Annotated in this window: 47 protein-coding genes and 1 riboswitch (2 of these 48 only partly in view); of the genes, 14 read left to right on the top strand and 33 right to left on the bottom strand. The window is 70.7% G+C overall.

All coding sequences use genetic code 11. The features are described from left to right. The 10 genes from FOF48_RS23770 to FOF48_RS23730 form a co-directional block, all read right to left on the bottom strand. Positions 1 to 958, bottom strand: the 5' portion of a protein-coding gene (locus FOF48_RS23770; protein WP_143905051.1) for a ClpX C4-type zinc finger protein. It extends 698 nt beyond the left edge of the window; 958 of the gene's 1,656 nt are visible here — the first part of the coding sequence; its start codon is at positions 956 to 958; the stop codon falls past the left edge of the window. 96 nt (positions 959 to 1,054) lie between these two features. Further along, entirely contained in the window at positions 1,055 to 2,317 is a 1,263-nt protein-coding gene (locus FOF48_RS23765; RefSeq protein WP_143905050.1) for a dihydrolipoamide acetyltransferase family protein, read from the bottom strand. Between the two features lie 43 nt (positions 2,318 to 2,360). Continuing rightward, on the bottom strand, positions 2,361 to 3,290 hold the full coding sequence (gene lipA / locus FOF48_RS23760) for a lipoyl synthase (protein ID WP_143905049.1): 930 nt from the start codon (positions 3,288 to 3,290) through the stop codon (positions 2,361 to 2,363). Between the two features lie 287 nt (positions 3,291 to 3,577). After that, positions 3,578 to 4,927 carry an OmpA family protein gene (locus FOF48_RS23755; RefSeq protein ID WP_143905048.1) on the bottom strand — a complete coding sequence of 450 codons (1,350 nt, stop codon included), beginning with the start codon at positions 4,925 to 4,927 and terminating at the stop codon, positions 3,578 to 3,580. Between the two features lie 211 nt (positions 4,928 to 5,138). Continuing rightward, positions 5,139 to 6,263 (bottom strand): SpoIID/LytB domain-containing protein, encoded by a 1,125-nt coding sequence (locus tag FOF48_RS23750; RefSeq protein ID WP_161665919.1) that lies wholly within the window; start codon positions 6,261 to 6,263, stop codon positions 5,139 to 5,141. An 11-nt stretch (positions 6,264 to 6,274) separates the two neighbouring features. After that, positions 6,275 to 8,581 carry a penicillin-binding protein 1C gene (gene pbpC / locus FOF48_RS23745; RefSeq protein ID WP_143905046.1) on the bottom strand — a complete coding sequence of 769 codons (2,307 nt, stop codon included), beginning with the start codon at positions 8,579 to 8,581 and terminating at the stop codon, positions 6,275 to 6,277. Continuing rightward, a complete protein-coding gene (locus FOF48_RS23740) occupies positions 8,578 to 14,475 on the bottom strand; it encodes an Ig-like domain-containing alpha-2-macroglobulin family protein (RefSeq protein WP_186002048.1) in 5,898 nt (1,965 codons plus the stop codon). Before FOF48_RS23740 ends, pbpC begins: the two co-directional genes overlap by 4 nt. Positions 14,476 to 14,894: 419 nt before the next feature. Beyond that, entirely contained in the window at positions 14,895 to 15,041 is a 147-nt protein-coding gene (locus tag FOF48_RS36570) for a hypothetical protein (protein WP_186002047.1), read from the bottom strand. Positions 15,042 to 15,063: 22 nt separating this feature from the next. Next, complete coding sequence (locus tag FOF48_RS23735) at positions 15,064 to 16,539, bottom strand: hypothetical protein (protein WP_143905044.1); 1,476 nt, start codon at positions 16,537 to 16,539, stop codon at positions 15,064 to 15,066. Between the two features lie 91 nt (positions 16,540 to 16,630). Next, positions 16,631 to 17,587, bottom strand: a complete 957-nt coding sequence (locus FOF48_RS23730; RefSeq protein ID WP_143905043.1) for an SDR family oxidoreductase — start codon at positions 17,585 to 17,587, stop codon at positions 16,631 to 16,633. A 118-nt stretch (positions 17,588 to 17,705) separates the two neighbouring features. On the opposite strand from FOF48_RS23730, the gene FOF48_RS23725 reads away from it, so the two are divergent. Next, positions 17,706 to 18,713, top strand: a complete 1,008-nt coding sequence (locus FOF48_RS23725; RefSeq protein ID WP_143905042.1) for a YafY family protein — start codon at positions 17,706 to 17,708, stop codon at positions 18,711 to 18,713. Here FOF48_RS23725 and lpdA read toward each other — a convergent pair. Beyond that, the gene (lpdA, locus tag FOF48_RS23720) at positions 18,710 to 20,107 is read right to left on the bottom strand and encodes a dihydrolipoyl dehydrogenase (RefSeq protein ID WP_143905041.1); all 1,398 of its coding nucleotides are present in this window, start codon (positions 20,105 to 20,107) and stop codon (positions 18,710 to 18,712) included. The genes FOF48_RS23725 and lpdA overlap by 4 nt on opposite strands. An 80-nt stretch (positions 20,108 to 20,187) precedes the next feature. Between lpdA and FOF48_RS23715 the strand changes: the two genes are divergently transcribed. Next, positions 20,188 to 21,306, top strand: coding sequence for a hypothetical protein (locus tag FOF48_RS23715; RefSeq protein WP_255442582.1), 1,119 nt, complete (start codon positions 20,188 to 20,190; stop codon positions 21,304 to 21,306). A 57-nt stretch (positions 21,307 to 21,363) separates the two neighbouring features. Here FOF48_RS23715 and FOF48_RS23710 read toward each other — a convergent pair whose 3' ends face one another. From FOF48_RS23710 to hisG, 10 genes are all read right to left on the bottom strand, one after another. Further along, positions 21,364 to 21,807 carry a DofB protein gene (locus FOF48_RS23710; protein WP_143905039.1) on the bottom strand — a complete coding sequence of 148 codons (444 nt, stop codon included), beginning with the start codon at positions 21,805 to 21,807 and terminating at the stop codon, positions 21,364 to 21,366. A 224-nt stretch (positions 21,808 to 22,031) separates the two neighbouring features. Then, positions 22,032 to 22,649, bottom strand: a complete 618-nt coding sequence (gene hisIE, locus FOF48_RS23705) for a bifunctional phosphoribosyl-AMP cyclohydrolase/phosphoribosyl-ATP diphosphatase HisIE (RefSeq protein WP_143905038.1) — start codon at positions 22,647 to 22,649, stop codon at positions 22,032 to 22,034. Further along, positions 22,646 to 23,428, bottom strand: coding sequence for a histidinol-phosphatase (hisN, locus tag FOF48_RS23700; RefSeq protein WP_143905037.1), 783 nt, complete (start codon positions 23,426 to 23,428; stop codon positions 22,646 to 22,648). Before hisN ends, hisIE begins: the two co-directional genes overlap by 4 nt. Then, positions 23,425 to 24,189, bottom strand: coding sequence for an imidazole glycerol phosphate synthase subunit HisF (gene hisF / locus FOF48_RS23695; protein ID WP_370456603.1), 765 nt, complete (start codon positions 24,187 to 24,189; stop codon positions 23,425 to 23,427). Before hisF ends, hisN begins: the two co-directional genes overlap by 4 nt. Beyond that, positions 24,186 to 24,731, bottom strand: coding sequence for an imidazoleglycerol-phosphate dehydratase (locus tag FOF48_RS23690; protein ID WP_143905035.1), 546 nt, complete (start codon positions 24,729 to 24,731; stop codon positions 24,186 to 24,188). The genes hisF and FOF48_RS23690 overlap by 4 nt, the downstream gene beginning before the upstream one ends. Next, entirely contained in the window at positions 24,728 to 25,444 is a 717-nt protein-coding gene (locus FOF48_RS23685) for a HisA/HisF-related TIM barrel protein (protein ID WP_143905034.1), read from the bottom strand. The genes FOF48_RS23690 and FOF48_RS23685 overlap by 4 nt, the downstream gene beginning before the upstream one ends. Next, entirely contained in the window at positions 25,441 to 26,034 is a 594-nt protein-coding gene (gene hisH / locus FOF48_RS23680; RefSeq protein WP_143905033.1) for an imidazole glycerol phosphate synthase subunit HisH, read from the bottom strand. Before hisH ends, FOF48_RS23685 begins: the two co-directional genes overlap by 4 nt. Then, positions 26,034 to 27,071 (bottom strand): histidinol-phosphate transaminase, encoded by a 1,038-nt coding sequence (locus FOF48_RS23675; RefSeq protein ID WP_143905032.1) that lies wholly within the window; start codon positions 27,069 to 27,071, stop codon positions 26,034 to 26,036. Before FOF48_RS23675 ends, hisH begins: the two co-directional genes overlap by 1 nt. Next, entirely contained in the window at positions 27,068 to 28,369 is a 1,302-nt protein-coding gene (gene hisD, locus FOF48_RS23670; protein ID WP_143905031.1) for a histidinol dehydrogenase, read from the bottom strand. Before hisD ends, FOF48_RS23675 begins: the two co-directional genes overlap by 4 nt. A 427-nt stretch (positions 28,370 to 28,796) precedes the next feature. Beyond that, the gene (gene hisG, locus FOF48_RS23665; protein ID WP_143905030.1) at positions 28,797 to 29,654 is read right to left on the bottom strand and encodes an ATP phosphoribosyltransferase; all 858 of its coding nucleotides are present in this window, start codon (positions 29,652 to 29,654) and stop codon (positions 28,797 to 28,799) included. Positions 29,655 to 29,947: 293 nt separating this feature from the next. Between hisG and thiO the strand changes: the two genes are divergently transcribed. The 3 genes from thiO (at position 29,948) to moaA (ending at position 33,546) form a co-directional block, all read left to right on the top strand. Then, positions 29,948 to 31,063, top strand: a complete 1,116-nt coding sequence (thiO, locus tag FOF48_RS23660; protein WP_143905029.1) for a glycine oxidase ThiO — start codon at positions 29,948 to 29,950, stop codon at positions 31,061 to 31,063. Positions 31,064 to 31,233: 170 nt separating this feature from the next. Then, entirely contained in the window at positions 31,234 to 32,475 is a 1,242-nt protein-coding gene (locus FOF48_RS23655) for an HD-GYP domain-containing protein (RefSeq protein WP_143905028.1), read from the top strand. 66 nt (positions 32,476 to 32,541) lie between these two features. Then, positions 32,542 to 33,546: a GTP 3',8-cyclase MoaA gene (gene moaA, locus FOF48_RS23650; protein ID WP_143905027.1), complete on the top strand. Its 1,005-nt coding sequence runs from the start codon at positions 32,542 to 32,544 to the stop codon at positions 33,544 to 33,546. Between the two features lie 3 nt (positions 33,547 to 33,549). Here moaA and FOF48_RS23645 read toward each other — a convergent pair whose 3' ends face one another. Next, positions 33,550 to 33,960, bottom strand: a complete 411-nt coding sequence (locus FOF48_RS23645) for a DUF4870 domain-containing protein (RefSeq protein ID WP_143905026.1) — start codon at positions 33,958 to 33,960, stop codon at positions 33,550 to 33,552. A 132-nt stretch (positions 33,961 to 34,092) separates the two neighbouring features. Next, positions 34,093 to 35,964, bottom strand: coding sequence for a phosphomethylpyrimidine synthase ThiC (gene thiC, locus FOF48_RS23640; RefSeq protein WP_143905025.1), 1,872 nt, complete (start codon positions 35,962 to 35,964; stop codon positions 34,093 to 34,095). A gap of 43 nt (positions 35,965 to 36,007) precedes the next feature. After that, positions 36,008 to 36,119, bottom strand: a riboswitch (TPP riboswitch). Between the two features lie 301 nt (positions 36,120 to 36,420). On the opposite strand from thiC, the gene FOF48_RS23635 reads away from it, so the two are divergent. Continuing rightward, entirely contained in the window at positions 36,421 to 37,101 is a 681-nt protein-coding gene (locus tag FOF48_RS23635) for a hypothetical protein (protein WP_143905024.1), read from the top strand. A gap of 448 nt (positions 37,102 to 37,549) precedes the next feature. Here FOF48_RS23635 and FOF48_RS23630 read toward each other — a convergent pair whose 3' ends face one another. From FOF48_RS23630 to FOF48_RS23615, 4 genes are all read right to left on the bottom strand, one after another. Then, on the bottom strand, positions 37,550 to 38,548 hold the full coding sequence (locus tag FOF48_RS23630; RefSeq protein ID WP_143905023.1) for a hypothetical protein: 999 nt from the start codon (positions 38,546 to 38,548) through the stop codon (positions 37,550 to 37,552). Between the two features lie 517 nt (positions 38,549 to 39,065). Further along, positions 39,066 to 41,333, bottom strand: coding sequence for a molybdopterin cofactor-binding domain-containing protein (locus FOF48_RS23625; protein WP_143905022.1), 2,268 nt, complete (start codon positions 41,331 to 41,333; stop codon positions 39,066 to 39,068). Positions 41,334 to 41,344: 11 nt separating this feature from the next. Next, the gene (locus FOF48_RS23620) at positions 41,345 to 41,806 is read right to left on the bottom strand and encodes a (2Fe-2S)-binding protein (RefSeq protein WP_143905021.1); all 462 of its coding nucleotides are present in this window, start codon (positions 41,804 to 41,806) and stop codon (positions 41,345 to 41,347) included. After that, positions 41,803 to 42,477, bottom strand: a complete 675-nt coding sequence (locus FOF48_RS23615) for an Isoquinoline 1-oxidoreductase subunit (RefSeq protein ID WP_143905020.1) — start codon at positions 42,475 to 42,477, stop codon at positions 41,803 to 41,805. The genes FOF48_RS23620 and FOF48_RS23615 overlap by 4 nt, the downstream gene beginning before the upstream one ends. Before the next feature lie 470 nt (positions 42,478 to 42,947). On the opposite strand from FOF48_RS23615, the gene FOF48_RS23610 reads away from it, so the two are divergent. Beyond that, complete coding sequence (locus FOF48_RS23610) at positions 42,948 to 43,313, top strand: hypothetical protein (protein WP_143905019.1); 366 nt, start codon at positions 42,948 to 42,950, stop codon at positions 43,311 to 43,313. Position 43,314: 1 nt separating this feature from the next. Here FOF48_RS23610 and FOF48_RS23605 read toward each other — a convergent pair whose 3' ends face one another. After that, on the bottom strand, positions 43,315 to 44,025 hold the full coding sequence (locus FOF48_RS23605) for a siderophore-interacting protein (protein WP_143905018.1): 711 nt from the start codon (positions 44,023 to 44,025) through the stop codon (positions 43,315 to 43,317). 318 nt (positions 44,026 to 44,343) lie between these two features. Between FOF48_RS23605 and FOF48_RS23600 the strand changes: the two genes are divergently transcribed. Together FOF48_RS23600 and FOF48_RS23595 are read left to right on the top strand one after the other, a co-directional pair. Continuing rightward, positions 44,344 to 45,264: a DUF6600 domain-containing protein gene (locus FOF48_RS23600; protein ID WP_186002046.1), complete on the top strand. Its 921-nt coding sequence runs from the start codon at positions 44,344 to 44,346 to the stop codon at positions 45,262 to 45,264. A 76-nt stretch (positions 45,265 to 45,340) separates the two neighbouring features. Next, a complete protein-coding gene (locus FOF48_RS23595) occupies positions 45,341 to 46,582 on the top strand; it encodes a dipeptidase (RefSeq protein WP_143905017.1) in 1,242 nt (413 codons plus the stop codon). A gap of 13 nt (positions 46,583 to 46,595) precedes the next feature. Here FOF48_RS23595 and FOF48_RS23590 read toward each other — a convergent pair whose 3' ends face one another. Both FOF48_RS23590 and FOF48_RS23585 read right to left on the bottom strand, forming a co-directional pair. After that, a complete protein-coding gene (locus tag FOF48_RS23590; protein WP_143905016.1) occupies positions 46,596 to 48,314 on the bottom strand; it encodes a radical SAM protein in 1,719 nt (572 codons plus the stop codon). Positions 48,315 to 48,408: 94 nt separating this feature from the next. Continuing rightward, complete coding sequence (locus FOF48_RS23585) at positions 48,409 to 50,832, bottom strand: helicase-related protein (RefSeq protein ID WP_143905015.1); 2,424 nt, start codon at positions 50,830 to 50,832, stop codon at positions 48,409 to 48,411. A gap of 218 nt (positions 50,833 to 51,050) precedes the next feature. Here FOF48_RS23585 and FOF48_RS23580 point away from each other — a divergent pair, with 218 nt between their 5' ends. Next, the gene (locus FOF48_RS23580; protein ID WP_143905014.1) at positions 51,051 to 51,617 is read left to right on the top strand and encodes a bacterioferritin; all 567 of its coding nucleotides are present in this window, start codon (positions 51,051 to 51,053) and stop codon (positions 51,615 to 51,617) included. Positions 51,618 to 51,691: 74 nt separating this feature from the next. Here the strand turns inward: FOF48_RS23580 and FOF48_RS23575 are convergent, their stop codons facing one another. Beyond that, on the bottom strand, positions 51,692 to 52,693 hold the full coding sequence (locus FOF48_RS23575; RefSeq protein WP_143905013.1) for a fatty acid desaturase: 1,002 nt from the start codon (positions 52,691 to 52,693) through the stop codon (positions 51,692 to 51,694). A 186-nt stretch (positions 52,694 to 52,879) separates the two neighbouring features. Then, positions 52,880 to 53,707, bottom strand: coding sequence for a PPK2 family polyphosphate kinase (locus tag FOF48_RS23570; protein ID WP_143905012.1), 828 nt, complete (start codon positions 53,705 to 53,707; stop codon positions 52,880 to 52,882). A gap of 227 nt (positions 53,708 to 53,934) precedes the next feature. On the opposite strand from FOF48_RS23570, the gene FOF48_RS23565 reads away from it, so the two are divergent. After that, on the top strand, positions 53,935 to 54,342 hold the full coding sequence (locus FOF48_RS23565; RefSeq protein WP_186002045.1) for a hypothetical protein: 408 nt from the start codon (positions 53,935 to 53,937) through the stop codon (positions 54,340 to 54,342). A gap of 4 nt (positions 54,343 to 54,346) precedes the next feature. On the opposite strand, the gene FOF48_RS23560 is transcribed toward FOF48_RS23565, so the two are convergent. Next, positions 54,347 to 54,856, bottom strand: a complete 510-nt coding sequence (locus tag FOF48_RS23560; protein ID WP_161665898.1) for an SRPBCC family protein — start codon at positions 54,854 to 54,856, stop codon at positions 54,347 to 54,349. Between the two features lie 451 nt (positions 54,857 to 55,307). Here FOF48_RS23560 and FOF48_RS23555 point away from each other — a divergent pair, with 451 nt between their 5' ends. The 3 genes from FOF48_RS23555 to FOF48_RS23545 form a co-directional block, all read left to right on the top strand. Further along, complete coding sequence (locus FOF48_RS23555; RefSeq protein ID WP_143905010.1) at positions 55,308 to 55,940, top strand: hypothetical protein; 633 nt, start codon at positions 55,308 to 55,310, stop codon at positions 55,938 to 55,940. Further along, on the top strand, positions 55,870 to 56,094 hold the full coding sequence (locus tag FOF48_RS23550; protein WP_143905009.1) for a hypothetical protein: 225 nt from the start codon (positions 55,870 to 55,872) through the stop codon (positions 56,092 to 56,094). Before FOF48_RS23555 ends, FOF48_RS23550 begins: the two co-directional genes overlap by 71 nt. Before the next feature lie 124 nt (positions 56,095 to 56,218). Further along, positions 56,219 to 57,671, top strand: partial view of an ATP-binding protein gene (locus FOF48_RS23545; RefSeq protein ID WP_255442575.1) — the 5' portion only. Its footprint extends 683 nt past the window's final position; the window shows 1,453 of its 2,136 coding nt (coding positions 1-1,453); it begins with the start codon at positions 56,219 to 56,221; its stop codon lies off the right edge, out of view.

Here is a 57,671-nt window from a genome sequence, read left to right as displayed (position 1 = left end):
CGTCCCTCACGGGTTCGCGCACGGGGAGCGGGGGGATGACGTCGCCAAGGAGTCCCTGGGACTCGCGGAGGCAGCCCTTGCAGATGAAGGCGCCCGCGGGGCCCGCGACCAGGTCGCCCACCTCCCCTCGGGGACGGCAGCAGAACGAGCACCACGCATCGAGCGCGGGATCCGCCCGGGTGGGCCCCCGCTCGATGAGGCGCTTCTCCCGGCGCCGTGCTCGGCCGGCTTCGCGGGGCACGGGCGACACGTCCTCCTCCGGTGGACGCAGCAGCCCACCTGGGACGACCGCCATCCCGTCCGGGGAACGCGGCAGGCCGCTGGACGGAAGGTCCTCGTCGTCCTCGGGAGGGAGGAGCAGCCCGCCGGGGACGACGACGTCCGCGTCTCCCTGCTCAGGGTGTGGGCTCCCCATGCCGGCGGCGTGGGTGGCGGAGCCGTCCAGGACGGACTCCACGCTCGCGGGAGGATGGGATGGAGGCACGGCGTCTGGAGGCCCGGCGAGTCCCCCCGGCCCTCCTGGCTGGGGGGAAGACTCCGGCTCGGACACGCTTCCGATGGCCGCGATCCTCCCGGCCAGGCGCGGCAGTCCAGGCTCGGGCACGAGCGGCGTGCCTCCGGTCGCGGCGGGCTCGCTGTCGTCCAGGACGTGCGCCACGGCGTCGGCCTTGTCGTTGAACGCGGTGGACACCGCGTCGCTCCAGGTCATCGACGACAGCGAGTGGAACGCCTGCGCGTCCTTCCCTCCCGCCATGGCCGCGGCGAAGGCCGGGCTCACGTCAGGGGCGCGGGCCTTCAGCTGGCGCGCCTGCCGCAGCAGCTGCGAGGCGCGCGAGGTGTGCCCGGACTTCTGGTAGAGCGCGGCGGCCTGCTCCAGACACTCCGCCGCTCGCGCACGGTCTCCCTGGAGCTCGGCGGTCTGCGCGGCGCGGATCAACTCACGGGGATTGTCGGCCATCGCGGGTGCCCGCCTCAGCGTTCTGATCCGGAAGTCCCCCGCGTCCCGGCCGCCCCCCGGAGCCGGGGCGGTCGGGCAGCCCCGCGACGCGCGTCCTCACGCCATCGCGAGGAACAGCAGGTCCGGCGCCTCCAGGTACTTGATGATCTCGTAGACGAAGCTCGCCGCGACGTCGCCATCGATGACGCGGTGGTCGCACGAGAGCGACAGGTTCATCATGTCCCGGATGACCACCTGATCGTTCTTCACCGCCGGGCGCTTCTTCAGCTTGTGAACGCCCAGGATGCCCACCTCGGGGTGGTTGAGGATGGGCGTGGCGAAGAGGCCACCGCTCTGCCCCAGCGAGGTGATGGTGAAGGTGCCGCCCGTCAGCTCCTCCATCTTCAGCTTGCGGTCGCGCGCCGCGACGCTCAGGCGGGTGATCTCCTTCGCCAGCTCGCCCAGCGTGAGCTGATCCGCGTTGCGCACCACCGCCACCGTGAGGCCGTCCGGCGTGGCCACCGCGATGCCGATGTTGTACTCGCCGCGGACCACCAGCTCCTGCGCCGCCTCGTCGAAGTTCGCGTTCAGGTGCGGGAACTTCTTCATCGCCGCGATGGTCGCCTTCACGATGAACGGCAGGTACGTCAGCTTCGTGCCGTCCCCCGCCGCCGCCAGCTGACTGTTGAGCCGCGTGCGCAGCGCGACCAGGTCCGTGGCGTCCACCTCCTCCACGAACGCGAAGTGCGGCATCGTGAACTTCGAGCGCACCATCTTCTCGGCGATCTTCTTGCGCAGCCCGCGCAGCGCGATGCGCTCGTCGCCCTTCCCCGCCGCCAACGGCGCCGCCGGACGCGCGGCCTGCGGCGCGGGCGCCGACACCTCGTTCTTCTTCGCCGCGCCACCGCCCTCCAGCGCCGCCACCACGTCCGCCTTCGTCACCCGCCCCTGAGGCCCCGAGCCGGAGATCTCCGCCAGGTCCAGGCCATGCTCGCGCGCCATGCGGCGCGTGACGGGCGTGGCCAGCACCTTGGTGGCCGACGCCGGCGCGGCAGGAGCCGCCGGCGCGGGGCTCGCCGCGGGCGTGCTCTGCGCCGCAGGAGCGCCGTGCGCGGGCGCTTCCGCCGCGGGCGCGCTGCCCTCCAGCTCCAGCGTCACCAGCAGCTGGTGCACCTTCGCCATGTCGCCCTCGCGGCCGTGCGTCTTCACGACGCGGCCGGCGTGGGGGGTGGGCACGGTGACCGTGGCCTTGTCCGTCATCACCTCGGCGAGCACCTGGTCTTCCTTCACCAGGTCGCCCGCCTTGACGTGCCACTTGACGAGCTCGCCCTCCGCCACGCCTTCGCCGAGGTCTGGGAGCTTGAATTCGAAAGTCGCCATGAGGGGGAGTGTCTCTCTCGGGTTGGGGAAGGGGTGCGTCCGGTCAGCCCAGGCGCTCGACGCGCTCGCGCTCCATCAGGCCCTTCATGAAGAACTCGGCGGCACGGTAGCTGGAGCGCACCAGCGGCCCGGAGGCCACGTAGAGGAATCCGAAGGACTCCGCCAGCGCCTTGTACGCTTCGAACTGCGCGGGCGTCACGAAGCGCTCCACGCGCAGGTGATACTGCGACGGCTGCAGGTACTGGCCCAGCGTGAGCACGTCCACGCCCACGTCGCGCAAATCCTGGAACGTGCGCTCCAGCTCCGCGTCCGTCTCGCCCAGGCCCACCATGACGGACGTCTTGGTGTAGAGCCGCTCGGGGCGGTGCTTCAGGTACTCCAGCACGCGCAGGGACTGGCGGTAGGTGGCGCGGCGGTCGCGCACCGTCGGCGTCAGGCGCTCCACCGTCTCCACGTTGTGCGCCACCACGTGCGGCTTCGCCTCCGCCACCGTGGCCAGGTCCGCTTCCTTCCCCTTGAAGTCCGGGATGAGCACCTCCACGAGCGTGCGCGGGCTCTCCTTGCGCAGCTCCCGGATGGCGGACGCGAAGTGGCTGGCGCCCCCGTCCGGACGGTCGTCGCGGTTCACCGACGTGACGACGATGTACTCGAGGTTCATCTCCTTCACCGCCTGCGCCAGATGGATGGGCTCCATCGGATCCAGCGGCGGCGGCGCCCCGACCTTCACGTGGCAGAAGCGGCACGCGCGCGTGCACACCTCGCCCATCAGCATCACCGTCGCGGTGCCGCCCCCCCAGCACTCGGCGATGTTCGGGCAGCGGGCCTCTTCACACACCGTGGCCAGGCCCACGCGCTTCACGATGGCCTTCACCCGCTCATAGCCATCGCCATGCGGCAGGCGCACCTTCAACCACTCGGGCTTTCGGGTGCTTTCAGAGACCTGTGGGAGAGGAAACCGGTCGGGAGTCGCCATGGGTCGCGGGCCTTCTAGAGGGTGGGTGAAAGCAGGGTCAAGCGTGAAGCCCTGACGCGAGGCGTTAGCGCGGGCTGGACCCGAGTACAACTTCCGGGAGGTGTAACGCGGTGGACAGGGCGCGGCCATGGAGGGCGGCGCGAACCCTTGCATCCAGGCGGGCTGCCTGCCCTCCGCTGGCTCCCTTCCCTCTGGCCATGGGCCCTTCGTGGGGGCCCCCATGAAACAGCTGCGCCCGGCCCTCACGGGGGAGGACCGGGCGCAGCCGGGACCGCGTGTCCGGGGAACTACTGACCGAGCACCTGCACTTCGATGCGGCGGTTCTGCACGCGGCCCTCGGGCGTGTCGTTGGAGGCGACGGGGTTCGCGGAGCCCTCGCCGCTGACGTCGATGCGGTCCTGGGTCACGCCGTCGCGCACCAGCGCCTGGCGCACGCTCTCCGCGCGGGTCTGCGACAGCTGACGGTTGGCGTCCGCGTTGCCGGTGGAGTCCGTGAAGCCCGTGATGCGCACGCGCGAGTCGGCCTTCTGCTTCATCAGGTCGCCCAGCTCGCCCACCATCTGCTGGCTCTTCGCGGTGAGCTGCGACGAGCCCTGCTTGAACTCCACGCCATCCAGCACGAAGCCCTGCTGCGCGTTCGGACCGTTGAAGGCGTCACGCAGGCTGTTGGCGTCGTTCACGCGCACCTTCTCCGGACCCGAACCGCCCGTGCCGGAGCCGCCCGTCTGGGGCGGGGTCGGCTCCGTGGCCTGCGGCGGCGTCGCGGGCTGCGTCGCGGGCGCGGGCTGCGGCGGCGTGGGACGGGCGGGCTGCGGCGGAGCCTGCGCGATGCGGTTGTCCACGCGCGGTGGCTGCGTGTTCTGGCTCACCTGCGGGACGCGGGCGGGCTCGTGCCGGCGCCCTCGCAGGGCCCCCCACGCGAGCGCGACCAGTGCGAGCAGGGCCAACGGGACAGCCCAGCCCGCGATGCTCTTCTTGCGCTCCGGCTGCCGGGGGACGGGCGGACGGGTCACGGTCTCGCGCACGGGCACCGTCTCGCGGACCTGGGTCACGGTCTCGCGGTGGGGTTCGATGACCTCCGCCACCGCGTGGCGCGCACCGCCGAAGCCGAGGATGCCACCCAGGCCGGCCGGCAGCGCGGCGGCGATGTTGTTGCGCTGGCTGCCGAGCAGCTGCATCAGCCCGGACGCGCCCATGCGCTGGTCGCGCACCTGCTTGCCCAGGACGCCCATCAGCATCGGCGCGGCCAGGGACAGCAGCCGCATCGACGAGCCGGAGTTGCGCATCCCGCCGAAGCGCGTGAGGCCCTCGGTGATGGGGCCCAGCTTGTTGCCGAACAGCCCGCTCAGCATCCCCTTCCCGCGCTCCTCTTCGTCGAGCAACCCCTCGCCGACGGCGCCCGTGTGCGGGGGCGCGTCAGGCCCGGTGAAGCCGCCGTCGTTGAGCTTCGACAAGAGCCGGTGGGCGCCTGCCTCGTTTCCGCCCTGGTCCGCGACGCCCGCGGCCACCGCGGCGATCGCGCCCGGCAGGGACTTGGTGGTCGCCTGCGGATCCTCTCCCAGCGAGCCGCTGATCTTCTGGAGCAACCCCTTCTGCATGAATTGTGAGCCGACTGCTTCGATCAGGTTGAACGCCATGTGATGCCTCCCCGGTTGGGTCCCGCACCGGGATGGCCGGTGCGCGAGGCCACGTCCCCGCCGGACCGCACGGGGCTGAGGGCTCTGTGCAATCGATACGGAGCACACCGGGTGCTGATAACCCCTCGCGGTGAGAGCGGGTGGGTGTCCCCCCGAAGGGCCGATACCCTCGCGGTCGACTGTGAAGCAGAGGGCATTTCAGCCCCCGCGTTCACTTGTCGTCGAGCTTCGACGGGAGGGCGCGTGGGAAGTAGTGCGCGAGCAACTGCTCCGCGGTCCAACCCTGCCGTGCGAGCAGGGCCGCGCCGGCCTGACAGAGCCCGACGCCGTGACCATGCCCCTGCCCTTCGAGGAGCGCCTGCTCTCCCCCGAGCGTCAGGGAGAACCGCGCGCTGCGGATCCGATCCCACCCGGCACGGGCGCCGAGCGCGCGGAAGAAGGCGTCGCCGCGCGCATCGCGTCCCGAGGCACGATCCACGACGCGCACGACCGCGCCGCTGGAGTCCCGGTCCAGCAACAGGTCCGCCGCGAGCGCGGGCCCGCCAAGCGCATCCGACGCGGCGGCCGTCACCAGCGCGCGGGGCACGACGGCCCGCCACGGCGACGGAGGACAGCGGTCGGGCACCGCGGCGGCGCCGGTGCGGTCCGGAGCGCCGAACACGGCCACGGGGTCGGCCGTGTGGCCGCCGCAGCTCGCGTGGAAGGGCGCGAGCGCGATGGAGCCGTCCGCCAGGCGCAGGACGACGCCTTCGGTGGAGCGCGCGGCGTCGCGGGCGCGGCCCAGGTGACGCGCGAAGCCTTCGCCGCGCAGGACCTGGCAGTGGGTGAGATCACAGGCGCGCGCCTCATCGTGGCGCCTCCCCGAGGCGAGCGCGTAGCTGCGGGCGGTGATGGCCTGGGCCCGGAGCGCTTCAAATGGGGTGTCGACCTCGGTCTCGCTGGCGGTGACGGCGGCGACGTACGTCTCCAGCGCGAAGGTGGCCACGACGACCAGCGCTCCGGCCCGCGCCGACAGGACCAGCGCCGCCTCGTAGCGCCGGTCCAGGCCCCTCCCCCGGACCCGCCAGCGGCCGGAGTCCAGGCGCAAGGGCGAAGGCCCAGCGCGGCCATCGACGAGCAGCGTGTCGCCGGACGCCACGACCTCCAGCGAGCGGGGGCCGTCCAACCGCAGCCGCGACGGCTGGTGCTTGGAGAGCAGCCGCACCTCCACGGCCGCGTCGGCGGCGGCCTTCGCCACACGGGTGGGCCTCCCGGCCCGGGGCTCCACGCTCGGACCCACCGTGCGATGCCCGCCGGGAGCGGTGCCCACGCCCAGCACGGCGAGGAGCACGGCCATCCCCACGGCGTTCATCGAACGCGGTACCGCGTCACCGCCAGGGGCGCTGAACCGCCGGGCGCCCACAGCTCCAGCCGGCGCTCGCCCGCCACCGCCGGCAACCGCGTCACGAACGGGGGACGCAGCTCGATCCGGCGGCCCTCCTCCGTGCGCAGCTCCAGCAGCTTCGCTCCCGCGGGCGCCATCACCCGCACGGGCACCGCCTGCGCATCCTCGGGCAGCTCCGGCTCCACCAGGAACTCGTCCCCATCCGCGGGCAGGATGAAGCCGGGCCGCGCGCCAGGGGGGCCCTCGCCGCTCACCGACGCCGAGTCCAACCCTTCCGCTTGCGCCCACGCGAGGTAGGCCGGTCCCACGTCCAGCGCGCCGTCGCTCCGGTGCATGGTGCACTCGTGGTCCGGCGCCGTGCCCGGCAGGTAGACCTCCTTCATCGCGCCCGGACAGTTCGGGCCCGCGCGCTCGCCGGACAAGGGGCAGATCTCCGCGGACTCGAAGTGGCTCCGGTCCACCAGCGGCGCGGCCCGCACGCCCTTCATCGCCAGCGACATCACCCGCGCGAACACCGGCCCCGCGCCCGTGATGCCGGACACTCCCCGCATCGGCGTGCCGTCGAAGTTGCCCACCCACACGGCCACCGTGCGCTCCCGGGTGAACCCCGCCGCCCAGTTGTCCACGTGCGCGCGGCTCGTCCCCGTCTTCGCCGCCACGCGGAACGGCAGGCGCAACGCATTGTCCAGACCGAACGCCGGGGCCCGCGCCGCCTCGTCCGCCAGCACGTCCGTGAGCAGCTCCACCGGCCGCGCCGCCAGGAACCGGTGCTCCACCAGCTCCTCTGGAACCGTCAGCGCCTTGCCATCCGGGCCGTACGCCGCGCGCACCTCCTTCAGCGGCCCCACCACCCCACCCCGCGCCAGTCCCCGGTAGGCCCGCGCGAGCTCCCTCAGCGTCACGTCCCCGTTGCCCAGCACGATGCCGACGCCGTAGTGCGACGCGCTCTCCGTGAGGCTCTGGAAGCCCGCCTCGCGCAGCACGCGCAGCACCTGATCCGGCCCCAGCGCGTCCGCCACCCGCACCGCCGGGATGTTGTAGCTGGACGCGAGCGCCGCCCGCAGGCGGACCGGCCCGTGCACGCGACGGTCGTAGTTCTTCGGGACGTACGCGCCGCCCGGCGTGGCCAGGTGCACCTCCACGTCCGCGAGCACGCTCGAGGGCGTGAACCCCCTGCTCAGCGCCAGCCCGTACGCGAACGGCTTCAGCGCCGACCCCGGCTGCCGCAGCGACCGCACGCCGTCGTTCTGGCCGCCCTTCTCCTCGTCCAGGAAGTCCGACGAGCCCACGTACGCGAGCACCTCGCCCGTCGCGTTGTCCAGGACGATGGCCGCCGCCTCTCCGACCCGCCGGTGCGCCAGCCCCCGCAGCTCCTCCCGGATGGCCTTCTCCACCAAGACCTGGAGCGAGGGTTCGATGGTCGTCTCGATGCGCGACGCGTGGTCCAGCCCCAGCTCCGGCAACCGCTGGAGCAGCGCCGTCGTCAGGTGGGGCACCTCGAACACGCGCTCGGGCGGCGCCAGGTCCAACGGCGTCTCCTCCGCCAGCCGCGCCTCCGCCGGGGACAGGAAGCCCTCGGCCACCATGCGCGAGAGCACGTCGCGCATCCCGGCCATCGCCATCTCGGGCCGACGGTAGGGATCCCTCCGCGCCGGGGACCGCGCCATCCCCGCGAGGAGCGCCGCCTGTCCCGCCGACAGCCGCTCCGCCGGCCGCCCGAAGTAGCGCTGCGCCGCCGCCTCCACGCCGAACGTGGAGTTCCCCAGCGGCACGCGGTCCAGGTACTCCAGCAGCACCTGCTCCTTGGGCAGGTGCGCCGTCAGCCGCATCGCCCACAGCGCCTCTCCCGCCTTGCCCCACCACGTGCGCTCGCGCGGCACCAGCCTGCGCGCCAGCTGCTGCGGAATCGTGGACGCACCGGACACGATGCGCCCCGCTGACACGTTGTCGCGCAGCGCCCGCGCCACCGCCACCGCGTCGACGCCCGGATGCCACCCGAAGCGCTGATCCTCCGCGGCGATGAAGGCCATCCGGACCTTCGGGGGAATGCGGCCCCCCGGAAGGCCCACGCTGCGTCCGTCCTCGCGGGAGAGCACCTCGCGCAGGGCGTGGCCCGTGCGGTCGGTGAGCACCAGCGAGGACAGCGCCTCGCGGGACAGCAACGTCGCGGGCAGGGGCATCGCGATGAAGCCCGCGCACCCCAACCCGACGAGCGCCGCGACCACCGCCGCGGCGCGCACCGTCCCACGAAGCGTGAAGCGCCTGCTCACTTCGAAGCGACCTCGTCCGGCATCAGCACCGGGAAGCGGCCACCCTCGGAGCGTCCGAAGACCTCGGGCGCGTACATCTCCTCCGCGTGCGCCGGCTTGAGCACGAAGTCACCCGGCGTCGTGGCCCGGGCGACGAAGCTCGTCACGTGCACGCCCGGCGGCAGCTCGTCCGCGAAGAACACCACCCGGTCATCCCGCATCTCCGTGTGGTTGAACGGCGACCAGAAGCGCGTGGCCCAGAAGTTGTTGCCCTCGTCCGTCTCCGACAGGTCCTCCTGGCTCTCGTAGTCGTAGCCCTCGCCGGGGCCCTCCTCCTCGCCAGAGCCCGCCGGCCCGGGCAACCTCGCCGTGCTGGCCAGCGAGGTGTCCACCGGCTCCAGGCCCGCGGGCAGCGGGACGTCCACCGCCACGAAGTTGCGCCGCATCGGCGTCGCCACGCGCACGCGCACGCGCACCAGCTCGCCCGCGCGCGCGGCCTTCGCCTGCCCACCGCCGTTGTACGGCTCGAACCAGCGCTGGACGACGATGCCCCGGTCCATCGGATCCACCGGCATCTGGGCCGGCGCGTAGCGCAGGAGCGCCCCGTAGTAGAGGTTGCCCGTGCCATTCACGCCGAAGGTCAGCGGCATCGCCTTGTCCGCCGGGCCCAGCTTCTCCACCGGCACCTGCACCGTCTTCACGCCCATATCGCGGCCCTTGAAGTCGGCGGAGGCAATCACCTGGCCGCCCAGCTTCACCACCGCTTCGTACGACGGCACGTCCTTCTCCTTGCGGCGCACCACCTCCGACAGCGCCATCAGCGTGAAGGCCGCCTCCTGCGTGTTGCGGAAGCGCCCGTCACCCTCGCGCGAGGACGCCAGGTAGCGGCCCATCTTCGAAACGTAGGGGTGGTCCGGCTGCACGTCCACCAGCGTCTGGAGCACCAGCGCCGTGGTGCGCGTGTCCGACGACCAGAGCGGCGCGTACGTCTTCGCGTCCGTCTCCTGGAAGTGCACCCCCGCCGCGGACTCCTGCGCCTTGTTCAGCAGCTCCTGGAGCAGCTTCTGGCCCTGCGCGCGGTTGCCCTTCCCCACGAAGATGGCGTCCGTCAGCATCGCCTGCGCGAAGAGCGGCAGCTTCTGCCGCTGCTCGAACAGCTCGTTGTAGTACGACGGCCGGGGCGACCCCATGCGCGCCAGCGTGTAGAGCGCGAACGCGCGCGTCTCCAGGCCCGGCGCGGTGCAGCCCCAGGCGCACTGCGTGCACACGCCCGCGGCCACCTTGTCCGCCAGGTACTTCTTCGCGCGCTCGAGCACGCCCGCGTCCACCGGGTAGCCCACCTCGTTCGCCCGCGCGAGCGCCAGCGTCGCGTACGCGGAGGCATACGGCGACGAGCACTCGCTGGAGGCCCAGAAGCGGAAGCCGCCATCGTGGCTCTGGAGCGCTTCGATCTTGCGCACCGTCGCCGTCACCACCGTGTCCGGATCCAACGTGCCCTGCGTCTTCAGCGCGTCATCGCTGAGGAAGCCACGGACGAACTCCTTCTTCTGCTCCTCCGAACCGCCGGTCCACGCCACGCCGAACTTCCCGGACAGCTCGCGCAGCGCGACGAACGGCACCAGCCTCGACGACATCTGCTCCAGGCACCCGTAGGGGTAGTCCACCAGCTGGTTCATCGACTCCTCGAACCCGCCCATCACCGTGGAGGACATCGTCACCGTGAGGCCGCCCATGCCGGGGCGCACGCCGCCCGGCGGCTTGAGCCCCTCCACGCGCTCGCTCGTGGTGTCGCCGTAGGTCGCCACCGCCTCCATGCCCACCGGGAGCTGCACGGGGATCTTCTGCTCCACCCCGTCCGTCTCCCCGCCCCCCGCCACCGAGAAGCGCAGCACCGCGGTGCCCGGCTGCTCGGCCACGAAGGTGAAGCGCACCTCGCGGGCCTTGCCATCCAACTGCACCGTCTTCTCCGAGGGCCCCTCCACCCGCACGCCCGTGAGCTGCGCGGTGACCTTCGCCTCCTTGATGGCCGGGTTCGTGGTGTGGATGACCACGCCCGCCTCCGCCTTGTCGCCCACGCGCACCAGCCGGGGCAGCGCCGGCAGCACCAGCAGGGGCTTCGCCACCTGCACCTTGCTCTCGCCCACGCCGAAGCGGTCCGCCTCCGTCACCGCCACCGCCATGATGCGGAAGGTGGTCAGGTTGTCGGGCAGCGTGAACTCCACCTTCGCCATGCCCTGCGCGTCCGTCTCCACCGTCTGGAACACCGCCGTCGTCTTGAAGTTGGACCGGATGCCGGAGCCCGCCGTGTCCCCACCACCGGAGCCGCCCGGCCGCGAGCCCTTCTCACCGTACAGCTTGCGCAGCACCAGGTGGATGAGCGGCTCGCCGATGCGCACCGACAGGCCGCGCTCCTGGAACAGCGCGTCCACCGGATCCGGCGCCTTGTAGCCCGTCAGGCGCAGCACGCCCTCGTCCACGGCCCAGAGCGTCACCTCCGACTTCGTGCCCTGCCCCGCCGAGTCCTTCACCGCGATGTCCACCGTCACCTTGTCGCGCGGCCGCTTCTCCTGCGCGTCCGGCGTCAGCGCCACCGACAGGCGCTTCGCCTTCTTCTCCACCTTCAGCTGGGTGTAGCCCACGCGCACCGCGGGGCGGCCCGGGTCGTCCCCGGACTCGATGCCCTTGGATGCCTCCACGCGGCCACGCACCAGCACCACGCCCACGTAGACGTTGGGGATGGCGCCTTCGCCCAGCGGGATGTCCAGCGCGGTGGCGCTGCCCTTCAGCTTCACGCGGCGCACGCTGAGGATGCCCTCGCGCTCCACGGTGACCAGCGCGTCCGCCTGCGGGTACGGGCTCTTCACCAGCACCTTGGCCGTGTCGCCCACGTCATACAGCTGCTTGTCCGCCACCAGGTCGATGCGGTCCGTGTCGTTGCGCTGCCACGACACCCAGCCGGTGCCGGTGACGTAGAGCGAGTCGCGCGTCGTCGCCTTGCGGCCCTTCGCGTCCGTGGCCACCGCCTCCATCACGTACAGGCCCGGCTCGCCCGGGGTGAACTTGCACTGCTGCGGCGTCGCGGCGCTCTTCACCGAGCACTTCGACACCTCCGTCTCCACCGGCTCCGTGACGGTGAACCACTGGCCGCCGTCGCCCTTCTTGCGGATGGACTTCCACTCGCGGCGCTTGATGTTCACGTCCACCGCGACGCCCGTCTGGCGCGCGCCCTCCGGCGAGACGGCGACCACCTCCAGCCCGACCTCCTTGCCGGCCTCCGCGAAGCCGGTGGAGAGCATGCGCAGGCCCGCGTACACGTCCGCGGGGTGCACGACGATGAGGTTGCGGTTGGCGACGCGCTGGCGGTTGACGTCCTCCACCTCCGCCTCCAGCGTGTACTCCCAGGTCTTGCCACCCGGCGCGTCCGCGGTGCCCAGCGCCAGCGCCAGCTGTCCCTGCGCGTCCGTGCGGCCATCGCCCGTGGCGAACGAGTCGCTGCTGTGCTCCGGCTGCTCGTCGTCCCACCACCAGGTGTTCACCCCGAAGGTGAAGGCCTCGTTGCCCGGGGGCGTGAAGAAGGAGCTCGCCCGCTGCACGTTCCAGCGCACCTGCGCGTCGCCCATGGCGCCGCCGAACAGGTAGCGCGCATCCACGCGCGCGGTGAGCGCATCGCCCGCCGCGACGTCCTTCTTCGGCACCGCCACGTCCACGCGGAACTGCGGCGCGCGGTACTCCTCCACGCGGAAGGTGCCGCCGTAGCTGAGCTGCTCACCGGCGACCTTCAGCTTCGCCGCCACGTCGTAGGAGCCCAGGGGCACGTCCTTGCCCAGCTTCAGGTCCGCGCGGAAGGTGCCGTACTTCGTGACCGTGACCTCCGTCTGGAAGACCTTCTCGCCGCGCGAGCTGGTCACCGTCACCTGCGCGCGCGAGCCCGCGGGCGGCGACTTGAGGACGCCCAGGCGGCGGTAGCGCGCCACGCCCTTGAGCATCACCTCGTCTCCGGGGCGGTAGATGCCCCGGTCCGCGAACACGAAGCCCAGGCTGTCCGGGACGCGGCCCTCCCACGCGCTCATCAGCGAGAACGCGCCGGGGGACATGCCGCCCTCCCACGTGGACAGCGTCACGCCGATGTCCCCGTCCTTCTGCGCGGACACCATCGCCCAGGGCGTGTCCCAGGCCGACTCGCTCTTGGGCTGCAGCAGCTCCGACAGGCCCGGCACCTTCGCGAGTCCGTTGGCGTCCGTCGTGCCCGTCCAGTGCTCCGCGCCTGCCTTGTCCCACAGGGTGAGCTGCGCGTCCGGCACCGGGGCGCCCGTCTGGAGTGACGTCACCCACACCACGCCGGAGGCGGCGCCCAGCTTCGCGTGCACCGCCAGGTCCGTCACCTGCCCGATGACGCGGTTCGGGTAGCGGCTCTTGAGCGACGGCGCCACCAGCCGCGCGAGGAACAGGCCCGTCTTCGACCCGTTGAAGGCCTGACGCAGGTCGAGCGGCGCGGTGCGCTCCACGTTGCGCGCGGCGCTCGTGTCCACCGTCGACCGGAAGCCCTCCGTGGACGGCCAGTTGTTCGTGTCGATGAGCTGCGCGAGCTGCGCGGGCGACAGCGACCACACCTCCGCCTGCACCTCCGGAACGTTGGTCACGACCAGCGGCACGGAGCCGTCACCCGAGGCCTCCACCAGCGCCTCGCGGGAGCCGGAGTCGAAGGACGGCGTCACGTCCGACAGCTTCGCCGGCCCCTCGAAGGCGGGCCCCATCTGGCCGAAGAGGTCCTTGTAGCCCGCGGCGACCTTGATCTTGTACGTGGTGCCGGGACGGTAGCGGCCGGGCAGCGCCACGTAGGGGTTCTTCAGCTCGGAGCCCGACCAGGGCATCTGCGTCTGCACGCGGTCCCAGTCGATCTCCGCCTTCGGCTCCAGCGTCACCTTGCCCTTGAGCGAGGCCACGTCCAGCTCGTTCGACGTGAAGAGGATGAGCGGGCCGTAGGTGCACGACTCGTCCCCCCACATGAACACGCACGCGCTCGCGGACTCCACCTTGAGCGGGCCGAAGGTGGCGTAGCCGTAGCGCACCGCCTCGCCCATGGGCAGCGGGCCTTCCACGCCCGTCAGCTCGCCGTCCACCACCAGGGAGAACTTCGTCCCCGGGGGCAGCTTCTGCGCCGGCTTCAGCTCGTACTTCACGCGCCGGTCCTGGGACCTGCGCTCCGGGCCGCTGCCCACCTGGACGTCCTTCACGTCCGCGAACGCCGTCTCCTTCACCAGCGTGAGCGGCACGGGCGCGCCGCTCGCGGGCTCCAGGCGCGCGCGCTGCGGCAGGTCCTTCACCTTCTGGTTGAACACCAGCGTGAACACCTGCTCCGGCTGCACCCAGCGGAAGTCCGCCTCCGGCTGCGCGGACTGGAGCGAGGGGCGCGGCGTCTCGAACTCGAAGGTGTAGGGCTGCGCCATGGCGGTGCCGTCCATGGCCTTGAGGCCCGCGGGCACCGTCACCGTGTACTTCGTCCCCAGCTTCGCGCCCGACTTCGGCACGAACTCGACGCTCGCGGAGCCCAGCCAGCGCCACTCGCCTTCGAGCGCGGGTTCAATCTTCGCTGGCGACGCCAGCCCGCGCTCCTCGGCCACGGTGCCCAGGGCGATCATCGGCTTGGTGAAGGTGATGGTCGGACGGACGTTGCCATACGCTCGTCCCTCGGGCCGCACGGCCGCGACGGACACCGGGCCCTGCTCCGCCGCGTCCCGTGGATCGATCTTGAGCGCGGGGGGCTCGGGGAGAGGCTCGACGGCGAGGCCAGGGCTCTTCGAGGACGGACCCGGCGCGGTGCCGGTTCCCGAGGTGCCGCCCTTCCCATCCTTGTCGCCGCATGAGCACGCGGCGGCGACGACAAGACAGAGGGCCAGCAGGGAATTTCTGCGCATGGTGGGGCTCACGGAGTTCCAGGGCGGGCACTCGTGACTGTCCCCCCCGAAAAATGACGCGAGCACCGTACCACGGGGCACCCCGCCCGGGCCCTCCCCCTGCGTCATCCGAACCGGTGCAAATCCTCGCCTCGGATTCCGAGCGGCTGAGAGCGCCGGTCCAGACCCGGCACGCCGGTGTAACGCGGCCGGACATCCAGCGCCGGAGGGCCGTCCGCGAGCGCGGAAGCAGGCGCGAAGGCCCTGGCGACGGAAACAACGAAACCTCCGAGCCATCTGCGAAAGGGGGACTTCGGACGGCGGTGGGATGTGGACATGGGAGCCTCCGTGCGTGACGGCGGAATCTCCCAATGTGGAAGGGGGACTGGCCCCCGGCCATCGCCCCGGTGAGCAGCCCCCCATCCGTCAGCGGACAGCGTCTATTTCCGCTGCTTCACGTGCTTCTCGATGAGGGCGTTCAGCTTCGCTGCGCAGGCCCCTTCGCGGAGGAGGTAGGCCACGGGCTTGCCCGGTTCGAAGAGGTGGGCCGCGGGCGTCGCGGAGATGTCGCGGAGTCCGCGGTGCATGGCCACGGCACCGCGAACACGCTCACCGGCCGTGAAGCAACGTGCCGCCCGCGATCCCCAGCAGGAACGAGACGACGACGAGCAGCAGCACCCAACGTCCAGGCACGCCAGTGGCGCGCGGCGACTGCGGGCCCACGGTGGCGCGGGTAGGCGCGGACTCGTCGGGCACGAGGATGCGGACCTGGATGGCCGCGGTGCGCAGCACTTCATCCACGTCCGTGAGGAACTTCTCGTACTCCTCTGGAGCGAGCTCCAACGGACTGCCGTGCTGGAACTCGTAGCGCTTCGCCACCGCCTCGTGGTTGCGCAACGACGCCTGGCCCTTGGCCACGTCCACCCAGCCGGCGACGAGCGCGGGCGCCGTCCCCTTGCGGTCCACCAATGAGATGGCCTGACGGGCCTGCTTTCCGCCCGCCGTGCTGGGACCCTCGGGTTCGTCCACGCGCAGGATGCGATGCGGGCTGCGGCCGTAGATCTTGTGCTGGAGCTCCGCCTTGAGGCGCTCCGCGAGCAGCGCGGAGTGGGTGGCGAACATCGTGCGCAGCTCGGGGGTTCCCTCGGCATGGTTCGCGGCCTGCGCGGACGGCAGAGGCGCGAAGATCAGCGCCTCTGGCCGCGCGGCCTTCGCGGGAGCCCGGCCCTCGGCGCCGCGCGCATCCGCGCCACGGCGCTCGGAAGAACTCCCGTCCAGCTCCGCGCCACGGCCCGCGCGGATGATCTCCGGCAAATCGAACTCCTCCTCGCGTGCGCTTGCGCGCCCGGGGCGGGCGATCTCCGGAAGCCCCTGCCCCTCTTCCCGCGAAGGGCCACGCGCGGAGTCCGAGCCCCGAACGGCTCGACCGCCGCCCGAAGGGCCCTGCCCCTCCTCGCGCGCACCACCGCGAGCGGGCCGCACGATCTCCGGCAGGTCCAACCCCTCCTCGCGAGCATCGCCACGCGACGGACGCATGCCCTCCGCGGGGTCCTGCCGCTCCGCGCGCGCACCGCCCCGCGAGGGACGCACGATCTCCGGAAGGTCCTGCCCCTCCTCGCGCGCACCGCCCCGCGAGGGACGCACGATCTCCGGCAGGTCCTGCCCCTCCTCGCGCGCACCACCCCGCGAGGGACGCGCACCCGCCGGTGCGTCCGAGTCCTCCTCACGCGCACCACCGCGCCCTCCCCGCGCACGAGGCGGAGGTGGCGGTGGAGGCGACAGGCCATCCACACGGGTCTCCAGGACAAGGTCGTCGTCGGGGACCGGAGGCGGCGACATCCGGTTCTCCACGCCCATGAGGTCGGCGGCGCGCAGGGCCGCGCCCGTGGTAGGCGCGACGCGGGTCTGGTTGCCCCACGACTTCCGGCCGGTGCCAGCAGGCGCGGGAACGGACGGGTCCCGTCGCGCGGGCGGCGCCTGGGTCCGCTCGGTGCGGACCTCTTCCGTCTCGTCATCGTCGAGCGGCGCGACACGGGTCTCGTCGATGCGATCCGGCTCGTCGTTCCTGCTGTGCCCCTTGGCCATGCACGACCTCTCGCGTCGGACCATAGCGCTTCGCTGGGCCCGCGGGGATGGGCCGCGACGAGGCTGCCCATCCCGGAGGAGGCGGTGCCCCTCAGTCCAGCGGCCAGTCCGGACACACCGTCTCGATGGCTCCCCCCAACCACGAGGCATAGGCCGCGTCGTCCGCGAGGGGGTACGGCTTCCCATAGGCCCTCTCGAAGTGCTCGGCCCAGTGCGGCTGGGAGCCATCCAGGTCCGTGAAGCCATATTCACGCGCCAGCGTCCACGACGCGAAGACGCGCCCCGCCCGCTGGTGTACGCGCGGATCCGCGGCGAGCGCCGCCACCGCGCGGCCCACGTACGACGGCGTCTCCGAGGCGATGAAGTCCGGCACCTGCTTCGCGGCGTCGCGCCAGTTCGCCTCCGTCACGCCGAACCCGTCCAACATCTCCTCCGAGCGCAGGAACCCCGGTGTCACCGCCAGCGCCGTGACGTTCGTGCGGCGCAGGTCCCTCGACATCGCGAAGGCCAACCGGATGACGGCCATCTTGGTCAGGTCGTACGCGACGCCGCCCCGGTACCCGAAGTGGTCCCCATCCGTCACCTCCACGATGAGGCCCCGGTCGCGCTCCAGCATCAACGGCACCGCGTGGCGGCTGGTGACGATATGCGTGACGATCGCGCGCTCGAACATGAGCCGCGCGTTCCGAGGCGACTGCTTCCAGAACGGAGCCCCCAGCTCGTGCAGCGACTCCCCGCCCCAGATGTCGTTGACGAGCACGTCCAGCTTCCCCGCCTCCGAGCGGATGCGCTGACAGAGCGCCTCCACCTCCGCCTCCACCAGGTGATCCACCCGCACCGCGATGCCCCGGCCGCCCAGCGCGGTGACCTGCTCCGCGGTCTCCTCGATCGTCTCCGGCCGGCCGACCCCGCTCGCGGGCTGGCCCCTCACGCTGCGCCCGGTGCAGTACACCGTGGCGCCCGCCGCCCCCAACATCGTCGCGATTCCCCGGCCCGCGCCCCGCGTCGCTCCCGCGACCAGGACCACCTGTCCCTCGAGTGGCTTCATGGCAGTGCTCCCCTTTCCAAGCACCCACTCTGCGCGCTCAATCCTGACAACCCCTGTCATGATTGCCGGCCCAGGCTGTTCCTCTCCCAGGTCACACCTGTCCATGGCCGGAGGGCCCATGCGCGCGGATCGCCTCGTCCATCTGTTGATGCGCCTTCAATCCCGGCCCCGCAGCACCGTGGGCGAGCTGGCGCGCGAGCTCCAGGTCTCCGGCCGCACCGTGCACCGCGACCTGGACGCGCTCTCCACCGCGGGCGTCCCCGTGTACGCCACGCGAGGCGCGGCCGGAGGCGTGGCGCTGATGGAGGGCTGGCGCACGCAGCTCACCGGCCTCACCCGCCCGGAGCTCCAGGCCCTGGCCACCGTGGGAGCCCCCGGAGCCTTGGAGGACCTGGGCCTGTCCACGCCGCTGCGCACCGGCCTGGTGAAGCTGGCGGCGGCGCTCCCCGCCCTCCAGCAACCCGCGCTGGAGCACGCGCGCCAGCGCCTCCACGTGGACGCCTCCGGCTGGTTCACGGGCCGCGAACCCCTGCCCCACCTGGGCAAGCTGCGCGACGCGGCCTGGCAGGACCGCCGCGTGTCGCTGAGCTACCGGGACTTCGACGGCGCGGGCTCCCGCCGGACGGTGGACCCCTATGGGCTCGTCATCAAGGCGGACCGCTGGTACCTGGTCGCGGGGACGGCCAAGGGCCCCCGCGTCTTCCGGGGCGCTCGCATCGGGAACGTGCGCCTCGTCGCGCAGGGCTTCACCCGCCCTCCGGGCTTCGACCTGCCCACGTTCTGGAAGGACTGGTGCGCGAGGTTCGCCGTCGAGCGGCCCCGCTACGACGTCACGCTCCGGTGCACGGAGGATGGGGCCGCGTCGCTGCGGAGGGTGCGTCCCGCGGCCGACGGCGAGCGCCTGACCCAGGCACCCGCGGCACGCGGTGGGACGCGGAAGATGACGCTGGACTTCGAGCGGGAGTCCATCGCGGTCTCCCAGCTGTGCGAAGTCGGAGCCGGCGTGGAGGTGCTGGCCCCGGCGTCGTTGCGGCAACGGCTGGCCGCGCTGGCGGCCTCACTCCAGGCGCTCTACGGCGGGCCCGGCCAGGACAGGCCGGGCCGCCGTGCGCGCCAGACCCGCTAGAAGTGCAGCGGGTGGCCCAGCGTGGCCTCGGCGCCCTCGTGCATGATCTCGGAGAGCGTCGGGTGCGCGTGGATGGTGTGGGCCAGCTCCTCGGTGGTGATCTCCAGCTTCATCGCGACGCAGGCCTCGGCCAGCAGCTCCGTGGCGTGCGGCCCGATGATGTGGATGCCCAGCACCTCGTCGTACTTGCGGTCGGAGACGATCTTGATCATGCCGATCGACTCGTTGGAGATGGCCGACTTGGTCACGGCGCCGAAGGGGGCGATGCCCACCTTCACGTCGTAGCCGCGCTCCTTGGCCTTCTTCTCCGTGAGGCCCACGGACGCCACCTCGGGGTAGCAGTACGTGGCCGACGGGGTCAGGTCGTAGTTGATGGGCGCGGGGTTCTTCCCGGCGATGTGCTCCACGACCATCACGCACTCGGCGCTGGCCATGTGCGCCAGCATCGGCGTGGGGATGACGTCGCCAATCGCGTAGACGTTGGGCTCCGTGGTGCGGCAGAGCGTGTCGACCTTGATGAAGCCGCGGTCGGTCTGGATGCTCGTCTTGTTGAGGCCCACGTCCTCGGTGACGGGCGAGCGGCCCACCGCCGACAGGAGGATCTCCGCCTCCAGCGTCTTCGTCTCGCTGCCCACCGTCATGGTGACGCGCACGCCGTCCGCCGTGTGCTCCACCTTCTCCACCTTGGCGCCGGTGTGCACGTCGATGCCGCGGCGGCGGAAGATCTTGTCCAGCTCCTTGGAGACGTCCGCGTCCTCGATGGGGAGCAGCGCGGGCATGTACTCCACGATGGCCGTCTTGCTGCCCACGTGGTTGAACACGGAGGCGAACTCGCAGCCCACCGCGCCCGCGCCCAGGACGATGATGCTCTTGGGGATGCGGTCGATGGTCAGGATGGAGTCACTGTTCATCACCCGCTTGTGGTCCACCTGCACGTTCGGCAGGGACTTGGGCACGGAGCCCGTGGCGATGATGATGTTCTTCGTCTCCAGCGTCTGCTTGGAGCCGTCCTCCGCCGTCACCTCCACCTTGCCCTTGGCGGCGATCCGACCATGGCCCTTCACGACCGTGATCTTGTTCTTCTTCATCAGGAAGTCGATGCCGTTGGCACCCTTGGTGACGACCTTGTCCTTGTGCTTCTGGGCGTTGGCCCAGTTCACGGTGGGGTTCGCCACGTCGATGCCGAAGTCGGACGACTCCTTGATGTGGTGGAAGAGCGACGCCGTCCACAGGAGCGACTTGGTGGGGATGCATCCGCGGTGCAGACAGGTGCCACCCAGGCGCTTGTCCTTCTCGATGATGGCCGTCTTCAGCCCGAGTTGGGCCGCGCGGATGGCGCCCACATAGCCACCAGGACCCGAGCCGATGATCACCACGTCGAAAGTCTCAGCCACGCACGCCTCCGTCATTTTTGCGGATGGAACTCGCGGGCGCTGATAACCCCCGGTCCCGGTTGGAATCAAGGAGTTTGCTCGTGCGCCGCTTCCCGCTCCACACGCTTCTGTTGATGCTAGTAGCGCTGCTTGCGTTCGCGCGCCTCTATTACGTGACCCACCGCGACACGCCCGCTCCGGCCCCCGGGCAGGCGCCCACCGCGAAGCCCGTGAAGATCACCCCGCCCGACCTGGGCCCCGCCGCGTGCCGGGGCCTGGACGCCGTCCTCGCGGACCTCCTCCAGCCCGACGCGGGCACCTCCTGGGATGCCGGGACCGCCTGGAGCGATGCGCGCCGGCAGCTCGGCGACTGCCCCACCCCTCCCGCCGCCGCCTGCGCGAGGGGCCCCGCCCTGGCCTCCCGCGCGCCCCTCGTCGCCCGGGACGCCCTGCCCCGCGACCTGCTCGCCACGCTGTGCGAACGCTGCGCGCCCCAGGACAACCCGTGCGGTCTGGCCGTGACGCACGCGTTGCAGGAGGCCGCGAAGCGGGGGAATCCGGACCTCCAGGAGGCACACTGGAGCCTGGAGCATGCGGGTACGGCCCTGGGCGCGGCCTGCCATGAGCTCGCGCGCTCGGCCGTGGGACCCGCGGCCATGACGGGGACCGACGTGGAGGCGCAGGTCCTGGCGCTGGCGGAGGAGCTTTCGCCCACGTGCGCGAGGACGGGGCAGTTGCCCGCGCCGCTCCTGAACGCGGCGGCGGTGCAGCAGGGCGCGCGGGCGCCCCGGCTCGCCCAGCTCCACACCGGGGGCGCGGTGGAGGCCGCGCCCATCAAGCCGGATCAGCTGGAGGGCCCGGAGGACACCCTCCGAGCGTTCGACCGGGACGAGCAGTCCGGGGTGAAGCTGTCGACCGCGCCGGGCGCGGAGGGGGCCCTGCGGCTGGGCTACACGCCAGCGCTGAAGTCCCTGGTGTCGTTCCGGGTGCGTGCCACGGGTCCGGGCTCGCTTCGCGCACGCATCCCCGCGCCCGACGGCGTGGGGCGGCAGGACAGCGGCGGCTTCTTCGTGGATCCCACCGTCTGCCGCTTCCACGGCACGGGCAGGTGGGAGATCTGCAAGCCCGCCGTTCCACTGCTCGACGTGGACGCAGTGAACGTCCATCCGGAGCGGCCGGGCGTGGAGCTGAAGGAGCTGGAGATCATCGGCGCCCGGTAGGACGGGCGCCATGACGCACGCGGCGCCGGAGGGACTCCGACGTCGCCCGCGTGCGTCTCAGGCGATCAGACCGCGATCGCGCGCCTGCTTGAAGATGGACGTCGCGTCCCGCTTCAGCGCCGTGGAGACGTCCTTGACGATGGCGTCCGCGGACTTGGCGACCGACAGGTAGTTGTCGAACGTGCGCGTGAGGATGAGCACGCCCGAGATGATGACGCGCTGGAGGTTGTGCTGCAGGTCCGTGCCCTCGTACACCAGCCAGGACTGCTCACAGTACCGTCGGCCCTCCGCCACCATCTGGTTCAGGTGCGCGCGCTCCGTCGCGTCCGGAACCTTCGCCTTCGGGCTGATGGACGCGATGTACAGCACGTTCGAGCCCAGCCGCTGCGTCGCCTCTTCCATCTGCGCCATGATGGCCGCGACGTCGTCCTTCGTCGGCGGGTTGTGCCAACGAGAGAACAGCACGCGGTCGATGAGTTCGGATTGGTACGTGGAAGTCACGAATCCTCCGGTGAAGCGAACGCTGAAGAAGACTGGGGGCGCCTCGTCTGGCGCGGCCCGCGCCGCACGGCGGATTCTGTACCAGGATCGCCGGAGCGGTTGAAGAGTAGCGGACACACCCCTGCACCTTTGGCGCGGCTGTGTGCCAGCCACGCTGTGAGGATGCAGTGATGTTGGACAAGTCCACCCGGGTCGCAACGGACACGTCGGGGAATCCCTGAGAGTCACTTTTGATTCAGGCGGGCGCGAGCGGCCAGCACGGCCTTCACATCCTCCAGGGTCAGGCCCAGGGGACGCACCGCGACGAGCACGTGGAAGAGCACGTCGGCGGCCTCCTCGGCGGCCCGGAGGGGGTCCGCGTCCGCGCAGGCGGTGACGAGCTCCGCGGCCTCCTCGCCCAGCTTCTTCAGGCGCAGGTTCCGGTCCGCCAGCAGGCGCCGGGTATAGCCAGGCTTCTCCCCTTCCGCCTGAGGGCCGGCGGCGCGCGAGGCCAGCGTCGCGTCCAGGTGCGCGAGCGCGTCCCAGCGGCCTTCACCGAAGCAGGTCTCCGCGCCGGTGTGGCACGCGGGGCCGGCCTTCCGCACGCGCGCGAGCACCGCGTCGCCGTCGCAGTCGGCGCGGAGCGAGATGACCTTCTGGGTGTTCCCGCTGGTGGCGCCCTTGTGCCACAGGCCGCGCGTTCGGGAGCGATAGTGCATCTCACCCGTGGCGAGCGTTCGCTCCAGCGCCTCGCGGTCCGCGTGCGCGACCATCAGGACGTCTCCGGAGCGCGCGTCCTGCGTCACCACGGTGACGAGGCCCTGGCCCTTGTCGAAGTTCAGCGCGGACAGGTCCAGCGTCATGGCCGGACTCCCGCGCCCAGCACCTCGCGCACGCGCGCCGCCAGCGCCGCGTTGGTGGCGATGCCGTCTCCGCCGAACGCCGTGCGCGCCCCCTTCCAGTCGGTGAAGACGCCGCCCGCCTCCTCGATGATGGGCTGCAGCGCCGCCGCGTCCCACGGCGACAGGCCCTCGTCCACCATGACCTCCGCGCGGCCGGTGGCGACCAGGAGGTAGCCGTAACAGTCCCCCCACGTGCGGGAGAGGGAGGCTTGACGGGACAGCTCGCGCCACGCGGCGCCCTTCGCGGGGTTCTGGAGGAAGCGCTCGTCGGTGACGAGCACCACGGCTTGGGACAGCGAGTCCTGCGCCGACACGCGCGTGGCGGAGCCGTTCCAGAAGCAGCCCAGGCCTGGAGAGGCGACGAGCAGTTCGTTCACCGCGGGGAAGTACGCGGCGCCCGCGAGGATGCGCTCGCCCTCGGCCACCGCGATGAGCGTGCCCCACAGCGGCACGCCCCGGATGAACGTCTTCGTGCCGTCGATGGGATCCAGGATCCACCGGCGCCTCGCGCCCGGCCGAGACTCGCCGAACTCCTCGCCCAGGATGCCGTCTTCCGGGAAGCGCTCCTCCAACCACTGGCGCGCGGTCCACTCGGCGGTGCGGTCCGCCACCGTCACGGGGGTTCCATCGCTCTTGGTGTCCACGGCGATGCCGCTGCGGAAGAACTCGCGCGCGACGTCACCGGCCTTGCGCGCCACGTCGGCGGCGGCCTGCATCAGATCTCTGGGGTCCACGGTCATGTCGAGCTCCGGATGGGAAGGCCGCTGTCGCGCAGCAGCGATTTCAGGGCACCCACCGTGGTGAGGCCGTCATGGAGGATGCCCGCCACCAGGGCGGCGTCCGCCGAGCCGAGGGTCAGGGCATCACGCACGTGCTCCGCGTGGCCCGCGCCTCCGGAGGCGATGACGGGGACCTCCACGGCCTCCGCCACCGCGCGGGTGAGGTCCAGATCGTACCCGGAACGCGCGCCGTCCCGGTCGATGCTGGTGAGCAACACCTCCCCCGCCCCGCGCCGGACGCACTCCTTCGCCCAGTCCACCGCGTCCAGGTTTGTGGGACGCCGGCCACCGTGCGTGTACACGCGGTAGCGCTCACCCTCCCGCTTCACGTCGATGCTGGCCACCACGCACTGGGCGCCGAAGCGCTGCGCGCAGCCGGTCAGCAGCTCCGGCGTGGCCACCGCCGCGGAGTTGATGCTCACCTTGTCCGCGCCTGCCCGCAGCGCCCGCCCCACGTCCTCCACCGTGCGCACGCCTCCGCCCACGGTGAGCGGGATGAACAGGCGCTCCGCCGTGCGCCGCACCAGGTCCCACAAGGTCTCACGCTCCTCGGCGCTCGCGGAGATGTCCAGGAAGGTCATCTCGTCCGCGCCGGCGTCTTCGTAGCGCCGCGCCAGCTCCACCGGATCGCCCACATCCCTCAGGCCCTCGAACCGCACGCCCTTCACCACGCGGCCGCCCTTCACATCCAGGCAGACGATGAGTCGGCGGCGGAGCATCACGTCACCTCCAGGGAGACGCTGCCCTTCATGCTGAAGACGACACCTGAGTCCACCATCGCGTCGCGCAGCGCGAGCCCCAGCGCCTTGAAGGCCGCCTCGGTGAGGTGGTGGCTGTCCCTGCCGCGAAGCACGCGCAGGTGAAGCGTGATGCGCGAGTGCTCGCAGAAGGAGCGCATCCAGTGCTCATACAGCCGGCTCTTCAGCGGTCCTCGGTAGTAGAAGCGTCCGCCGGCATCCAGGCAGGCCTGCACCAGCGCGTCGTCCATGGGCAGGGTGCGCTGGCCATAGCGCGCCGCGGTGGCGGGGATGATGCGCTGGACAGCGGTGCCCAGGGTGATGGCCACGTCCTCCATCAGGTGGTGCCGCAGGTCGCCCCGCGCGTGCAGCGTCAGGTCCAGGCCCGCGTAGCGCGCGAAGGTGGCGAGCATGTGATCAAGGAACTTGAGCCCCGTGTCCACGCGGGCCACGCCCGAGCCGCGCGCCAGCTCGACCTTGACCTGTGTCTCCTTCGTTTCCCGGACGACCCTGGTGCTCGTGCTCATTCCGTGAACTCCCGCGCGACCGCGCCCGCATCCAGCCGCCCTGTGTAAAGCGCCATGCCCACCACGGCCCCGTGCGCCCCGGCCTTCGCCAGCGCGCGCAGATCCTCCAGCGTCGTCACGCCGCCGGACGCGTACAGCCGGTGCCGGCTCGTGCGGACCACCTCCGCCATCAGCGGCAGGTCCACGCCCCCCAGCTGTCCCTCCTTGTGCACCGCCGTGACGAGCAGTCCCCCCAACGGCAACGGCTCCAGCGCGGCCAGCACGTCGTGGATGTCGCGCGCGCTGCCCGACGTCCACCCCCTCGTCACGACCTCGCGCTCCTTCACGTCCGCCGCGACCACCACCCGGCCCGGGAAGCGCTCCGCGACGCCGGTGAGCCACGCGAGGTCCTCGATGGCGCGAGTGCCGACGACGACCGAGGACGCGCCGCCCGCGAGCACCGCCTCCACGCGCGCGTCATCGCGCACCCCGCCGCCGACCGTGAAGGTGAGGCCCGGGGCATGGGACATGAGCCTCGCCAGCACGTCCGCGTTGGAGCCCTTGCCGAGCGCCGCGTCCAGGTCCACGACATGGAACGTGCGGAAGCCGAGCGCGAGCCATTGCTTCAAGGCGTCCAACGGGTCGTTCACGCGGACGCGCTCCGCGTCGTAGGAGCCTCCCACGAGCTGGACGCATGCTCCCTCCCGCAGGTCGATGGCCGGGATGGCGATCATGGTGCCACCTCTTGGAGGAAGGCCTGCACGAAGCGCACGCCCGCGCTTGAGGACTTCTCCGGGTGGAATTGCACGCCCAGCACGTTTCCCCGCCGCACGGAGGCAGGGAACCGGTCGCCTTCGTGGGTCGTCCACCCCACCACCTCGCGTGGCTCCACGGCGCGGCACGCATAGCTGTGCGCGAAGTACACGGTGGGCAGCCGCGTGGCCCCCAGCGCGCGGTCCTCCTCCACGTCGTTCCATCCCATCTGCGGCACGTGTCGAGCCGACAGCCGCGTCACGCGGCCCTGGAAGTAGCCCAGCCCCTGGCCCTCCCCCTCATCGCTCTCCTCGAAGAGCAGCTGCATTCCCAGGCAGATGCCCAGGCAAGGCAGTCCCGCGTCCAACGCCTGACGCATCGCCTCGCGGCCCGGGGCGAGCCGCGCCGCCGCCGCGCCGAACGCGCCCACGCCGGGCAGCACCAGGACGTCGGTGTCCAGCGCGCGCAGCGGATCCTCCCGCACCCGCACCTCCACGCCCGACCCGGTGGCCAGCGCCTTGGAGAGGGAGTGCAGATTGCCCGCGCCATAGTCGAACAGCGTCACGCGCATCACAGCACCTCCCGGAGTGCCTTCAGCGCCGATGCCATCAGGGGCCAGGGACCACAGCCGATGCGCAGCGCATCCCCCACGCCGGTCAGTCCCTCGAAGACCCGCACGTTCACGTGGCGCTCCCGCATCGCCTCCCCCACCCACGGGGCGCCCGGCAAGGGAACGAGGAGGAAGTTCCCTTCCGACGGCAATGGCTCCAGGCCCAGGGCCCGCAGGCCTCCACGCAGACGCTCGCGGTTCTCCACCGCCTCCGCCGCGCAGGCCTCCATCCACGGGACATCGTCCATCAGCGCGGACACCGCCACGGCCTCGCCCAGCGCCGTGTGCTTGTAGGGGCCCCGGGCCTTCTCCACCTCCGCCACCAGCGCGGGGGCACCGACGGCCCAGCCCACTCGCAGGCCGGCGAGCCCGAACGCCTTGGACATGGTGCGCGTCACCAGGACGTTGGGGCGCGTCCGCGCCAGGTCCATGAAGTCCCCTCCCCGCGTGAACTCCACATAGGCCTGATCGATGAGCACCACGCCCGGGGCCTGATCCACCAGCCGCTCCACCGCCGCGCGCGAGGCCACCGTCCCGGTGGGGTTGTTCGGCGTGCAGACGTAGAAGAGCTTCGCCCTCGTGGCGAGCAGCGCGTCCACGTCCAGGTCGTGATCCGGCCGCAGGGGAACGGGCACCGGGTTGAGTGCGCTCAAGCGGGCGAGCAGCGGCACCATCACGAACGTCGGATCCGGATAGGCCACCACGTCCCCCGGCTCCAGGAAGGCACGCAGCGCGCAATCGATGACGTCATCCGAGCCACAGCCCGTCGTCACGCACTCGGCCCCGACGCCCGCGTACCCGGCCACGGCGCGCTTCAGGTCCGGGGCATAGCCCGCGGGGTACCTCGCGAGACGATGGAGGCCTTCCTCGCGCAACACGCGCTCCGCGGACGGCGGCGCGCCGAAGAGGTTGGTGTTGTCACTGAGGTCCACCCGGCAAGGCTTCTTCGCCGGCGAGTACAGCGGGATGTCCCGATACGTTTCGCGGAAGGGAATCACGACAGCCTCCAGGCCCGCGCCGCGGCCGCGTGGGCGAACAGGCCCTCGCTGTCCGCCAGCGTTCCTACGTCCTCCGCCATCGCCGCGGCGGCCTCGGGAGTCACCCGTTGCCAGGTGGTCCACCGATAGAAGTCCAGCACGCTCAATCCTGAGTACGCCCGGGCCAGCCCGGACGTGGGCAGCACGTGGTTCGCGCCCGTGAGGTAGTCCCCGAAGGCCACCGACGCGCGCTGCCCCACGAACACGGTGCCCGCGTTGCGCACCCGCGCCAGGTCCGCCGACGGCGTGGACGTCGCGAGCAGCAGGTGCTCCGGGGCGAAGTCCGCGACGAAGGGCCACGCCTCCTCCAGGGAGTCGAGGCGCAGCACCGCCCCCCGGCTGCCCAGCGCCGAACGAATGATGTCGCCCCGCCGCGCGGTTCGGGCCTGCTGCTCCACCGCGTCCCTCACGGCCTGCGCGAGCGACGCGCCCAGGACCAACGCCACGCAGCAGGCCTCCGGGTCGTGCTCGGCCTGGGCCAGCAGCTCGCGCGCCACCGCGGCGGGACGGGCGCTCGCATCCGCCACCACGAGGATTTCACTGGGGCCCGCGGGCGCGTCGATAGCGACCGCGTCCACCACCTGGAGCTTCGCGGCGGCGACGTACGCATTGCCCGGACCGACGATGCGATCCACTCGGGGGACACGCTGCGTGCCGTAGGCCAGCGCGGCCACCGCGCCCGCTCCGCCCAGCGCGAAGACCCGGTCCGCCCCCGCCAGCGCCGCGGCCGCGAGCACGCCCGCGCTCGGCTGACCGTCCGGCCCGGGCGGAGAGCAGACGATGACTTCGCCCACGCCCGCGACCCTGGCGGGGACCACGCCCATGAGCACGCTGCTCGGGTATGTCGCGCGGCCACCGGGTGCGTAGACGCCGACCCTGCCCAGCGGATCCGGCCGTCGGCCCACGACCACGCCTGGCTCTATCTCCACTTCCGTCGCCTGGGGCCGCTGCGCCGCATGAGCCCGAGCGATGTTGCGCGCCGCGCGAGTCAGGGCTCCGCGCACGGCCGGAGGAAGGGCCTCCAGCGCCGCGTCCCATCGCGAGCGCGGCACCTCCAGCGCGGTGAGTTCCACGCGGTCGAACTCCCGAGCGAAGTCGAAGAGGGCACGGTCGCCCTCCACTCGAACCCGAGCGATGAGTGCCTGGACGCGGGTGGCGACTTGAGAGTCCGCGTCCCCCGTGCGTGCCATCAGCTGGCGTCGCGCATCGGGAGCAAGGTCGGACAACGCGCCCTGGAACTTGAGGACCGGGGCGCTCATGCCAGCTCCCTCTCGGACCGTGTGGCACGGGGCTTCCCGCGGTCCCGTGCGCGGAGCCCTCCGGGCTCGTGAACGCGGGCTGTCATGCCCTGTTCCTTTTCGATGCACGTGATGAGGAAGCTCCGGCCGCCCCTCGACTGAAACACACAGGATTCGGGAACGCAGGCGGTCATGCCTCACCTCTCGCGATGCACGTGACGAGGAAGCTCCGGCCCGTCTCGGACTGAAGCACACAAGACTCGTGAACACAGGCCGTCATGGCTCGCCTCGCTTGATACATGTGACAAGGAAGCTCCGACCGCCGCTTGGCTGAAACGGACAGGACTCGTGAACGCACGGGGTCATGCCGCGCTCCTCTCGGTGAACGTGGCGAGGAAGCTCCGGACGGTCTTCGGCGGGGGCACCCTGGACTCGAGGACGGGGGCGCTCATGCCATCAGCCTCTCGATGCGCGTGACGAGGATGCCCTGGCCGCCCAGGGCCTTCAGGGCATTGACCGTGCGGTAGATGGTCCGGGACGAGACCACGGCGTGCACCGCGACGAAGTTGCCTCCATCCATCACATCCACCACCGTCGGTCCGTTGAGGCCCGGCAGCACCTCGCGCACCTGCTCCAGCGAGGTCTTCGGAACGTTGGCCATGAGGTAGCGCCGCCCCCGCGCCGCGAGCACCGACCCCAGCGCCTGCGTCAGCTCCTCCAGCGCGCGCCGCGCCACCTCGCCATTGCGCGGGCACGCCACCAGCCGGGCGCTGGACTCCAGGACGGTGGCCACCTCGCGCAGGCCGTTCATCTTCAACGTCGACCCCGTGGAGGTGAGGTCCACCACGATGTCCGCGATGCCCAGGTGCGGGGCGATCTCCGCCGCGCCGCTCACCGGCACCACCGTCACCCGCTGCCCGCGCTGCTGGAAGTAGGCCTGCGTCAGCCGCGGGAAGCAGGAGGCCACCCGCGCCCCGTCCTTCACGTCCTCCGCGCGGACGATGCGGCTGTCGTCGCGCGCCGCCACCACCAACCGGCAGCGGCCGAACTCCAGGTCCATCAACGACTCCAGCTCGCGCCCCGCCTCGCTCACCAGGTCCCACCCGGTGACGCCGGCCTGCGCCGCGCCATCCGCGACGAACTCCGGGATGTCCTGGGCGCGGACGAAGATGGCCTCGAACTCGCCGCCCAGCGACGCGGTCAGTGCCCGCTCGCCGCGCGCGCGCACCTCCAGGCCCGCGTCGTTGAACAGTTCGCGCACTTCCTCGGACAGACGTCCTTTGTTCGGCAGGGCAATCTTCAACATGGGGGGCTCGAGGGACTGCGGTGGCGGAAACGAAAAAAGGCCCGTCCTGGGGGGACGGGCCTTCGGTCACTGCGGGCATCTGCCGGAAGTGGGTGCGTTCTAGTGCGTCACCCAGGCATGCGCGCGGCGATCGGTCCCGTCATGGGCCGGCCGATGATGCGCATGGTGGTGATGCAGACAGGAGGAACGCACGACCCTAGGGTTAACGACAGGCCCCCCCGGCGTCAAGTCACCCCCAGTCGCACCCTGTCTTGAGGCTTGCAAACCCGCGCATGCTTGAGCACAAGCGGCGCATGGCGACCTCCGACGTTCTCGTGGTGGGCGGTGGCGTGATGGGCTGCGGCATCGCGCTGCGGTTGCGGCAGGCCGGTGCGCGCGTGACCGTGCTGGAGCGCTCCATCCCCGGCGCCGAAGCCTCCAGCGCCGCGGGCGGAATCCTCGCCCCGCAGTGGGAGTCCGACGGCCCCGGCCCCTTCTTCGAGCTGTGCCTGCGAAGCCGCGCCCTCTATGGCGCCTTCGCCTCCGAGCTGCGTGAGCTGTCCGGCGTGGACATCGCCTACCGGCCCTGCGGCCTCCTGCGCGTCGCATTCGACGAAGCGGATCTCCACCACGTGGAGTCCACCGTGGCCTGGCAGCACGCCTTGGGGCTGCGCGCGGAGCTGCTGGACGGCAAGGCCGCGCGCGAGTTGGAGCCCCACCTGACACCGCGGGCCCAGGGCGCCGCGCACTTCCCGGATGATCATCAGGTCGACAACCGGCTGCTCGTGCGCGCGCTCACCATGGCCGCCGCGCGCGTGGGCGCGGTGTTCAAGAGTGGATACGTGCGCGGCGTGGTGCACGAGCAAGGCCGCGCCGTGGGCGTGGACCTGGACGGAGAGGTGCTGCGCGCCGACGCGGTGGTCCTGGCGGCGGGCTCGTGGTCGTCCCTGGTCCAGGGCGCGGGCGTGTCGGCGCAGGCGGTGCGCCCGGCGCGCGGACAGATGGTGCAGTTGCAGACGCGCCTGCCCCTGCTGGAGCGTGTCGTCACCTCCGCCAAGGGTTACCTGGTGCCGCGCGCGGACGGGCGGATCATCGCGGGCAGCACCATGGAGCACGTGGGCTTCGACAAGCAGGTCACGGCGGCGGGGCTCGCGCGGATCCTCGACATGGCGCTGGAGCTGTGCCCCGACCTGGGGAGCGCACCGGTGACGGAGACGTGGGCCGGCTTCCGGCCGTGGACCCAGGACGCGCTGCCGTACATCGGCGAGGGCCCCATGCCCGGCCTCTTCCTGGCCACGGGCCACTTCCGCAATGGCATCCTCCTCGCCCCCATCACCGCGAAGCTGCTCGCACAGGCCGTGTTGGGAGAGAAGCCCTCCGTGGACCTCGCCCCGTTCCGCTACGACCGCGGGACAATTGCGCACGGCTGAAGCGCCGCCCACCCGCCCTACCTCCGACGGTGGGGAATGCGGACAGAACGGGAGAAGTTTTCCTGGAAGCCAGGGCTCGCACCCCACCCTGGATGGCAGGGAGGCGAGGGGGTGATGATTTCTCGCACTCGTTCGCCTTTAATCCCTGGAAACCTCTAGAATCTTCCGCCGTGGAAGCCATCCCCCCCGCCCCGCCCAGAATCCTGATCGTCGACGACGACGATTCCGTTCGCGACGTCATCTCCGTGCTCCTCCGCGAGGAGGGCTACAACTGCGTCGCCGCCAATGGCGCCGAGATGGCGCTCGACATCGCGGGTGAAGAAGAGACGCCGCTCGTCATCAGCGACATGAAGATGCCGGGCCGCGACGGGTTGTGGCTCCTGGAGAACCTGCGGGAGCGGCTGCCGGACACGTCGGTCATCATGCTCACCGGCTACGGCGACACCGAGTCCGCCGTGGACTGTCTGCGCCGGGGCGCGGTGGACTACCTGCTCAAGCCACCCAAGCTCACCGACCTGATCCGCGCCATCGAGCGCGCGCTCGCCAAGCGGCGCATCGAGATGGCGCGCAAGCGCTACCAGAAGAAGCTCGAGGGCAAGGTGCGCGACCGCACCGCCGAGCTGCGCAGCGCGCTGCACAACATCGCCAACACGTACCAGAACACGCTGCTGGCGCTGGTGGCGGCCCTGGACGCGCGCGAGCACGAGACGAGCGACCACTCACAGCGCGTGGTCAGCTACACGAGCGCCATCGCCAGCCGGATGGGCATCCGCGGCAAGGAGATGGAGGAGATTGGCCGCGGGGCGCTCTTGCACGACATCGGGAAGATTGGCGTGCCGGACGCGGTGCTGCTCAAGCCCGGCAAGCTCACCCCCGACGAGTGGCTGGAGATGCGGCGTCATCCGGAGATCGGCTTCCAGATGATCCAGAACATCCCCTTCCTCTCCACCCCGGCGGACATCGTCCTGTCGCACCAGGAGCGGTTCGACGGCGCGGGCTACCCCCGCAACCTCCAGCGCAATGAGATCCACATCGGCGCGCGCATCTTCGCGGTGGCGGACACGCTGGACGCGATGACGAGCGACCGGCCGTACCGCAAGGGCACGACGTTCGCCAACGCCATCCAGGAGATCAAACGCTGCGCCAACACCCAGTTCGATCCGGACGTGGTGAAGGCGTTCCTGGACATCGGCGAGGAGGGCCTGATCCGCATCAAGAAGGAGATGGCCGAGAAGAAGCTCAACCCCATGCAGGCCGCCGCCGACGCCGCCGAGGCCGAATCCGAGCTGGCGCGGCTGACCGACCTGGATGACGAGACGGACTCGCCGCCCGTGGGCACGACCGCCAGCGCATCCGCGCCCCACGGCGCGCCGCCGGTCGCCATCCGTTCAGCGTCAGGCACCGAAGGCTGAGCCCCGGCCGGGGAGCGATGTGCGCTCCCACGCGGGTTGTTATCCATGAAGGCGGAAGGCTCCGTCATGACCGCCCCCCTGCCCGCTCCTGATCCGCTCGCTCCGCCGCTCGCTGACGCGCAGGGGCGGCGCATGACCTACCTGCGGCTGAGCATCACGGACCGCTGCAACTTCCGCTGCTCCTACTGCTCGCCGGCCTCATGGGGCGGCAAGAAGGACCTGCTGGACGCGGGGGAGTTCGAGCGCATCGTCTCCGTCTTCGCGCGCATGGGCATCCGCCGCGTGCGCCTGACGGGGGGCGAGCCGCTCGCCCGGCCGGACATCCTCGACATCGCCCGGAAGCTGGGCGCCGTTCACGGCGTGGAGCACCTGGCCATCACCACCAATGCCAGCCGCCTGGAACCCCTGGCCGTGCCGCTGCGCGAGGCGGGCGTCACCCAGCTCAACCTGAGCCTGGACACGCTCTCCCCGGAGACCTTCCGCCGCATCTCCAAGCAGGGCGACTTCGCTGCGGTGCTGCGCGGCATCGACGCGGCGGCGGGCGCGGGCTTCCAGTCGCTGAAGCTCAACGTCGTGGTGCTCCGCGGCATCAACGACGCGGAGGTGCCCGCGCTGGTGTCCTTCGCGCACGCGCGCGGCATCACCCCGCGCTTCATCGAGCTGATGCCCTTTGGCCAGGGCACGCCCGTTCCCACCGCGGAGCTGCTGGAGCGCCTGGCGGCCACCGGATGGGTGCTGACGGAGGAGCCGCCGGAGAGCGCCGCCTCGCCGACCTCCGGGCCCGCGCGCTACTGGCGCACGGACAGCGGGCGGGTGGGCTTCATCTCCCCGCTGACGCAGAACTTCTGCGGCGGGTGCAACCGGGTGCGGGTGGCGTCCAATGGAGACCTGCGCAGCTGCCTGGGAGGCAGGGCGCAGGCGCCATTGCACCAGCTCATCCGGGGCGGGGCCACCGACGCGGAGCTGGCCCTGGCCGTGCGCCGCGCGCTGGGGGACAAGCCGGAGGGGCACCGTTTCACGGAGGCCGGAAACGGCGCCACGCTCCTGCCCATGATGGGCATTGGCGGCTGAGGACTACTTCACCAGCCGGAGGTTGACGGGGTAGCGGTAGATCTGGCCCTCGTTCGCCTTGATGCCGCCGATGATGCTGAACACCAGCGACGTCACCGCGACGAGCGGCATCAGGATGAGGCCCACGCCCACGCACATCAGGATGCCGGAGACGACCATCGCGATCAGCGAGGTGATCTGGAAGTTGAGCGACTCCACCGCGTTGCCGCGGACGAAGGAGGACTCCTTGCCCTTGGTCAGCATCAGGAAGAGCGGCACCGCCCAGCCCAGGAAGCCCGCGCCCACCACGAGGCCGGCGATGGCGCCCAGGTGGGCCATCATCCCCATCATCCGTTCATCCGAACTCGCCGTGGGCGAGCCCGTGATGAACGAGCCGAACTGCTGATCCTCGCGCTGCTGGGGGTCCATGTCCATGAGAGCCCTTCCGGGAGTCAAAGGGAGCGCGACAGAGCGCGCCCCGATGGCACGCACCATGGCACGCCGTGTCGGGGGCTGTCATCCAGTGGACAGGGGCCGCGCCAGGAGGCCCCCGCCCGCCGGCTGGCTTCAGCGGTACAGCTCGCTGCCAGCCTTCTTGAATTCCTCGCTCTTCTCTTTCATCCCCTGCTCCAGCGCCTGCGTTTCGTTGACGCCCACCTTGTCGGCGTACTCGCGCACGTCCTGGGTGATCTTCATGGAGCAGAAGTGCGGGCCGCACATGGAGCAGAAGTGCGCGACCTTGGCGCCTTCGGCGGGGAGCGTCTCGTCGTGGAAGGCGCGGGCGCGCTCGGGGTCGAGCGACAGGTTGAACTGATCCTCCCAGCGGAACTCGAAGCGAGCCTTGGACAGGGCGTTGTCGCGCGCCTGGGCGCCCGGGTGGCCCTTGGCGAGGTCCGCGGCGTGCGCGGCGATCTTGTACGTGATGACGCCTTCCTTCACGTCATCGCGGTCGGGCAGGCCCAGGTGCTCCTTGGGCGTCACGTAGCAAAGCATCGCCGTGCCGAACCAGCCGATCATCGCCGCGCCGATGCCGCTGGTGAAGTGGTCGTAGCCGGGCGCGATGTCCGTGGTGAGGGGCCCCAGCGTGTAGAAGGGCGCCTCGTGGCACACGGCGAGCTGCTTGGTCATGTTCTCCTGGATGAGGTGCATGGGGACGTGGCCGGGGCCTTCGATCATCACCTGCACGTCGTGCTTCCAGGCCACCTTCGTGAGCTCGCCCAGCGTCTCCAGTTCGCCGAACTGCGCGGCGTCGTTGGCGTCGGCGATGGAGCCGGGGCGCAGGCCGTCACCCAGGCTGAAGCTGACGTCGTACGCCTTCATGATCTCGCAGATCTCCTCGAAGTGCGTGTAGAGGAAGTTCTCCTGGTGGTGGGCGAGGCACCACTTGGCGAGGATGGAGCCGCCGCGGCTGACGATGCCGGTGAGGCGCCTGGCGGTGAGCGGGACGTACTGAAGGCGCACGCCGGCGTGGATGGTGAAGTAGTCCACGCCCTGCTCGGCCTGCTCGATGAGGGTGTCGCGGAAGATGGCCCAGGTGAGCTCCTCTGCCTTGCCGTTGACCTTCTCCAGTGCCTGGTAGATGGGCACGGTGCCGATGGGGACGGGCGCGTTGCGGAGGATCCACTCGCGCGTCTCGTGGATGTTGCGGCCGGTGGACAGGTCCATGACGGTGTCCGCGCCCCAGCGGATGGACCAGACCATCTTCTCCACCTCCTCCTCGATGGAGGACGTGACGGCGGAGTTGCCGATGTTGGCGTTGATCTTCACCAGGAAGTTGCGGCCGATGATCATCGGCTCCAGCTCCGGGTGGTTGATGTTGGCGGGGATGATGGCCCGGCCCCGGGCGATCTCCTCGCGCACGAACTCCGGTGTGATCACGCGCGGGATGGCGGCGCCCCAGGAGTGGCCAGGGTGCTGGGCGGCGAGGGACGCGTCCAGCTTCTGGTTCTCACGCACGGCGACGTACTCCATCTCCGGCGTGATGATGCCCTTGCGGGCGTAGTGCATCTGGCTGACGTTGCCGCCCGCCTTCGCGACGCGGGGCTTGCGGATGTGGTTGAAGCGCAGGCCGGCGAGGCGCGGATCGGCTTCACGGGCGCGGCCGTACTCGGAGGTGATGCCGGCCAGCTCCTCCGTGTCGTTCCGGGAGCGGATCCAGTTCTCGCGCAGCGCGGGCAGGCCGCGACGCAGGTCGATGTCCGCGGCCGGGTCCGTGTAGGGGCCGCTGGAGTCGTAGACGTGGACGGGGGGGTTGGCCGTCTCGGGGCCCGCGTGGCCGTGGTGGCGCGTGGGCGTCTGGGAGATCTCGCGCAGGGGGACGCGGATGTCGGGGTACAGGGACCCCGGCACATGGACCTTGCGCGAGGCGGGAAGCGGGCCGCGGCTGATCCCCTCCAGCACCTTCCCGTCGACCTTCAGGCTCTTGGACGCTCCACTCATCGGACGACTCCTCGTGAGAACGGACGGGAGTCGGGACGGGCCAGGAGCACCCACACCGCTTCCCTCCGCCGGTACTAACCGGTTCAGGTTCAAAGGGTCGGGCGCGGCCACGCGTCCGTCTCAGCCCCCTTCCGGAGGCGCCCCTAGCGAATGGGGAGCGGTGTAGCGCAGGGGGGAGCGGGCTTCAACCCGCGCGCGCAGTGGACCCAGGCCAGTGGACGCGTGACGGCCCTGCGGGGAGGGACGAAGGACCCGCCAAGGACCTCATGCTCGCGCTCCGACTGGGCGATGCGAGCGTTCTCCGATGGCGTACGGCTATGCTCATCACCAGCCGGTCGGGGACAATGCTCGGAAGGCAACGATGGAGCGCGCAGCCAGATGCGAAGAGATAGTCAAACGCCCGTGCATGGCCTGGCTCGACGACCTCGGCACGGCAAGGCCAACAGGCCTACTCTCATGCAACACATGCATGCATCGACCCTGGGAGTCGTCTGCCTTCTTCTGTTCGCTACGAGCGCGCGTGGCCAATCGCTCTGGATGACCGAGCATCTTGCCAACAATTGCGAATACGAAGCGGCCTTGGCGAGCTGGTCCATGGCACCGGCCGATGTGCGCGGTTCGTTTGACAGCCGGCTTCTCAAAGCAAGGATCCTGATTCAGCTCGATCGCGGCGCGGATGCGGTTTCCGAACTCTCGACGCTGCGAAAAGAGGCATCGGAGAAGCGCATGGCTGAAGTCCTGCTAGCGCTCGGGCTGGCACAGAGTTCGGCTCGGATGTTTCGTTCAGCTGAGACCACGCTGCGCGCCGCGCGAGAGAAAGGGGCGGACACTGATTTGGTGGATGCCGCGATTGCGGAGGTGTGGCTTTCCAGCGGGCGGAAGGGGGAGGCGGAAGCGCTCCTGCGCCAGGTCTTGCGCCGTGCTCCCGACATGGCGGGACCCATGCTGAACCTCGCCGCGCTCAGGGCGGCAGAAGGAAACGTCACGGAGGCTGCCGCGTTGATTCGGTTTGCCTGGGCTTTGGGCTATCAGAACCCGACGGAACTTCGCAAAGCGCCAGAGTTTGAGCGAGTGCGTGCGCTCGGCCTGATCAACGACCTGATCTCAACACCCTCCAGGCGGTGTCGAATCTACTGAATCGCGGGTGTGCCGCACCCGTGCGTCCGAGATCCGATACGCTTCCGAACATGCTCAGGCATCGTTCAGGCGGTTGGTTCTTCGTCACAGGACTCCTCGTGGGAGGGCTGCTCACCTATGGCTTCTTCTATGGAGTGGAGGCGCTCTTCTGGGGACAGCCTGTCGCCGTGAGGTTGCGTTCGGACCGCGCGTTGTCCCAGTTCTCGTCTCGCCCGGACGCGAGCCGCCCAAGTGAGCGATTAGGCGGACTCCAGGCGGGAACGCAGGGCCTTCTCTGGTCGCGGGGCTCGGTCCGTAGACTCCGTATCGAGTCCCAGTGGGTTGAACCCGGACAGCCCAAAGACATGGATTTCCTCCCGAAATGAACTGTGATTGACAATAGATTTCCGTCACCCTGACAGGGGGCTTGATTCACGCGAGCACTGGGATTGACCGGGGTGTCCTTGCTCTAACTCGGCTCGGTTCGAAGGGCAGGCACCGGAACCTTCCGGGTCGCCAAAGCCCCGCGCAGCACCTTCTCCGTCCACTCGAGTTCCTCCTGGGAGAGATCCATCCCCAGAAGCTCGGTTCCCTGGTCGTGATCAATGACAATGCCCCGGCCTCGTCGGGAGACATCGGTCCTTGCGTCTCGCAGGTCGATGTCCTGGATGCGCGAGGCCGGGAGCCGCAGGACCTTCCTCCTCCGCCACGGTCCGTGGTGTGTCAACTCAAGGCCCCGAGACGACACGTTGAGGGTACAGCCGCTGGTGGCCATCCAGGCTACGCGCCACAGCATGAGGGCGCCGCAGCTGACGAAGATGGCCGTGGCAATCAACGGCACCGTCGAGAAGAACCATTGGGGGCCGAACGCCCGCCGCAACTGCACCCCCAGGAAGAGGGGCCCACCCAGGCCAATGAGCACGGCGAAGGCGCCCTGCCCCGCGTAGGTGGGCTGCCATCCGCACGGGGGCAGCTCCACCGTCAAGCCCCGAGCCCCCTGGGTAAAGCGGATGTCGCTGCCGTAAGGCAGGTCCGGGATGCCTTTCTCCGTGAGCGGCGCCTCCTCCAGGCGCGCGGTCACGGCGCGGCTGTGCCCCCCTTCCACGCTCAGCCCCAGCCCGAGGAACCGTGAGACAGCCTGCGCAAGCTCCAAGGCCTCCTCCCGATCATCGCTGTGGGACAGGACGACGACCGTCGTGGGCGACTTCAGCGCCACGGAATAGACCTTCTCGAAGAGCGGGCCATCCGTGGCGGGCGACCGACCGCGCATGACGAGTGCCACCGACGTGAAGGGCTCCAGGGGCTGCGTCTGCCCGCCCAGCTCCCTGTAACCGGTGCGGCGCCACAGGGTGCGTGTCTCCAGGTTCAGCAACACCTTCCACCGAGAACCCAGATGGTGAGCAGCCGCGACGCCCAGAGCCAGCATCAGGAACCAGAGCTGCCAGTCGCCGGAGAGAAAGCCCGTCACCCAAGAGATCAACGGGAACGCCACGGCCGCCAGGAGCGCCCCCCTCGACAGCCACCCATCGATGGAGCGGACCTCGTGCTCGATGGTCAGGAAGGGGCCTGAGATGGACCAACGGTGGGATCCGCAGCGCATTCCCCGCAGGTTAAAGCCCCAAGGCCTACGGCGAAAGCTCGGAGGGCGAAGGACGCCCATGCACGACAAGTCACTCAGCATGGACGGCCTCCGGCTCACACCTTCACGGTCTTCACCAGGAGCAGCTCGCGCACCCGCGTCCCTGTGAGCGCGAATACCGCGATTCAGCGCTTGGAGTTCTTTTCGATTTGAGGAGGGACGCGAAGAGTGTCGCGCTGATGGTCATCCCCTCGCCGGAGGCGGATGATCAGCCAGATGATTCCTCCAACCCCGCCAACAACCCAGAGGACAAACCACCAACTGATGCTAGCGGGCATCAAACCGATAACGTGCGAGGGTTTGCGAAAGTAATCCAAGAAATCTTCCAGCATTGCGTCCCTCCTGCTTACACTTTCACGGTTTTCACCAGCGGCAGTTCGCGCGCGCGGGTCCCCGTGAGCGCGAACACGGCGTTGGCCAGGGCCGGCGCCACCGGGGGCACACCGGGCTCGCCGATGCCTCCGGGGCGTCCGTCGCTGGGGATGATGTCGACGTGGATCTTCCGAGGTGCCTCCGCGATCCGCGCCAGCCGGTAGTCCCGGAAGTTGCTCTCCACCGTGGCGCCGTCCTTCATCGTGATGGCACCGTAGAGCCCCAGGCTCAGGCCGAACACCACCGCACCTTCCATCTGCGCACGCACGCGCTCCAGGTTCACGATGGTGCCCGCATCCGCGACGATCCAGGCCTCGTCCACTCGGATGCGCTCGCTCGCGTCCTTCACCACCGACACCACCACCGCCACGTACGTCAGGAAGCTGCGGTGCGCCGCCAGTCCCAGCGCCCTTCCCTGCTGCTTGCGCTCGTCCCAGCGCGCGAGCCCCGTCACCCTCTCAATCACCCGCCGCAGCCGCGCCGTGTCCACCGGGTGCTCGTCCAGTGACTGCCCATAGTTCGGCACCTTCGCCACGCCCAGGTCCTTCGGCGTCACGATCCGCGACGGCCCCAGCACCTCCAGCAACGTGTCACGCGGATCCGTTCCCCGCTCGTGCGCCAGCTCGTCGATGAAGCTCTGCACCGCGAACGCGTGGTAGATGTTCGCCACGGAGCGCAGCCAGCCGATGCGCGTGTGCGCTCGCGCCTCGCAGTTCTCCATCCGGATGTCCGGGATCGCCAGCGGCAGGTCCGTGATGCCCTGCCCCATCTCTCCGTCTCCCGCGAAGGTCGCGTCCGCGAACGTCGAGCCAATGGGCGGGAACGCGATGCGCTGGTGCCACGCCACGACCTTGCCCTGCTCATCCAGGCCCGCCTCCAATCGCTGCGCGCTCGTGGAGTGGTAGTAGTCGTGGCGCACGTCGTCCTCGCGCGTCCACTGCAACCGCACCGGCGCCCCCACCGCCTTCGCCACCAGCGCCGCCTCCACCACGTAGTCCGGCTTTGACTTGCGGCCGAACCCGCCCCCCAGCAACGTCACGTGCACCGTCACCTTCGACGGGTCCATGCCCAGCGCCTTCGCCACCTCGCTGCGCGCCGCCTGAGGATTCTGCGTCGTCGCCCACACCTCGCAGGCGCCGTTCTCCACCCTCGCCACCGCCGCGGGCGGCTCCATCGGCGCGTGCGCCAGGTGCGGCGTGGTGTAGGTCGCCTGAACCCGCTTCGCCGCCTTCGCCAGCGCGCCCTCCGCGTCACCGACGTTGCGCACCACCTTGCCCGGCTTGCCGATCACCTCCAGCAACTGCTCGCGGTACGCCGCCGAGTCGTAGCTCGCGTTGTCCCCGCCCTCCCACGTCACCTCCAGCGCCGCGCGGCCTCTCATCGCCGCCCAGGTGTGGTCCGCCACCACCGCCAGTCCGCCCAGCGGCTGGAACAGGAAGGGCTTCGTCGCGGCCGGCAACTCCACCACCTGCCGCACCCCCGGCACCGCCAACGCCTTCGTCGCGTCGTAGCGGGCGACCCGGCCCCCCGCGACGGGCGGGCGCGCGATGACCGCCGTGCGCATCCCCGGCAACACCACGTCCGCGCCGAACACCGCGCGCCCCGTCACGATGTCCGGCCCGTCCAGCAGCGGCAGCTCCTTGCCCAGATGCTTCAGCTCGCTCCGGGGCCGCAGCGTCACCGCGTCCTTCTTCGGCACCTTCAGCTTCGCCGCGTCGGAGGCCAGCTCTCCGAACTTCAACACCCGCGAGCCCCCCTTGTGGAACACCGCGTGGTCGCGCGCCTCACACTCCGCCGGATCCACCTTCCAGCGCTTCGCCGCCACCGCCACCAACATCGTGCGCGCTGTCGCTCCCGCGTAGCGCAGGTCATCGAAGATCTTCCGCACGCTGCTGGAGCCGTCCGTGTTCTGGTCTCCGTAGGCCGCGTCGCCGTCACCCTGGACGACCTTCACGTGGGCCATGTCCGCGCCCAGCTCGTCCGCGATCAGCACCGGCAGCGAGCTGCGCACGCCCTGCCCCATCTCCGAACGGTGACAGACGATCGTCACCACCCCGTCCGGTGCCACGTGCACGAAGACGTTCGCCCGCAGGCCCTCCGTGGGTACCGCGGGCAGCGACGTGGGCATGGGCGCAGCATGCGCTCTCGCGGGCAGCACCACTTCCAGGCCCAGGCCCGCCGCCACCAGCCCCATTCCTTCAAGCACCGAACGGCGCGACAGACGGATGCGGATGTCTTCCATGGTCGGCGTCCTCACTCGGTCGGCAGTCCCGCCGCCTTCTTCACGGCGGCGCGGATGCGCGTGTACGTCCCGCAGCGGCACAGGTTGCCCGCCAGCGACTGATCGATCTCCGCGTCGGTGGGCTTCGGCTTCTTCGCCAGCAACGCCGCCGCCGTCATGAGCTGCCCCGCCTGACAGAAGCCACACTGTGGCACCGCCAGCTCCACCCATGCCTTCTGCAAGGGGTGCGAGCCATCCGGCGACAGCCCCTCGATGGTCATCACCTCGCGGCCCTCCGCCCGGCGCACCGGCGTCACGCAGGAGCGCACCGCCGCCCCGTCGATGTGCACCACGCACGCGCCGCAGAGCGCCTGGCCACAGCCATACTTCGTCCCCGTCAACGTCAAGACGTCGCGCAGCGCCCAGAGCAGCGGCATCTCCGGATCCACGTCGAGCTCGTGCTCGGTTCCATTCACTCGCACCCGGATGCTCACGGTCGGCTCTCCTCGCGCGGGCACTCCGCGCCGTCCTTCACCCACGCTGCCACCAGCGCCCCGAACTCCGCCTGCGTTCCCGGCGCCGGCACCCGGTCCGCTCCGGGCTTCCACCCCCAACCCACCAGCTCGTCGTGCGCGGAGTGCTCCACCAGCTCCGCCAGGCTCCTGCCCCCGTTGCGGGCCGGATCCTTCAGCTGCTCGCACAACGCACGGGGCGTTCGCCCCTGCCACGCCATCACCCGGGGCGCCAGATGCCACTGGGGCGCACCGGGGATCCGCGCCAGCCGTGCGTTGCGGTCGTGATGACACGACGTGCACTCCAGGCCCGGCACGCCCTGGTCGTGGGAGCCTCGCGCCACTGGCGGGTCGTGCACCTGGAAGGCGTCTCCCTGCAACGGGCTGTCTCCCGCGGGATGACAGTTGACGCACCGGGGATGCAGCATCACCCGGCTCGCCTCCAGGAACAGCGCGCGCGAGCGTTCCTTCGTGTCCTCGATGGCGGCGAAGACCGCCGGAGCACGGAGCGCCTGGGGCTCCACGGCGGGCAACGGCTCCGCGACCGCGTGTTTCGCGCGGCCTCCACACCCCGCGCCGAACATGAGCGCCAGCGTCACCCCCGCCGCACCCGCGCCCAGCACGACTCCCAGTGCCTTCGAGCGAAGACTCATCGTGCCCCGTCCATCCTTTCGGCCAGAGGTCGCACCCGCCGCACTCCTCGACGGGCCGGACAGGCCATGTTGCCCAGGCCAACCCTCTAGGAGCCTGACAAAAAGCCGCATGGCCCGTGAAGCGTTTCTTCAGGATGGGAGAGAAAGCCGAAGACGCCCCCTCGCCATCCATGCCACGGCGGACCTCGTGAACCCTCCGCGTCCGCCCGAGACGGCGAGCGGGCTACCTGCCAGGGCCTCGGGAAGCTCCCTGGCCAGCGCCGCGGCGGCGCGCGGGCTCCGACCTCGGACGGACCGCATGAAAGCACGGCGGGAGGAATGCCCGCTGTGTCTTGCTGACACGGACCTCCAGCGGGATTGACGGAATGTCTTTCGGGGCCGACTCGAGCGCCGCGCAAGTGCGCGGAATCGCATGCAAGAGGCATTGGAACGGCGTGTGTATTGGGAAGCGCGCAAGGAGATTGCCCGCCATGCGCCAGAGCCCCGCGTCGTCCGTGTTCTCCCTCACCCGCCTCTTCGTCGAGCAGAGCGCCCGCTGGAAGCTGCGCGAGGAGGTCATCGCCTTCATCCTCGAGTTCGGCACCCCCGCACGCGCTTGCGGCGCCACCCACATCACCGTGCACGAGCGCGACCTGCCCTGGAGCCTGCGGGATTCATCGCTCGCGCGGCAGGCGCGCGGGTGGATCCTCATCCTCAATGACGAAGATCGCCTCCTCACCTGCTACCGCCGCCAGGACGCCTCGCGCTTCCTGCGGCAGAAGCCCAAGCGTCGCCCCGCCGGAGTGATCCGGGGCCGCGAGGACTTCCTGCGCGGCCTCCAGTTCGCTCCGGCTTGATTCAGTCGAGCCCCGCCTTGCCCACGGCCCAGTAGGCCTTCACCTTGGGCGTGGCGCGCTCGCCATCGCCTCGCAGGCGCGACCTCAGGGCTTGGATGGACTGCGCGCGGCCCGTCATCACCAGCGTCGCGCCCGGTCTGGCCCTCAAGGCCTCCTTCAGGCGTTCGTGGACCTGCGCCAGGTGCGCATCCGCCGCGGTGCGCTCCACGTCCCGGCCCTCGAAGCCCAGCTCGCGCAGCGCGGGGGCGCACGCGTCGCGGCTCGACACCTCGAAGACGGGCGTGACGTCTCGCTTCGCTCCGGTCCGGAAGGCGTGCGCCACCGCGAAGGACGTTTCGTCACCGAAGAGGACCACCGGCGCGTCGCCTGCCTCCAGTGACACCGAGCGCCGGGGCCCGAAGAACTGCACCGCGTCTCCGACCCGCGCGTCGCGGCCCCACCTCGCTCCCGGGCTGTCGCCATGCAGGTACACGAGGAAGGCCGTCGCCCCGCGTGCTTCGTCCCAGGACAGCGGGGTGTACGTGCGCATGCCCAGGCCCGGCAGGTACACCTGGACCTTGTCTCCCGGCGACCACCCCTGGCCGCGCAAGGCAGGACCCTCACAGTCGATCTGACGGAAGGCACGAGACACCTCGCGCACCTGCGTCACCCGGGCGTCGTGGAAGAGAAAGCGCCCCAGCAGATTTCCCAACATGACCTTCGCGGATGCCATGGGTCCCTCCGTTCAGGCGTTCATACCCCTGCCCTGCCACCGTGACACATGAAGTTGCGTGAAGTGTCGCGGGGAGGCGGTGAAGCGTGGCCACGGGGGCGAAGCCGTGGGACGGCCAGACAGCCTGGCGCCACCGCCTCGCTGGTCCACCCCAGTGGACCCGAAGACCCATCTTCATGGGTGGACCCCCATGAAAGGAACGCGGACATGAGCTCCTGGAACACGCGGGCGCGATGGCTTCGGATCGGCAGTGCGACCGCCATCGCCTTCGTGTCAGCCACCAGTTGCGCGATGGGTCCCGAGGAATACGGGCCGCAAGTGACTTCGACGGCCGCCCCCCTGGGCCAGGCCTCCTCCATCGCTGATTTCCGGGAGACGCTGTCTCCCTACGGGACGTGGATCAACGTGCCGGATGCCGGCTGGGTGTGGCGCCCCAACCCCGATATCGTCGGCGCGAACTTCGTTCCCTACTCCACCGGCGGCCAGTGGGTCTCCAGCGATTGGGGATGGACCTTCGAGAGTCAGTGGGACTGGGGCTGGGCGCCCTTCCACTACGGCCGGTGGTTCATCTCGCCGAACGTGGGCTGGGTGTGGTGGCCTGACACCGAGTGGGCCCCTGCCTGGGTCGACTGGCGGTGGGGCGGTGGCTTCGTCGGCTGGCAGCCCCTGGGGCCGCCCGGCATCAGCGTGGGCATTGGCCTGGGGGTCGGCGTCGGCATCGGCCTGGGGTGGACCTTCGTGAGCGCGGGCGACTTCGTGCGGCCCAACGTAGGGACCTATCGCCTTGCGCCCAACCGGGTCTCTCAGGTGTACCGTCAAACCCAGCCCGTGGGCGAGCGCGTGGCGGCTCGCAATGGCCACTGGAACCGAGGCCCCGCGCCGCAGCAGGTCGCGCGCGCGACGGGTCATCCCGTGCCGCAAGCGAGGCCCATGACGCCGCCCACGGCGCACCCGCCGCGCGCTCGCACCGGGACCCCCGTGGCGCCTTCACGGCCCGTGGCGCCCGCGCCTCAGCGCGCGCCCGCCGCGCCGCGCGAGGAGCCAGCGGCCCGCCCCACCACGACCGTGCCGGCCGCGCCGCATGAACCGGCCGCGCCGAGGACTGAACCCGCGGAGCCTCATGAGACCCATGAGCCCGCCCCACCGCACGAGGCCCCGTCTCATCCCGAAGGCGGACATCCTGAAGGCGGACATCCTGAAGGCGGTCACTCCGGCGGCGGTTCACACCACGGTCATTGACGTCGACGTCTCATGACTTCGGGGGACGGGCGCGCTGATACCCGGCGCGCCCGTTCCGCAGTATGAGTGACGTCACATGAGACCGACCCTGGCGCTCCTCAGCCTCATCCTGCTCGCATCGCCGGCCTGCACTCACGGAACCAACGCCCAGGTCCCACCCGCGAACCTGGACCTCGACGAGCGCAGCCGCTTGCTCGCGAAGCGACTCCTCATCGCGGACGGCCACATCGACGTGCCCTACCGCCTCCATGAAACGCTGGGGCCCGACGGAGCGCCGACCGAGGACATCTCTCAGCGCACCTCGGGGGGCGACTTCGACCATCCGCGCGCCGTGGAGGGCGGGCTCGACGTGGCCTTCATGTCCATCTACATCCCCTCGGAGCTCCAGAAGTCGGGCGGGGCCAAGGCGCTCGCGGACTCGCTCATCGACATGATGGAGCGGGTCGCGCGCGGGGCCCCGGAGAAGTTCGCCATGGCCCACTCCGTGGAGCAGGCCCAGCGCAACGCCCAGGCGGGGAAGGTGTCCTTCGCGCTGGGCATCGAGAACGGCGCCGCCATCGAGGACCGGCTGGAGAACGTCCGCCACTTCCAGCAACGCGGCGTGCGCTACATCACCCTCACGCATTTTCAGGACAACCTCCTCGGCGATGCCGCGGCCAGCCAGGGCAAGGGCACCTGGAACGGGCTCAGCCCGTTCGGGCGACAGGTCGTCGCGGAGATGAACCGCGTGGGCATCATGGTGGACGTCGCGCACCTCTCCGACGACACCCTCCGGCAGGCGGTGGAGGCGAGCCAGGTGCCGGTCATCGCCTCGCACACCTCCTGTCGTCACTTCACGCCCGGCTACTCGCGAAACATCCCCGATGAGCTCATCCGCGCGGTGGCCGCCAAGGGGGGCGTGGTGATGATCAACTTCGGCTCCCGGTTCCTCATCCCGGAGGTCCATGCCTACGACGCGCGGCTCTCCACCGCGCTGGAGGCCTACGCCCAGGAGCGTGGCCTGTCGAAGGGCAGCCCGGAGCTCCAGACCTTCATCGACGCCTATCTCCGCGAGCACCCGTCCCCCCTGGCTCGGGTGGAGGACGTGGCCGACCACATCGACCACGTCGTGAAGCTGGTCGGCATCGAGCACGTGGGGCTCGGCTCCGACTTCGATGGCGTGGGCCCGTCCCTACCCACCGGACTCAAGGACGTCTCACAGTACCCGAACCTGTTCCGCGTCCTGCTGGAGCGCGGGTACAGCGAGGCGGACATCGAGAAGATCGCCTCGGGCAATGTCTTCCGGGTGTGGCGGCAGGTGGAGGCGTTCGCCCACTGAGGCGGCCTTCCGCTCACGCCGGCTGGAGGAAGCGTCCGTCCACCAGGTGGTCGATCACGTCGCGCGCGGAGTCTGGATCGAGCCGCGCCTTGGAGCCCAGGTGTGACACCGCGCTGGCGACGGTCGTCGGCCGGTCGAAGGCGGCCAGGGCCGCGAGGAGGACGGCGCCATCCTCGCCCTGCGTGAGCGTCGGATCCGAGAACCTTCGCGGGCTCACCGACGGAGCGCAGCTCAGGGTGATGCCGTCCACCGAGCGCAGGACCGTCACGGGCTCCCCCGCCACCTTCGCGGGCGCCCGGTGGCTGCCCAGCCAGTCCCCCAGCGTGAACCGCTGCGTCGAGGGCGCGGTGTTCCGCAGCCGCGTGCGTCCCGTGATGGCCAGCTGCTTCCTCGCGTCGCGGTGCTTCCAGGCCAGCGCGTCCACCCGGTCGGAGGTGCGCTGCACCGCCGCTTCAAGCTGTGCGTCCTTGAAGCGGATCATCGGCACCGAAACGTCCCCCGGCTCGCGGCGCTCGAAGTAGTCCAGGAACTCCGTGAACGTCTTCGCTTCGCTCACCATGTCGAACCGCGCGGGGTGCTCGGTGACGAGCGCCCCGGGCTGAGCTTCGAGCCGTTGGTAGCCCACCACGCAGTCGAGCCCGATGATCCGCTCCACGAGCCGAAGCTCCTCCTCCAGCGTCGCCTTGCTCGCGAACGGGAGGCCTCCGATGCCGGAGATTTCGATCTCCACGTTCGCATGGCGGCGACAGGCGTCGATGACGTCCAGCAGCTCCCGGTCCTTCGCGCAGGGCTTGAGCAGCCCTCGGCCCATCTGCTCCAGGCGCTGCTGTTCGGAGAAGCAGCCGATGTCGATGACCATGTAGATGCGCTGGAACGTCCGGGACAGCGCCTCGACGAGCTCCACGCGGGGCACGCCCCACAGGAAGTACGTGCAGCAGTGCCGCGACAGGTCCACCCCGGCCCAGGTGCTGCCCAGGAACTCCGCGGTGCTCCCCGCGAAGTCGTAGCGCATCTGCCAGGTCCGTCCGGCGATCTCCTGGTGGTCCCGGCGCACGCTCTCCTCGGAGCGCAGGAACGGCTTCGCGCGGCCGAACGCGGCCTTCTGGTTGCCCCGGGCCCCTCCGCAGTAGAGGCAGTTCTCGCCACAGCCCTTGCCGGGCGCGACCCACCCCGAGAAGGAGTTCAGGTCCATCTGGCTCAGGAAGAGCTCGTTGAAGTGGGAGTAGTAGATGTCCTCCGTGTTGGTGGCGCGCTGCACGTAGGCCAGCGGCAACCTGCGGGGACGTCCGTCCGGATCCCGGGTCACGCAGTTGGGCGGCGACGGGTCGCCGTTGCAGATCGCCAGCAGCGGCAGCTCGCCGTCGCCCAGCACGATGTGGTCGATGCAGTCGTAGGCGTTCAGCTCCCGCCACCAGTACGACGCGGAGTTCCCTCCCACGACGATGCGGATCGCCGGGTCGATCTTCCGCAGCGTCCGCGCGATCAACAGCGCGCGGTCCACGTGGTGGAACCACTTGAGGCTGATCCCCACCAGCTTCGGCCGCACGCGGGCGACCAGGCTCTCGAAGGAGCGCATCACCTCGGCGTCCGTCTCATCCCCGTCGTACAGCCGCACGAAGGCCTCGACCCCACCGCGGCGCAGGTAGCTGGCCAGGTAGAGGATGCCGCACGTGGCTTCGCCCGTTCCGGCGCCGACGAGGAGAACTGGCGAGAGGACGCGACCACCACCCATGAGACGAACACCGGCCTTTCGGAAGACGGCCGTCAGCGTAGGCGATCCCAAGGGAGGCGGGCGCGGAATGGTGCGCGCCCCGCCGCCCGGGCGCTCAGCCCTCCCCCTGAGCGCCCCCTTCCCCCGCGCCGCTCCGCCGAGGGCCCGGGTGCGGCTGGGGTCCATGGGAGGACGCCGCCGAGGGAGTCTTGCCTCGCCGCCGTCGCCGCTTCTTCGACACCGCGCCCGCGGCCGGGCCTCCCAGCGAGCGCAGGACCTGGGCCCGCGCGCCCCCCTCCAACCGCAGTTGTTGCATGAGCGCCCGCGCCTGCTGGGCGCCCTGCGGGTGACGCAGCGACTCCCCCAGCCGCTCCACGATGTCGATCCGCAGCGCCACCGGGCCCATCAGCTCGTAGCCGAACGCCCGGGCGTTCCTGCCGCCCAGCGCCGCGACGTCCACCACCGGCTCTCGCGGGATGCCTTGCGGTGGGGGCCCCTGTTGGAACAGCGCCGTCAGCATGCAACGGCGCTCCATCGCCTGTGGCGCGAGCGCGTCGGCGACCCAGAGGAAGCGCTGTCCCTCACGGACACCCAAGGTCCTCAGGCGCTCTTGGGACTCCGCATCCAGGAGCCTCCACTGCTCGCGCGCCTCGCCCTGGGCAATCACCCCCAGCCCCTCCGCCAACCGATAGGCGATGCCCCGCGTCACCGCGGACTGGCCCGCTCCGGTGAGGGCTTCGGCGGGAAAGCCTCCCATGGCCTCCGTCACGAGATCCCTCGCCAGCGCCACCAGCCTGCGCTCCAGCCGCTGCCGCGCGCCGCCCGTCCAGACCTCCGGCTCCGCCAGCGCGAGCTGCGGTGAGCGGCGATCCTTGCCTCGCACCAGGCGGGCCAGCGGCTGGCTCTCGAAGGAGATGCGTCCCGCCGCGTCCACCTCGAAGGCGTCGTGCGTCGCGTCCACCACCCGCTGGACGAACTGATCCTCCGTCAGCGCCCCACCCTCCGCACCCGGCACCTCCGCCAGCAACAGCCCGAGCTTCGCGAAGGGGCTGTCCGAGCCGACCTGCGGCCTCGCGGGCGTCCTCACGAAGCGGCGTGCGCTCCTGCGCGCGGCCTGTTGGACGAAGCGCTCCACCAGCCGCTCATGGAGGGCGTCCCCCAACGCGTCCTCGATGCGCCGGGTGCGCTCCTGCCACTCCTCCGCGTCATGCAGCCAGCCCGGACGATGGCTGATGTAGGTCCAGATGCGGATGGCCGCCAACCGGTCCATCAGGGTGTGGATGTCTCCAGAGGCGTCATCCAGCGGCGACACCTGTCTGCCCAACCAGAGCGGATCCAACCGCCCATCCCCCGCGGTGAGTTGCAGGAAGGTCTCCCGCAGCAGCGCGACGTGCTGACCGAAGAGCCCCTTGCGGAAGTCCGGAATCTGGCAGACCTGCCACAGCAGCTCGACCGAGGCCCGGTCGTGGGTGAGGTCGCGGATGGCCGGGACGAGCGAGAGGCCCTTGAGCGCGTCGAAGTCGTCCGCGCGCTCCACCCGGACGAAGCCATGGTGGCGCGGCGCTCGCGACAGGGAGTCCAGCAGCGCCTCCGGGCTGGCGAAGTCGAGCGCCGAGTTGCGCCAGATGAGGCTGCGCACCGCTGGAAACCGGTGTGACTCGATGGCTGACACCATTCGCGGCGGCAGCTCCGGCAGCGTGTTCAGCGCGCCAAAGCTGCCGTCGTTCAGGTGACGCCCCGCGCGGCCCGCGATCTGCGCCAGCTCATCCGGGAAGAGGTCCCGCTGCTCCGCGCCGTCGTACTTGGAGAGCGTCGCGAAGGCGACGTGGTTGAGGTCCAGGTTCAACCCCATCCCAATGGCATCCGTGGCCACCAGGTACTGGACCTCGCCGGCTTGATACATCGCCACCTGGGCGTTGCGCGTCCGGGGGGACAGCGCGCCCAGCACCACGGCCACGCCGCCCCGGAGGCGACGCAGCGCCTCGGCCAGCTCGTACACGCGGTCCGCGGAGAACGCGACCACGGCCGAGCGCGGCGGCAGGCTCTTCAGCGAGCGGCGCCCGGCATAGCGCAGCTGAGACAGCCGCGTGGCGCGCTTCAGCGACACATGCGGGATGAGCGCCTGGACCATGGGCCGCATCGTGTCCGCGCCCAGGAACCACGTCTCCTTGAGCCCGCGCGCGTGGAGCAGACGGTCGGTGAAGACATGGCCGCGCTCACGGTGCGCGGCGAGCTGGATCTCATCCACGGCGAGGAAGTCGACCTGTCGGTCCGTCGGCATCGCCTCCACCGTGCAGATCCAATAGTCGGGCCGGGGCGGGATGCGCTTCTCCTCCCCCGTCATCAGCGCGACCCGGCCCTCGCCCACCTTCGCGGTCACCCGGTCGTAGACCTCGCGGGCGAGCAGGCGCAGCGGCAACCCGATGATGCCCGTCTCGTGCTCGAGCATCCGCTCGATGGCACGGTAGGTCTTCCCCGTGTTCGTGGGCCCCAGCTCCGCCACGACTGCGGACGGCCGGCCGGATGGGCTCGAATTCATGGGCGAAGCCTAACTCCGAACACCGCCCTCCGCCCCGAAGGCCGCGGGGGACGTTCGCTGGACATCGTCGTGCCACCCCTCACCGGGGGAGCAGGCGCCTCGCGCCCCGGGGTGGGACGGACGGGCACGGGGCGCCCGGCACGCGGGGGCAGGTGGGATGGCCGGACGCGCGGGGAACACCCCAATTTCCAGACACGCATCCGCCAGGAGGCAACGCCATGGCCGACCCGCATCCGCAGCCCTTCGTCAGCGACATCCAGGAGATCCGCCGCCGCGCTCGCGAGCACCTGGAGGAAGGCGCCCACACGGAGAACTACGAGGGCAACGTGCAGACGACCCTCAAGCTGCTCAACGACGCGCTCGCGACCGAGGTGGTCTGCGTGCTGCGCTACACGCACCACTACATCTCCGCGGTGGGCATCAACAGCGATGCGGTGAAGGAGGAGTTCGGCCAGCACGCGCGCGAGGAGCAGGACCACGCGCTGCGGCTCGCGGAGCGCATCAATCAGCTGGGGGGACGGCCGAACTTCAACCCCGAGGGGCTGCTGTCCCGCAGCGCCAGCCAGTACGTCGAGGGCCAGAACCTGGTGGACATGATCCGCGAGAACCTGGTGGCGGAGCGCATCGCCATCGAGACCTACCGCGACATGATCCGCTACTTCGCGGACCACGACCCCACCACGCGGCGGCTCCTGGAGGACATCCTCACCAAGGAGGAGGAGCACGCCAACGACATGCATGACCTGCTGGTGGCCCACCAGGGCAGGCCCATGCTGGAGAATTGAGACCCCGGCCCGGTGGGTTCGTCGGGCCGGCCCCGAACGGGCCCGCCGGGCCGTGGTTCCTCAGGCGGCGGTCCTCAGCCCGGGATCGCCGCGTCGCGGTAGCGCACCATCCGACCGCGCGACGCGTCCCACAGGTTCAGCCGCAGGCAGCCCACGATGTCCTTCACCGTGAGTGTGGTGAGGTGCGGCCCCTGCAGTTCCGGGATGGCCGCCATCGCCTCCGGCAGCCGGTAGAACGGGATGCGCGGGTTGAGGTGGTGCACGTGGTGGTAGCCGATGTTGCCCGTGAACCACTCCATCACCGGCCCGAAGCGCATGTAGCTGCTGGCCTCCAGCGCGGCGTCCGCGTGGTTCCAGGAGGGCTCCGGCAGGATGGCCACGTCGTCGAAGTTGTGCTGCGCGTAGAACAGGTACGTGCCCAGCGCGTACGCGACGAACAGCGGGCCCACGAAGGCGCAGAGATAGACCCCCAGGCCGAGGAAGTGCCAGACGGCCACGGACAGCGCCACGTGCAGGCCCAGGGCGAGCCCGGAGGTCCAGTAGCGCTTCGGGTTCTTCACGAAGGGCACCAGGCACAGGCTGATGAGGAACGCGGTGACGTAGCCGAACAGCAGCGTCACCGGGTGGCGCTCCACCACGTAGCCCAGCCGCTGCCAGCCCGTGGCGCCGCGCCACTGCTCCGTGGTCCAGGTGACGAAGGTGCCCGCGGAGTCCGCGGCGATGCGCGCCGTGTTGGCGTGGTGGTGGTTGTGCGTGTCATTCCAGATGCGCGCGGGCGTGAGCGTCAGGATCCCCTGCACCTGGAAGAGCGCCTTGGCCCACCGGGACTTCGGCAGGAGCGCGCCGTGCATCGCGTCGTGGAAGAGGATGAAGCAGCGGATGAGCACCAGCGCTTCGATGAAGCCCCCCACGATGCGCAGCGGCCACCAGGGCGCGGCGGCCGCCACCGCCACGGCCCCCGCGAGCGCCGCGTAGGTGGACAGCAGGGCCCAGAGCGAGCGCGCGGCGTCCTGATTGGCGAAGGGGCGCGTGCGGGCAATGAGGTCCTTGCTCGACGGCGGCGCGGCTCGTTCCATGCGACAGGGCTCCGGCGGTGACCGCCCGGCGACACACCGGGAAGGATGACCGCCAGCGTTGTCCCATCCCCATGTCATGGGCGGGTCAGCGGCGTGGATTGCGCGCGCATGGGCTCCGCGCGTCATGGATGACGCGTGGAGCCGGGGAGCACCGCGAGTGTCCGGAATCCTCCCGGATGTCGCGCGTCAGCCCTTCTTGCGCCAGGCCTTGAGCTCGGCCTTCTTCCGCCGGCCGACCTCATCCAGTTGGGCCTGCCAGCGCTCGCGGTAGGGGCGCAGGGCCTCCGCCACGGTGCGAGCCACGACGAGGTTGCGGTACCACTTGGCATCCGAGGGGACCAGGTGCCACGGCGCCTGCTCGGTGGACGTCCGGGCGAAGACGTCCTCATAGGCGTGCGTGTAATTCACCCAGTGCGCGCGATCCTCCCAGTCGCTCGTGGAGATCTTCCACGCCTTGCGCGGCTCCTGCTCACGCGCGATCAGCCGCTGCTCCTGTTCCTTGCGGCTGATGTGGAGGAAGAACTTGAGGATGATGGTGCCGTGCTCGGTGAGCAGCGTCTCGAAGTCGCGGATGTGCTGGTAGCGCGCCTTCCAGAGCGGCTTGGGCACGAGCGACTTCACGCGCGCCACGAGCACGTCCTCGTAATGAGAGCGATTGAAGATGGAGAACTCGCCCTGGCGAGGGGTCTCGCGGTGGACGCGCCAGAGGAAGTCGTGCTCCAGCTCCTCGGGGGTGGGCACGCCAAAGGACGTGACGCTCACGCCGCGCGGGTTGAGGCTGCCCACCACGTGCTTGATGGTGCCGTCCTTGCCCGCGGTGTCGCGCCCCTGCAGGACGATGAGCACGGAGTTCATCCTCGCGCCCCAGAGGAGGTCCTGAAGGTCGAACAGCTCCTCGCCCAGCGCGTCGAACTCCGCCTTCGCCTTTTCGCGGTCCGCCTTCTTGGGAGGCAGCGTGGAGATGCGCTCCAGCTTCACCTTCGCGCCCTGCTTTTCGTCGCGGATGATGTCCATGGTCCCCTTCATTCCAGAAGGAGACGGATCGTGCCCGGAGCGAAGGCGGATTCACACCCTCCCCATCCACGATGGCGGCGAAACGTCCACGCCGTACCATTCCACCCCCGCCCGCGGGCGCCTCCCCACGGTGACACGCCGGAGGGTGCGTGGTGTTCCCTTGCGGCTGCGTCTTCTGGGAGGGGAACACATGACAGCGAATCGCCTCGTCGCGCGCGCCGGGGGCCATGGCGCTCGCCGCCGGCCTCGCGGGCTGCACCGACACCGCCACCCTCGTTGATGCAACCGAGGACGGACCCGCGCTGGACGAGAACGGCGCGCCCATCACCGGCCCCTCGCTCGCGGCCCAGTGGTATTCCACGGACCCCGGCCGCGCGCTGATCAGCGGCGACCCGGCGGAGTTCGAGGCCTTCGACGTCCCGTCGCTGCGAGGCGTCGCCCGGGCCGCGCCGTACTTCCATGACAACAGCCACGCCACGCTCATGGACGTGTTGGATACCTACAGCCGCTTCATCCTTCCCGGCCTCCCCTCCGTGGGCCTTCCGCCGCACCCGCCCGAAGCGCCGGGCGGGCCTCCTGAATCCCTCACGCCCACGCAGCAGCAGGACCTGATCCGCTTCCTGATGCGGCTGTGAGCCTTCAGCGCCGCAAGTCCCGCTCCGCCGCCTGCGTCCGCTGCGGGGGCGGCAGGAAGGTGTGCGCGAGGCCCATGAGGCCGCGGGCGAAGACCTCGTCGCGGATCCACTGGGCCAGCGCCGCCTCCTCGCCCTCGTGGCCGGGCGCCATGTCGAACGTGGCGGACCACTCCACGAAGGTCTGCCCGGTCGCCGTCACCGGCGTCACCCGCAGCTTCGCCTGGTAGCCGCGCACCGGCAGCGGGCCCTCCAGCATCGCGTAGGCGTAGCTGCGCGCGTGCGAGTCGTGCTCCAGCCGCGCCTCCAGGAACACCGAGCCGTCGCGCGTGGTGATCCGGCGCAGGGGCCCTGGACCGGGGCCAGGACGCGCGACCCGCTCGCTGGAGACGATGCCCGGATGCCAGCGGGGAAGGCTGTCAAAACCTCCCACTCGGTCCCAGACGACATCCGCGGGTGCCTGGATGAGTTGACTTGCGTAGGCCTCGGCCATGGGTGCCTCACGTCGTTCGTGCATGGACATGGATCCAATGGGTGCTCCGTGCTGACGGTGGCCACGCCTCCCGGACGCGCCCATCCACTCGCGGGCGGGCCTCCAGGCGCAGGGCGTGTCCCTCGCGCGGGCAACCGCGTCAGGCCGTGCACTCCCGAGCGCCGCTGGCGGTCCGAACCTTCTGTCCCCTCTTGGAAAGACTCCCCCGCCAGGCGCCCCATCGCATCGCATCCATGCCGCCCCCCTTGTCAGACAAAGAGTGACTGGATGTGAAGCAAGGAGCCCTGGGGCGAAATTGTCCAAAAGGGCTGTCCGTCCGGCGCCGCATCGCGGGCCAGGGCACGTGTGGTCCTGCGATCACAGGCCTACCTGGGAGGACTCGTCCTTCAGGGCGATGCCCGGCGGGATGCGAAGCATTGCCGGGGCATGGGTGTTGAATGCGCATGGCGCATGCCCTGCCCGGAGGAGATGCCTTATGACTTCCGCTTCCATCACCGAGTATGAAACGCGCCTGTTCTGGCAGGGAGAACGGGGCGCCGTGCTGACGAGCGACCGGGCGCCACCCGTGCCGATTGGGCGCCCCCTGGGGGATGGGGTTGGAGGGCCGGTGGACGGCCGCTGGGATCCGGAGGCCCTGCTGGTGGGCGCGGTGGAGGGACGCACGCTGCACGCCTTCCTGGACGGAGCCCGGGAGGCGGGGGTGGACGTGCTCTTCTACCAGAGCTGCGCGACGGCCCGGCTGGTGCGGGGGAGCTCGGAGCACGCGCCGCACTTCACCGACCTCATCGTCAGGCCCCACGTCGCCGTGGCCAATGAATGGGAGGCCGACCACGTGCGGTGGCTCTTCGCGCAGCTGCCGTCGCGCTGCTTCCCCAGCTCCATGCTCCAGCTCACGCCGCGCATCGAGCCCGTGGTGGAGGTCTGGGCCAAGGCGCGGGCCTCGGACGGCGCCGCCGCTGTCGTGAAGCGCTCACCGGCCGACACTGGAGAGACAGCTCCGATTCCGTGGAGGAGCGGCATGCACAGTGTGGAGGTCCATGCCGACGAACCCTCAGACGGATCCGCCCGCGAAGCCGGTGAAGGAGCCGGATCCGAAGCCCACGCCTGAAATCGAGCCGCCCCACCCGCCCGCGCCGGAGAAGGAACCACCGCCGGGCGAGCCCCGGCGCAGGGAACCTCCGCCGCCCCGGCAGGACCCGGAGGTGGAGCCAGGCATCCAGGATCCCCCCGACACGCCCGGACCGCCGCCCGTCATCGGGTAGGCCTGCTGTCTGGGATTGGGCACACCCCGAGGATGGCTTCCCCGCTTTCCCGGGTCCTTCGTCCCATGCGGCGTCAGAGGGTTCGTGCGCCGATGCAAGTGGATGCCGGGAATCGTAGAGTGGCGTGCGCTCCCCGCGCGCCATGTCCACGCCCACTCCAACGCCCTCCCCGCTCCAGACCGCCGCCATCGCCGCCACCTGCGCCGTGCTCATGGCCGCGGTGGGCGCGGTGACGGAAGGCTGGGAGCGGGGGCCGCGCCTCGCGGTGCTGGCGGTGAGCGCCTTCGTGCTCGCGGCGCTGGGCACCTGGCGTGCGCGGGCCGCGACCCGGCGCGAGTGCGAGCGGCTGATCCGGCAGGGGGACGAGGCCCGGTCGCTGCGGGACGCGGTGATGGACATCACGCCGGTGGGCTTCGCGTACTTCGACCGGGACCTGAAGTACGTGCACGTCAACGCCGCGCTCGCCGCGATGAACGGCCTGCCGGTGGACGCGCACCTGGGCCGCCACGTCACGGAGGTGCTGCCCGCGCTGGGCACCGCGCTGGCGCCCCGGTTGACCCGCGCGCTGGAGACGGACTCGCCGTTGCAGGACGTCAGCCTCCAGGTGGAGACGCCCGCCGCCCCCGGAGAGGCGCGCTTCTGGTTCGGAAGCTATTCGCGCGTGCGCGGCGCCGGCGGCGCGGTGCTGGGCGTCATCGCCTCCCTGTCGGAGGTCACGGAGCGGATGCGCGCGGAGGCCTCCCTCCAGGAGCATGAGGGGCGCCTTGACGTGCTCACGCGGTCGCTGCCGGACTACCTGTGGGGCGGGAAGCTGCGCAAGGGCGTGCTGCGCGACTTCTACTGCACGCCCGTCATCGAGCGCACCACCGGCTATCCCCTGAGCGCCTTCACCCGCACGGGCGTGGACGGCGCGCCCGCGCCGCTGTGGCTGGAGATGATCCACCCGGAGGACCGGGCGCGCTACCGGGGGTGCGTGGAGGGACTGGCGCCGGGCACGGAGGCGGAGGTGGAGCACCGGCTCATCTGCGCCGACGGGCGCGTGCGCTGGGTGAGCAGCCGCGCCGCCGCCTCCGGCATGGACGCGCAGGGCGCGGTGCACCTGGGCTGCGTCGTCACCGACATCACCGACCGGCGCCTCGCGGAGGATCTGCGCCAGCGCCTGCACGACAGCTTCCGGCGCTCCGCCACGGAGTGGCGCCGCACGTTCGACGCGGTGTCGTCGCCGCTGCTGGTGCTGAGCGCGGACGGCATCATCCACCGGCTCAACGACGCGGCCCGCGCGCTCTTCCGGGAGTCGGACCCCTCCGGCCAGCCCCTGGCCTCCACCGTCGGGGCGCCGCCCTGGTCCAGCGCGGGCCCCCTGGTGGACGAGCTGCGCGCGACGCATGGCAGCGCCAGCCGGCAGGTGCATGACGCGGAGTCCGGACGCACCTGGGAGCTGGCGGCGGCCTGGGTGGACGAGGTGGACAGCGAGGACGCGCGCATCATCCTGGTGGGCACCGAAATCACGCGGCTGCTGGAGCTGCAGGCCCACGTGCGCCGCAGCGAGACGATGGCCGCCATGGGGGCCATCGTGG

This window comes from Corallococcus sp. Z5C101001, assembly GCF_007352635.1.
Lineage (GTDB): Bacteria > Myxococcota > Myxococcia > Myxococcales > Myxococcaceae > Corallococcus > Corallococcus silvisoli.
Note: the sequence above shows the minus strand (reverse complement) of the source record. Positions and strands in the feature narration are given on the sequence as shown.

Coding starts and splice junctions, on each gene's coding strand:
- FOF48_RS23755 (WP_143905048.1), bottom strand. CDS start 4,927: ATGGCGTTCAACCTGATCGAAGCAGTCGGCTCACAATTCATGCAGAAG.
- FOF48_RS23585 (WP_143905015.1), bottom strand. CDS start 50,832: ATGAATTCGAGCCCATCCGGCCGGCCGTCCGCAGTCGTGGCGGAGCTG.
- FOF48_RS23580 (WP_143905014.1), top strand. CDS start 51,051: ATGGCCGACCCGCATCCGCAGCCCTTCGTCAGCGACATCCAGGAGATC.
- FOF48_RS23565 (WP_186002045.1), top strand. CDS start 53,935: ATGGCGCTCGCCGCCGGCCTCGCGGGCTGCACCGACACCGCCACCCTC.
- FOF48_RS23625 (WP_143905022.1), bottom strand. CDS start 41,333: ATGGAAGACATCCGCATCCGTCTGTCGCGCCGTTCGGTGCTTGAAGGA.
- FOF48_RS23595 (WP_143905017.1), top strand. CDS start 45,341: ATGAGACCGACCCTGGCGCTCCTCAGCCTCATCCTGCTCGCATCGCCG.
- hisD (WP_143905031.1), bottom strand. CDS start 28,369: ATGAGCGCCCCGGTCCTCAAGTTCCAGGGCGCGTTGTCCGACCTTGCT.
- FOF48_RS23765 (WP_143905050.1), bottom strand. CDS start 2,317: ATGGCGACTTTCGAATTCAAGCTCCCAGACCTCGGCGAAGGCGTGGCG.
- hisIE (WP_143905038.1), bottom strand. CDS start 22,649: ATGACGCTGGACCTGTCCGCGCTGAACTTCGACAAGGGCCAGGGCCTC.
- FOF48_RS23735 (WP_143905044.1), bottom strand. CDS start 16,539: ATGGCCAAGGGGCACAGCAGGAACGACGAGCCGGATCGCATCGACGAG.
- FOF48_RS23685 (WP_143905034.1), bottom strand. CDS start 25,444: ATGATCGCCATCCCGGCCATCGACCTGCGGGAGGGAGCATGCGTCCAG.
- FOF48_RS23575 (WP_143905013.1), bottom strand. CDS start 52,693: ATGGAACGAGCCGCGCCGCCGTCGAGCAAGGACCTCATTGCCCGCACG.
- FOF48_RS23550 (WP_143905009.1), top strand. CDS start 55,870: ATGCCGACGAACCCTCAGACGGATCCGCCCGCGAAGCCGGTGAAGGAG.
- FOF48_RS23690 (WP_143905035.1), bottom strand. CDS start 24,731: ATGAGCACGAGCACCAGGGTCGTCCGGGAAACGAAGGAGACACAGGTC.
- FOF48_RS23615 (WP_143905020.1), bottom strand. CDS start 42,477: ATGAGTCTTCGCTCGAAGGCACTGGGAGTCGTGCTGGGCGCGGGTGCG.
- FOF48_RS23560 (WP_161665898.1), bottom strand. CDS start 54,856: ATGCACGAACGACGTGAGGCACCCATGGCCGAGGCCTACGCAAGTCAA.
- FOF48_RS36570 (WP_186002047.1), bottom strand. CDS start 15,041: ATGCACCGCGGACTCCGCGACATCTCCGCGACGCCCGCGGCCCACCTC.
- lipA (WP_143905049.1), bottom strand. CDS start 3,290: ATGGCGACTCCCGACCGGTTTCCTCTCCCACAGGTCTCTGAAAGCACC.
- FOF48_RS23605 (WP_143905018.1), bottom strand. CDS start 44,025: ATGGCATCCGCGAAGGTCATGTTGGGAAATCTGCTGGGGCGCTTTCTC.
- moaA (WP_143905027.1), top strand. CDS start 32,542: ATGACCGCCCCCCTGCCCGCTCCTGATCCGCTCGCTCCGCCGCTCGCT.
- hisH (WP_143905033.1), bottom strand. CDS start 26,034: ATGCGCGTGACGCTGTTCGACTATGGCGCGGGCAATCTGCACTCCCTC.
- hisN (WP_143905037.1), bottom strand. CDS start 23,428: ATGACCGTGGACCCCAGAGATCTGATGCAGGCCGCCGCCGACGTGGCG.
- hisG (WP_143905030.1), bottom strand. CDS start 29,654: ATGTTGAAGATTGCCCTGCCGAACAAAGGACGTCTGTCCGAGGAAGTG.
- FOF48_RS23750 (WP_161665919.1), bottom strand. CDS start 6,263: ATGGCCGTGCTCCTCGCCGTGCTGGGCGTGGGCACCGCTCCCGGCGGG.
- FOF48_RS23645 (WP_143905026.1), bottom strand. CDS start 33,960: ATGGACATGGACCCCCAGCAGCGCGAGGATCAGCAGTTCGGCTCGTTC.
- FOF48_RS23610 (WP_143905019.1), top strand. CDS start 42,948: ATGCGCCAGAGCCCCGCGTCGTCCGTGTTCTCCCTCACCCGCCTCTTC.
- FOF48_RS23590 (WP_143905016.1), bottom strand. CDS start 48,314: ATGGGTGGTGGTCGCGTCCTCTCGCCAGTTCTCCTCGTCGGCGCCGGA.
- FOF48_RS23730 (WP_143905043.1), bottom strand. CDS start 17,587: ATGAAGCCACTCGAGGGACAGGTGGTCCTGGTCGCGGGAGCGACGCGG.
- FOF48_RS23570 (WP_143905012.1), bottom strand. CDS start 53,707: ATGGACATCATCCGCGACGAAAAGCAGGGCGCGAAGGTGAAGCTGGAG.
- thiC (WP_143905025.1), bottom strand. CDS start 35,964: ATGAGTGGAGCGTCCAAGAGCCTGAAGGTCGACGGGAAGGTGCTGGAG.
- FOF48_RS23725 (WP_143905042.1), top strand. CDS start 17,706: ATGCGCGCGGATCGCCTCGTCCATCTGTTGATGCGCCTTCAATCCCGG.
- FOF48_RS23555 (WP_143905010.1), top strand. CDS start 55,308: ATGACTTCCGCTTCCATCACCGAGTATGAAACGCGCCTGTTCTGGCAG.
- FOF48_RS23635 (WP_143905024.1), top strand. CDS start 36,421: ATGCAACACATGCATGCATCGACCCTGGGAGTCGTCTGCCTTCTTCTG.
- FOF48_RS23740 (WP_186002048.1), bottom strand. CDS start 14,475: ATGCGCAGAAATTCCCTGCTGGCCCTCTGTCTTGTCGTCGCCGCCGCG.
- thiO (WP_143905029.1), top strand. CDS start 29,948: ATGGCGACCTCCGACGTTCTCGTGGTGGGCGGTGGCGTGATGGGCTGC.